Source organism: Microbacterium sp. zg-Y818, from assembly GCF_030246905.1.
Classification (GTDB): Bacteria; Actinomycetota; Actinomycetes; order Actinomycetales; family Microbacteriaceae; genus Microbacterium.
The window spans coordinates 2,952,266-3,008,247 of record NZ_CP126741.1 but is presented as its reverse complement, the minus strand read 5'-3'; the positions used below and the strand labels follow the sequence as shown (position 1 = coordinate 3,008,247).

At 69.7% G+C, this 55,982-nt stretch carries 56 protein-coding genes (2 of these 56 running past the window's edge); 22 read left to right on the top strand and 34 right to left on the bottom strand.

What is annotated here, in order from left to right; genetic code table 11:
* Positions 1-1,097 carry the 3' portion of an AMP-binding protein gene (locus tag QNO21_RS14215; RefSeq protein WP_257518486.1) on the top strand. The gene continues 541 nt to the left of window position 1, outside the view, so the window shows 1,097 of its 1,638 coding nt (coding positions 542-1,638); its start codon lies beyond the left edge, outside the window; the stop codon is at positions 1,095-1,097.
* Positions 1,094-1,876, top strand: coding sequence for an NAD(P)-dependent oxidoreductase (locus tag QNO21_RS14210; protein WP_257518484.1), 783 nt, complete (start codon positions 1,094-1,096; stop codon positions 1,874-1,876). The genes QNO21_RS14215 and QNO21_RS14210 overlap by 4 nt, the downstream gene beginning before the upstream one ends.
* 21 nt (positions 1,877-1,897) lie before the next feature.
* On the opposite strand, the gene QNO21_RS14205 is transcribed toward QNO21_RS14210, so the two are convergent.
* Positions 1,898-3,016 carry a 5-methyltetrahydropteroyltriglutamate--homocysteine S-methyltransferase gene (locus QNO21_RS14205; RefSeq protein WP_257513594.1) on the bottom strand — a complete coding sequence of 373 codons (1,119 nt, stop codon included), beginning with the start codon at positions 3,014-3,016 and terminating at the stop codon, positions 1,898-1,900.
* A gap of 198 nt (positions 3,017-3,214) precedes the next feature.
* Between QNO21_RS14205 and QNO21_RS14200 the strand changes: the two genes are divergently transcribed.
* Genes QNO21_RS14200 through QNO21_RS14180 form a run of 5 tightly spaced genes read left to right on the top strand, consistent with a single transcriptional unit; the run spans position 3,215 to position 7,903 of the window.
* Positions 3,215-3,994, top strand: a complete 780-nt coding sequence (locus QNO21_RS14200) for an ABC transporter ATP-binding protein (protein WP_257518482.1) — start codon at positions 3,215-3,217, stop codon at positions 3,992-3,994.
* On the top strand, positions 3,981-4,691 hold the full coding sequence (locus QNO21_RS14195) for an ABC transporter ATP-binding protein (protein ID WP_257513596.1): 711 nt from the start codon (positions 3,981-3,983) through the stop codon (positions 4,689-4,691). The genes QNO21_RS14200 and QNO21_RS14195 overlap by 14 nt, the downstream gene beginning before the upstream one ends.
* A 1-nt stretch (position 4,692) precedes the next feature.
* Complete coding sequence (locus tag QNO21_RS14190; RefSeq protein ID WP_257518479.1) at positions 4,693-5,574, top strand: branched-chain amino acid ABC transporter permease; 882 nt, start codon at positions 4,693-4,695, stop codon at positions 5,572-5,574.
* Complete coding sequence (locus QNO21_RS14185) at positions 5,574-6,644, top strand: branched-chain amino acid ABC transporter permease (protein ID WP_257518478.1); 1,071 nt, start codon at positions 5,574-5,576, stop codon at positions 6,642-6,644. The genes QNO21_RS14190 and QNO21_RS14185 overlap by 1 nt, the downstream gene beginning before the upstream one ends.
* A 2-nt stretch (positions 6,645-6,646) precedes the next feature.
* Complete coding sequence (locus QNO21_RS14180) at positions 6,647-7,903, top strand: ABC transporter substrate-binding protein (RefSeq protein ID WP_257518477.1); 1,257 nt, start codon at positions 6,647-6,649, stop codon at positions 7,901-7,903.
* A 61-nt stretch (positions 7,904-7,964) separates the two neighbouring features.
* On the opposite strand, the gene QNO21_RS14175 is transcribed toward QNO21_RS14180, so the two are convergent.
* The 16 genes from QNO21_RS14175 to QNO21_RS14100 all read right to left on the bottom strand — a co-directional run bounded on the left by QNO21_RS14175 (position 7,965) and on the right by QNO21_RS14100 (position 24,397).
* The gene (locus tag QNO21_RS14175; protein ID WP_257518476.1) at positions 7,965-8,624 is read right to left on the bottom strand and encodes a GntR family transcriptional regulator; all 660 of its coding nucleotides are present in this window, start codon (positions 8,622-8,624) and stop codon (positions 7,965-7,967) included.
* Positions 8,625-8,728: 104 nt separating this feature from the next.
* A complete protein-coding gene (locus QNO21_RS14170; RefSeq protein WP_257513601.1) occupies positions 8,729-9,322 on the bottom strand; it encodes a PadR family transcriptional regulator in 594 nt (197 codons plus the stop codon).
* A 107-nt stretch (positions 9,323-9,429) separates the two neighbouring features.
* Positions 9,430-10,833 carry a vanillate/3-O-methylgallate O-demethylase gene (ligM, locus tag QNO21_RS14165; RefSeq protein WP_257518475.1) on the bottom strand — a complete coding sequence of 468 codons (1,404 nt, stop codon included), beginning with the start codon at positions 10,831-10,833 and terminating at the stop codon, positions 9,430-9,432.
* A 50-nt stretch (positions 10,834-10,883) separates the two neighbouring features.
* Positions 10,884-11,759, bottom strand: a complete 876-nt coding sequence (gene purU, locus QNO21_RS14160) for a formyltetrahydrofolate deformylase (protein WP_257513604.1) — start codon at positions 11,757-11,759, stop codon at positions 10,884-10,886.
* A 12-nt stretch (positions 11,760-11,771) separates the two neighbouring features.
* Positions 11,772-12,578 (bottom strand): methylenetetrahydrofolate reductase, encoded by an 807-nt coding sequence (locus QNO21_RS14155; RefSeq protein WP_257518649.1) that lies wholly within the window; start codon positions 12,576-12,578, stop codon positions 11,772-11,774.
* 231 nt (positions 12,579-12,809) lie between these two features.
* Entirely contained in the window at positions 12,810-14,306 is a 1,497-nt protein-coding gene (locus tag QNO21_RS14150; RefSeq protein ID WP_257513605.1) for an aldehyde dehydrogenase family protein, read from the bottom strand.
* A 103-nt stretch (positions 14,307-14,409) separates the two neighbouring features.
* On the bottom strand, positions 14,410-15,633 hold the full coding sequence (locus QNO21_RS14145; RefSeq protein WP_257518474.1) for a multidrug effflux MFS transporter: 1,224 nt from the start codon (positions 15,631-15,633) through the stop codon (positions 14,410-14,412).
* Complete coding sequence (locus QNO21_RS14140; protein WP_257513607.1) at positions 15,630-16,493, bottom strand: ABC transporter ATP-binding protein; 864 nt, start codon at positions 16,491-16,493, stop codon at positions 15,630-15,632. Before QNO21_RS14140 ends, QNO21_RS14145 begins: the two co-directional genes overlap by 4 nt.
* Positions 16,483-17,259 carry an ABC transporter permease gene (locus QNO21_RS14135; protein WP_257518473.1) on the bottom strand — a complete coding sequence of 259 codons (777 nt, stop codon included), beginning with the start codon at positions 17,257-17,259 and terminating at the stop codon, positions 16,483-16,485. The genes QNO21_RS14140 and QNO21_RS14135 overlap by 11 nt, the downstream gene beginning before the upstream one ends.
* Positions 17,256-18,104 (bottom strand): ABC transporter permease, encoded by an 849-nt coding sequence (locus QNO21_RS14130; protein ID WP_257513609.1) that lies wholly within the window; start codon positions 18,102-18,104, stop codon positions 17,256-17,258. Before QNO21_RS14130 ends, QNO21_RS14135 begins: the two co-directional genes overlap by 4 nt.
* Before the next feature lie 22 nt (positions 18,105-18,126).
* Positions 18,127-19,662 carry an acyl-CoA synthetase gene (locus QNO21_RS14125; protein WP_257518472.1) on the bottom strand — a complete coding sequence of 512 codons (1,536 nt, stop codon included), beginning with the start codon at positions 19,660-19,662 and terminating at the stop codon, positions 18,127-18,129.
* Positions 19,663-19,733: 71 nt separating this feature from the next.
* Positions 19,734-20,735: an ABC transporter substrate-binding protein gene (locus QNO21_RS14120; protein WP_257513611.1), complete on the bottom strand. Its 1,002-nt coding sequence runs from the start codon at positions 20,733-20,735 to the stop codon at positions 19,734-19,736.
* Between the two features lie 135 nt (positions 20,736-20,870).
* Complete coding sequence (locus QNO21_RS14115; RefSeq protein WP_257518471.1) at positions 20,871-21,326, bottom strand: MaoC family dehydratase; 456 nt, start codon at positions 21,324-21,326, stop codon at positions 20,871-20,873.
* Between the two features lie 20 nt (positions 21,327-21,346).
* Positions 21,347-22,531 carry an acyl-CoA dehydrogenase family protein gene (locus QNO21_RS14110; protein ID WP_257518469.1) on the bottom strand — a complete coding sequence of 395 codons (1,185 nt, stop codon included), beginning with the start codon at positions 22,529-22,531 and terminating at the stop codon, positions 21,347-21,349.
* On the bottom strand, positions 22,528-23,421 hold the full coding sequence (locus QNO21_RS14105) for an amidohydrolase family protein (RefSeq protein WP_257518468.1): 894 nt from the start codon (positions 23,419-23,421) through the stop codon (positions 22,528-22,530). Before QNO21_RS14105 ends, QNO21_RS14110 begins: the two co-directional genes overlap by 4 nt.
* Before the next feature lie 43 nt (positions 23,422-23,464).
* Positions 23,465-24,397, bottom strand: a complete 933-nt coding sequence (locus QNO21_RS14100) for an SDR family oxidoreductase (RefSeq protein WP_257513615.1) — start codon at positions 24,395-24,397, stop codon at positions 23,465-23,467.
* A 92-nt stretch (positions 24,398-24,489) separates the two neighbouring features.
* Between QNO21_RS14100 and QNO21_RS14095 the strand changes: the two genes are divergently transcribed.
* Entirely contained in the window at positions 24,490-24,990 is a 501-nt protein-coding gene (locus QNO21_RS14095; RefSeq protein ID WP_257513616.1) for a MarR family winged helix-turn-helix transcriptional regulator, read from the top strand.
* A gap of 10 nt (positions 24,991-25,000) precedes the next feature.
* Here QNO21_RS14095 and QNO21_RS14090 read toward each other — a convergent pair whose 3' ends face one another.
* From QNO21_RS14090 to QNO21_RS14080, 3 genes are all read right to left on the bottom strand, one after another.
* Positions 25,001-26,227, bottom strand: coding sequence for an MFS transporter (locus QNO21_RS14090; RefSeq protein WP_257518467.1), 1,227 nt, complete (start codon positions 26,225-26,227; stop codon positions 25,001-25,003).
* A 48-nt stretch (positions 26,228-26,275) separates the two neighbouring features.
* Positions 26,276-27,460 (bottom strand): 4-hydroxybenzoate 3-monooxygenase, encoded by a 1,185-nt coding sequence (locus QNO21_RS14085; protein ID WP_257518466.1) that lies wholly within the window; start codon positions 27,458-27,460, stop codon positions 26,276-26,278.
* Between the two features lie 89 nt (positions 27,461-27,549).
* Entirely contained in the window at positions 27,550-28,302 is a 753-nt protein-coding gene (locus QNO21_RS14080) for an IclR family transcriptional regulator (RefSeq protein ID WP_257513619.1), read from the bottom strand.
* A gap of 117 nt (positions 28,303-28,419) precedes the next feature.
* On the opposite strand from QNO21_RS14080, the gene pcaH reads away from it, so the two are divergent.
* From pcaH to QNO21_RS14040, 8 genes are read left to right on the top strand one after another with little or no spacing between them, the layout of a single operon-like run.
* Entirely contained in the window at positions 28,420-29,235 is an 816-nt protein-coding gene (gene pcaH / locus QNO21_RS14075; RefSeq protein ID WP_257518465.1) for a protocatechuate 3,4-dioxygenase subunit beta, read from the top strand.
* Entirely contained in the window at positions 29,232-29,792 is a 561-nt protein-coding gene (gene pcaG, locus QNO21_RS14070; RefSeq protein WP_257518464.1) for a protocatechuate 3,4-dioxygenase subunit alpha, read from the top strand. The genes pcaH and pcaG overlap by 4 nt, the downstream gene beginning before the upstream one ends.
* On the top strand, positions 29,782-31,170 hold the full coding sequence (locus QNO21_RS14065; RefSeq protein ID WP_257518463.1) for a lyase family protein: 1,389 nt from the start codon (positions 29,782-29,784) through the stop codon (positions 31,168-31,170). The genes pcaG and QNO21_RS14065 overlap by 11 nt, the downstream gene beginning before the upstream one ends.
* Positions 31,167-31,949 carry an alpha/beta fold hydrolase gene (locus tag QNO21_RS14060; RefSeq protein ID WP_257518462.1) on the top strand — a complete coding sequence of 261 codons (783 nt, stop codon included), beginning with the start codon at positions 31,167-31,169 and terminating at the stop codon, positions 31,947-31,949. The genes QNO21_RS14065 and QNO21_RS14060 overlap by 4 nt, the downstream gene beginning before the upstream one ends.
* On the top strand, positions 31,946-32,383 hold the full coding sequence (gene pcaC / locus QNO21_RS14055; RefSeq protein WP_257518461.1) for a 4-carboxymuconolactone decarboxylase: 438 nt from the start codon (positions 31,946-31,948) through the stop codon (positions 32,381-32,383). The genes QNO21_RS14060 and pcaC overlap by 4 nt, the downstream gene beginning before the upstream one ends.
* Positions 32,380-33,129, top strand: coding sequence for a 3-oxoacid CoA-transferase subunit A (locus tag QNO21_RS14050; RefSeq protein ID WP_257518460.1), 750 nt, complete (start codon positions 32,380-32,382; stop codon positions 33,127-33,129). Before pcaC ends, QNO21_RS14050 begins: the two co-directional genes overlap by 4 nt.
* Complete coding sequence (locus QNO21_RS14045; RefSeq protein ID WP_257513626.1) at positions 33,126-33,782, top strand: 3-oxoacid CoA-transferase subunit B; 657 nt, start codon at positions 33,126-33,128, stop codon at positions 33,780-33,782. Before QNO21_RS14050 ends, QNO21_RS14045 begins: the two co-directional genes overlap by 4 nt.
* A complete protein-coding gene (locus QNO21_RS14040; RefSeq protein ID WP_257518459.1) occupies positions 33,779-34,948 on the top strand; it encodes a thiolase family protein in 1,170 nt (389 codons plus the stop codon). Before QNO21_RS14045 ends, QNO21_RS14040 begins: the two co-directional genes overlap by 4 nt.
* A gap of 9 nt (positions 34,949-34,957) precedes the next feature.
* Here QNO21_RS14040 and QNO21_RS14035 read toward each other — a convergent pair whose 3' ends face one another.
* Entirely contained in the window at positions 34,958-36,472 is a 1,515-nt protein-coding gene (locus QNO21_RS14035) for a peptide MFS transporter (RefSeq protein WP_257513628.1), read from the bottom strand.
* 16 nt (positions 36,473-36,488) lie between these two features.
* On the bottom strand, positions 36,489-37,883 hold the full coding sequence (locus QNO21_RS14030) for an MFS transporter (RefSeq protein ID WP_257517231.1): 1,395 nt from the start codon (positions 37,881-37,883) through the stop codon (positions 36,489-36,491).
* Positions 37,884-37,978: 95 nt separating this feature from the next.
* On the opposite strand from QNO21_RS14030, the gene QNO21_RS14025 reads away from it, so the two are divergent.
* The 5 genes from QNO21_RS14025 to QNO21_RS14005 all read left to right on the top strand — a co-directional run bounded on the left by QNO21_RS14025 (position 37,979) and on the right by QNO21_RS14005 (position 43,184).
* Entirely contained in the window at positions 37,979-38,698 is a 720-nt protein-coding gene (locus tag QNO21_RS14025; protein WP_257518458.1) for a GNAT family N-acetyltransferase, read from the top strand.
* Positions 38,699-38,763: 65 nt separating this feature from the next.
* Positions 38,764-39,897, top strand: a complete 1,134-nt coding sequence (menC, locus tag QNO21_RS14020; protein WP_257518457.1) for an o-succinylbenzoate synthase — start codon at positions 38,764-38,766, stop codon at positions 39,895-39,897.
* A 56-nt stretch (positions 39,898-39,953) separates the two neighbouring features.
* A complete protein-coding gene (locus tag QNO21_RS14015) occupies positions 39,954-41,300 on the top strand; it encodes an alpha-hydroxy-acid oxidizing protein (protein ID WP_257516709.1) in 1,347 nt (448 codons plus the stop codon).
* Between the two features lie 32 nt (positions 41,301-41,332).
* Positions 41,333-41,710: a DUF4870 domain-containing protein gene (locus tag QNO21_RS14010; RefSeq protein WP_257518648.1), complete on the top strand. Its 378-nt coding sequence runs from the start codon at positions 41,333-41,335 to the stop codon at positions 41,708-41,710.
* 85 nt (positions 41,711-41,795) lie between these two features.
* On the top strand, positions 41,796-43,184 hold the full coding sequence (locus tag QNO21_RS14005; protein WP_257518456.1) for a glycine--tRNA ligase: 1,389 nt from the start codon (positions 41,796-41,798) through the stop codon (positions 43,182-43,184).
* 162 nt (positions 43,185-43,346) lie between these two features.
* Here QNO21_RS14005 and QNO21_RS14000 read toward each other — a convergent pair whose 3' ends face one another.
* From QNO21_RS14000 to QNO21_RS13980, 5 genes are all read right to left on the bottom strand, one after another.
* Positions 43,347-44,144, bottom strand: a complete 798-nt coding sequence (locus QNO21_RS14000) for a hypothetical protein (protein ID WP_257518455.1) — start codon at positions 44,142-44,144, stop codon at positions 43,347-43,349.
* Positions 44,145-44,235: 91 nt separating this feature from the next.
* The gene (locus tag QNO21_RS13995) at positions 44,236-45,717 is read right to left on the bottom strand and encodes a flotillin family protein (protein WP_257518454.1); all 1,482 of its coding nucleotides are present in this window, start codon (positions 45,715-45,717) and stop codon (positions 44,236-44,238) included.
* Between the two features lie 36 nt (positions 45,718-45,753).
* Entirely contained in the window at positions 45,754-46,224 is a 471-nt protein-coding gene (locus tag QNO21_RS13990; protein WP_257515920.1) for an NfeD family protein, read from the bottom strand.
* A gap of 74 nt (positions 46,225-46,298) precedes the next feature.
* Complete coding sequence (locus QNO21_RS13985) at positions 46,299-46,883, bottom strand: HhH-GPD-type base excision DNA repair protein (RefSeq protein ID WP_257518453.1); 585 nt, start codon at positions 46,881-46,883, stop codon at positions 46,299-46,301.
* A gap of 244 nt (positions 46,884-47,127) precedes the next feature.
* Positions 47,128-48,426 (bottom strand): transposase, encoded by a 1,299-nt coding sequence (locus QNO21_RS13980; RefSeq protein WP_257518452.1) that lies wholly within the window; start codon positions 48,424-48,426, stop codon positions 47,128-47,130.
* Between the two features lie 603 nt (positions 48,427-49,029).
* Here QNO21_RS13980 and QNO21_RS13975 point away from each other — a divergent pair.
* On the top strand, positions 49,030-49,608 hold the full coding sequence (locus QNO21_RS13975) for a hypothetical protein (RefSeq protein WP_257518450.1): 579 nt from the start codon (positions 49,030-49,032) through the stop codon (positions 49,606-49,608).
* A 180-nt stretch (positions 49,609-49,788) separates the two neighbouring features.
* Here the strand turns inward: QNO21_RS13975 and QNO21_RS13970 are convergent, their stop codons facing one another.
* From QNO21_RS13970 to QNO21_RS13940, 7 genes are all read right to left on the bottom strand, one after another.
* A complete protein-coding gene (locus QNO21_RS13970; protein ID WP_257518449.1) occupies positions 49,789-50,760 on the bottom strand; it encodes a sugar kinase in 972 nt (323 codons plus the stop codon).
* The gene (locus QNO21_RS13965; RefSeq protein ID WP_257518448.1) at positions 50,757-51,368 is read right to left on the bottom strand and encodes a bifunctional 4-hydroxy-2-oxoglutarate aldolase/2-dehydro-3-deoxy-phosphogluconate aldolase; all 612 of its coding nucleotides are present in this window, start codon (positions 51,366-51,368) and stop codon (positions 50,757-50,759) included. The genes QNO21_RS13970 and QNO21_RS13965 overlap by 4 nt, the downstream gene beginning before the upstream one ends.
* 214 nt (positions 51,369-51,582) lie before the next feature.
* Positions 51,583-53,001, bottom strand: a complete 1,419-nt coding sequence (locus QNO21_RS13960; RefSeq protein WP_257518647.1) for a xylulokinase — start codon at positions 52,999-53,001, stop codon at positions 51,583-51,585.
* 23 nt (positions 53,002-53,024) lie between these two features.
* Positions 53,025-53,969 (bottom strand): sugar phosphate isomerase/epimerase family protein, encoded by a 945-nt coding sequence (locus tag QNO21_RS13955; RefSeq protein ID WP_257518447.1) that lies wholly within the window; start codon positions 53,967-53,969, stop codon positions 53,025-53,027.
* A 78-nt stretch (positions 53,970-54,047) separates the two neighbouring features.
* Positions 54,048-54,803: a sugar isomerase domain-containing protein gene (locus QNO21_RS13950; protein ID WP_257518446.1), complete on the bottom strand. Its 756-nt coding sequence runs from the start codon at positions 54,801-54,803 to the stop codon at positions 54,048-54,050.
* Positions 54,800-55,663 carry a carbohydrate ABC transporter permease gene (locus QNO21_RS13945; RefSeq protein ID WP_257518445.1) on the bottom strand — a complete coding sequence of 288 codons (864 nt, stop codon included), beginning with the start codon at positions 55,661-55,663 and terminating at the stop codon, positions 54,800-54,802. The genes QNO21_RS13950 and QNO21_RS13945 overlap by 4 nt, the downstream gene beginning before the upstream one ends.
* Positions 55,660-55,982: the end of a carbohydrate ABC transporter permease gene (locus QNO21_RS13940; protein ID WP_285178399.1), read on the bottom strand. It continues 490 nt past the right edge of the window; the window shows 323 of its 813 coding nt (coding positions 491-813); the start codon falls outside the window, past its right edge — the gene reads right to left on this strand; the stop codon is at positions 55,660-55,662. The genes QNO21_RS13945 and QNO21_RS13940 overlap by 4 nt, the downstream gene beginning before the upstream one ends.

Genomic DNA, 55,982 nt, shown 5'->3' with positions numbered 1-55,982 from the left:
ACATCTTCGCGGTGCAGAGCTACTCGATCTACACCACGGCAGGGCTGTCCATGCCGGAGGCGATGGCGGATGCCGTCGCGGTCGCAGTCGATGCGGCGCGGCCGCCTGTGGTCACTCTGCCGCTGTCGCCGTTCATGCACGGCACGGCCCTGTTCACCTCGATGAACACCCTCGCCCTGGGTGGCACGGTGCTCGTCACCTCATCGCCGCGATTCGATCCGGACGCGGCCGTGCGATTCGCCGTCGAGGCCGGTGCCACGCGCATCATCGTGGCAGGGGACTCCGTCGCGCTGCCGCTGGTCGAGGCGGTGGAGCGGGCAGGGCTGGACGTGTTCGGGTGCGTGCGGTCCATGATCAGCTCCGGCATGCGGTTCAGCCCGGAGGTCAAGCGCCGGTGGCACGCACGAGGCGCCATCACGATCACCGACCTGCTCGCCTCGACCGAGGGCGGCCCCTACGCCGTCAACGAGACGACATCCGCCGCGGACCTGCCGGGGGAGCTGCGCCTGCTGCCCGGCGCGGTCGTCCTCGACGACGAGCTGCGCGACGTGCAGCACATCCCGGGTGCGCGCGGCGTCCTCGCCTTTCGCGGCACCCTGCCCCGGGGGTACTTCGGCGATGAGACCAAGACGCGCGAGACGTTCCCCGTCATCGACGGCGTGCGCCACGTCATGCCGGGGGACTGGGCCGTGGCCCGTGGTGACGGCACCGTCGAACTGCTCGGGCGCGGCAGCGCCGTGGTCAACACCGGAGGGGAGAAGGTGTACCCCGCCGAAGTGGAGGACGCCCTCGTGGCCTACCCCGGCATCGTCGACGCGGTCGTGTTCGGCATGCCGGACGCGCGCTACGGCGAACTGGTGACGGCGGTGGTCGTCACCGAGACCGGTGCCGAGGTCGACGTCGAAGCCCTGCGGGCGCACGTGGACGCCCGGCTCGCCGGCTACAAGAGGCCTCGGCATCTGTTCGTCCGGGACTCCCTCGACCGCAGTCCGCACGGCAAGGTCGACCTTCCCCGGCTGCGGACGGATCTCGCGGTCCTGATCGGCGCCGCAGCCCCCACGACGACAGGCGCGGGAGTCTGGTGGCGGAGGGCATGATGCGGGTCGCTGTCATCGGCCTGGGTGAAGCAGGCAGCATTTACGCCAGCGACCTGCCGACGCGCGGGGCATCGGTCGTCGGTACCGACGTGCGCGGCTCGCTCTCCCCGGCGGGCGTGGACCGCGCCGTCGACGTCCCCCGCGCCGTCCGCGGGGCCGACCTGGTGCTGAGCCTGGTGGGCGCGATCTCTGCGGCATCCGTGTTGGCCGAAGCGCTGCCGGCGATGGATGCCTCGAGCGTCTACGCGGACATGAACACGAGCGGACCCGCCGACAAGCGACTGCTCGCGTCGGCAGCGGCCGAACGCGGCATCCCCTTCGTGGATGTGGCGATCCTGGCCCCGGTGCCGCGCGCGCGGATCGACACCCCGCTGCTGCTCAGCGGCCCCGGGATCGGCCGGCTGCGTCCGCTTCTCGCGCAACTGCACATCCCCGCTACCGAGGTCGGCCCCGAGCCGGGGGCTGCGGCACGGCTGAAGCTGCTGCGCAGTGTGTTCATGAAGGGCCTGGCCGCCGTCGTCGTGGAGAGCGTCACGGCCGCGGAGATCTTCGGCGCCCAGGACTGGCTGATGGATCAGATCGCGTCGGAGCTGGGTGCACCCGACCTGCAGCCCGTGCACCACCTGATCGACGGAACCCGCACGCACGCGGTGCGGCGGGAGGCCGAGATGGTGCAGGCGCGGGAGTTCCTCGACTCCCTGGACGCACCGCATCCGATGACCGACGCGACCATCGAGTGGCTGCGTGCGATCGCCGGACGGGGGGATGCCGCGGGCTGACCCCGGCCCCGTCGTCGCGGGTTACGCGTCGGGCCACACCTCCGCGGCCAGCGCGACGGTCTCTTCGATCTTCGCCCACTGCTCGGCCTCGGTCAGGACGTTGCCCTCCTCGGTCGAGGCGAAGCCGCACTGCGGGCTCAGCGCCAACTGCTCCAGCGGTGCGATCTTCGCGGCCTCGTCGATGCGGCGCTTCAGCTCGTCGGGGTCCTCGAGAGCGCCTGACTTGGTGGTGACCAGCCCGAGCTCGACGACCTTGTCACCCCGCGGCAGGAACCGCAGCGGCTCGAAGCCGCCGGCGCGCTCGCTGTCGTACTCGAGGAAGTACCCGTCGTAGGCGGTCTCGGCCAGCAGCTGCTCGGCGACCGGCTCGTACCCGCCCGAGGAGATCCACGTCGAGCGGAAATTGCCCCGGCACACGTGCGTGGTGACGACCATGTCCGCGGGCTTGTCGCGCAGGGACGCGTTGATCAGCGCCGCGTAGCGCTCGGCGAGATGATCGGTGCGGATGCCGCGCTCGGCTGCCTTGGCCATCTCGACCTCCGAACAGAGGTAGGCCCACGCGGTGTCGTCGAACTGCAGGTAACGGCAGCCGGCGTCGTAGAAGGCCTGCACGGCCCCGCGGTAGGTGGCGGCGAGGTCCTCGAAGATCTCGTCGTGTCCCGCATACGCCGACCCCTCGAGCGCATCGCGCTCCAGCCGGAAGTCGAGCACCGTCGGTGCCGGAATCGTGAACTTCGGCACCACGCCGGCGGCATCGGCGAGCGGCTTGAGCGCGAGGAAGTGCTCGATCATCGGATGAGCCGACGGGAAGGCGATCTCGCCGTCGATGCGCAGACCGAGCGGGCGGGTCTGGACACCCTGGAACTGGATGCCGTGGTCCAGCTCGACGACGTTCACTCCCTCCAGCATTCCGAAGAAGTCGAAGTGCCACCATGACCGGCGGAACTCTCCGTCGGTTGCCACCTTCAGTCCTGCGGCGGCCTCCCGAGCCACGAGGGCCGCGATCGCGTCGTCTTCAACCTCGCGCAGTCCGGCATCGTCGAGCTCCCCTGCGGCATGGCGCGCGCGGGCGTTCTTGATGGCTTCGGGACGCAGGAAGCTGCCGACGATGTCGGCGCGGAAAGGCGGGTTCACGGACATGCCGGTAACCCTAGTTCAGCCGTGCGGCTCATCCCGGCGGCGTGACGCGAGGTTACGGGTGCACCGTTCTTCGCCGCCGTGATTTGCAAAACTCGTTCCAAAATCGTTGACAATCCAATCGCGACTCCGTACCGTCCAGACAGCGGGGTGGATCCGGCCTCGCGTCGTGTGCGGTGTGGCAACGACGGGGAGGTGAGCATGGCGGCTCGGCTGGCTCTGCAGGAGGTCACCCTCCGGTTCGGCGGCATCACCGTGCTGCGTGACGTGGGATTCACGGTCGAGCCGGGGGAGATCTTCGGTCTCGTTGGACCCAACGGCGCGGGCAAGACGTCCCTGTTCAACTGCATCAGCGGGCACTACCGGCCCAGCTCCGGCTCGATCACGATCGACGGGGAGGAGATGCTGGGATCGACGCCGGCCGCTCTGGCGCAACGGGGGCTCGCCCGCACGTTCCAGCATCCGGCCCTGCAGCTGCACTCGAGCGTTCTGGAGAATGTGCTGCTGGGTGCCCACACCCGGCTGCCCGGCGGGCCGGTGAGCTGGTCCTTGCGGCTGCCGCGCACCGTGCGCTCCGAGCGCCGGCTTCGCGCCGAGGCGGTCGAACTGCTCGAGCGCCACGGCCTCGGCTGGGCGGCGCACCTGCCTGCCGACGAGCTCTCGCATGGACTGCACAAGGGCATCGAACTGTGCCGCGCGCTGCTGTCGCGGCCGAGCCTGCTGCTGCTGGACGAACCGGCCGCGGGCCTGCCGCACTCCGAGGTCGAACAGCTCATCCACTCCGTGCGTGCCATCCGCGACGACGACATCACCGTCGTGATCGTCGAGCACCACATGGGTCTCATCGCCGCATTGACCGACCGGGTGGTCGTGCTCGATCACGGGAGCAAGCTGATGGAGGGCACCGCCGCCCAGGCGCAGTCCGATCCGCGCGTCATCGAGGCGTACATCGGTAAGGAGGCCGTCGATGACGCTGCTTGAACTCGAGGACGTCACCGCGTTCTACGGACCCGTGCAGGTGCTCGACGGTGTGTCGCTGACGGTGCCCGAGGGCGGCGCTGTCGGCATCCTCGGTGCCAACGGCGCAGGCAAGACCACCACGTTGCGCGCCATCAGCGGGACGGTGCGCGCCGGTGGCGGCATCCGCTTCGACGGCAAGGACATCCGCGGCAGCCGGCCCGACCGCGTGGCTTCCCTCGGGATCGCCCACGTGCCCGAAGGGCGGGGGACCCTCGGCGGGCTCACGGTGCGGGAGAACCTTCGCGTGGGGGCGTACCGGCGCAAGGATCGCAAGGGCATCGCGGCGGACATCGAGTACTGCCTCGACCTGTTCCCGAACCTGCGTGAACGCATCCGCTCGCACGGCTCTGCGCTCTCCGGGGGCGAACAGCAGATGCTCGCCGTCGCGCGCGGCGTCATGGCCAAGCCCCGGCTCATGCTGCTCGACGAGGCGTCGCTCGGCCTCGCGCCGTCCACCGCCAAGAACGTCTACGACGCGATCGCGCGGCTGAGGCGCGAGTCGGGGATCGCGATGCTGGTGGTCGAGCAGAACGCCAATCTCGCCTTCCGGCTCGTCGACACCGCGACGGTGCTCGAGACCGGACACAACGCCCTCACGGGCACCTCGGCCGAGCTCAGGGGCATGGACGAGATCCGACGCGCGTACCTGGGGGGCTGAGATGGGCACCTTCATCCAGCTCGTGGTGGACGGTCTGTCGCTCGGCTCCGTCTACGCGGCCCTCGCCCTCGCCATCGTGCTGGTGAATCAGGCCACCGGGCTGATCAACTTCGCCCAGGGCGGCATGGCGGTCCTCTCCGCCTACATCGCCTGGTGGTTCGCGGGGCTCGGGGTGCCGCTGATCCTCGCGATCCTGCTCTCCGTCGTGGTTTCGTTCCTGATGGGCGCGGTCATCGAGCGGTACGTGATGCGCCGCTTCGAGCAAGGCGACCCCGACACGGCGGTGGTGGTCACGATCGGGCTGCTCACGCTGATCACCGGCGTCTGCGGCTGGCTGTGGACCTACAACAACCAGCAGTTCCCCTCGCTGTTTCCGCTTGACACCGTCTCGGTGTTCGGGGCGGCGGTGAGCGTGCGCTCCATCGGCACGACGGTGGTGATCATCGCGATCATGCTCCTGCTGCAGGGGCTGTTCCTCGGCACGAAGCTCGGGCTGGCGCTGCGTGCGGTCGCAGTGAACCCGCAGTCCGCCGCCTTCTCGGGGTTGCCCGTCGGCCGGCTGCTGATGGTCGGGTGGGGCCTGGCCGCGTGTCTGGGCGCGGTGGCGGGCGCCCTCATCGCGCCGCAGCTGACGCTGACCCCCGGAATGATGGACACGGCGCTGGTCTACGCCCTCGCCGCCGTCATCCTCGGCGGCATGTCCAGCCCCATCGGCGTGGTCCTGGCCGCCTGGATCATCGGCGTCCTCGAGAACCTCGCCGCCGTGTACGTGCCGTTCATCGGATACGACTTGAAGGTCGCTGTGCCGTTCGTGCTGATCTTCATCGTGCTGATCGTGAGACCCCAAGGTCTGTTCGGACGCAGATCGGTGGTGCGAGTCTGATGCCCGCCTCCTCCGCCTTCTTCTCCCGCCGGTGGGTTCGGCTGGTAATCGCGCTCGTGATCGTCGTCGCCGTGCTGCTGCTGCCGCTGGCTCTGCCGGAGTTCGCCAATCAGACGCTCGCCCGCATCGGCGTCTTCGCCGTCGCCGTGCTCGGACTCAATGTGGTGATGGGCTACACCGGACAGGTGTCGCTCGGGCAGATCTTCTTCGTCGGGCTCGGCGCGTACGTCACCGCCTACGGGGTGCGCAACGACGTGAACATCGTCCTCGTCCTGCTTGCCAGCGTGCTCATCCCGGGGATCGTGGGGCTGGTCATCGCGCTCGCGGCGGCACGACTGGGTGGCCTGGCGATCGCCATGGTCACGATCGCGCTGCCGATCGTGGGGGTGCCGCTGGCCAAACGGCTGTCGGAGTTCACCGGCGGATCGCAGGGCACCTCGGCCCGGTTCTCCGACGCCCCCGAGTGGACCGGTCTGTACGACGACCAGTGGCAGCTGTACATCGTGATCCTGATCGGCGGAATCGTGTTCCTGCTCACCCGCAACCTCGTGCGGGGAAAGTACGGCCGCGCCTTCGCCATCGTGAAAGAGAACGAGGCCGTCGCCTCGTCGATGGGCATCTCGCCCTACCGCTTCAAAGTGCTCGCCTTCACCATCGCCTCGCTCATCGGCGGCGTCAGCGGCTTTCTGTACATGGTGGTCGTGCAGTACACGTCGCCCGAGACCCTCAGCTTCGGGCACTCCATCCAGCTGCTGGCGGCGATGGTCATCGGCGGTGCCGGCAGCATCGTCGGCTCGCTCCTCGGCGGCGCCTACTACGTGCTGGCCCCGCAGCTGACGAACGCCGTCGACCCGAGCCTCACCGCCGTCCTGCAGGGCGCGCTGCTCCTGCTCGTGCTGTTCGTCCTCCCCGGCGGGCTGGCATCGCTTCCCGCCCGCCTGCAGCGCCTGCGCCGACGCGCCGCCGGCGGCCGCGAGCACCACCCCGGCGCACCACCCACTTCGAGCACGGACGTCCCGACGCCCGCCGCGACGAAGGGAACCCAAACAGAGAGGCACGATCAGTCATGAACATGAGCAAGAGACATCGGAGCATGCTGGGCATCGTCGCCCTCGGCTCTGCGCTCGCATTGACGCTCGCCGGCTGTGCACGCGGCGGTGAGGGGACGGGGGCGACCGACGACGCCGCACCGGCGAGCCCAGGCATCACGGACAGCTCGATCGCCCTCGGCATCACGACCCCGCTGAGCGGGCCGACGGCGGGGCCGGGCACCTGCACCGTGGCGGGCATCACCGCGTACTTCGGTGAGCGCAACGCCGAGGGCGGGATCGAGTTCGGCGACGGTGTGACCCGCACCGTCGACATCGAGGCCCTCGACGACGCGTACGATCCGCAGAAGGCAAAGGCCAACTACGACCAGCTCAAGGACAGCGTGTTCGCGATGACCTCGGGCCTGGGCACCCCGACCAACCGCGCCTACCTCGAGGCCGCGATCGCCGACGAGGTGCCGCAGGTGCTCGTCATGACGGGCGATCCGATCTTCAGCGACACCGGCGAGAGCCCGTCTCAGCTGGGCTTCGTGCCGATCTACCAGAACGAAGGGCTGGCGTTCGGCGAGCTGCTCGTGGCGTCCGGTGATGACCACAAGGTGGCGATCCTGTCCCAGAACGACGACTTCGGCGAGGGCTACGTCGAAGGCTTCAAGGAGGCCGTCGAGGGGGCCGACAACGTGGAGATCGTCGAGGAGCTCACCTACGAGGCGACCGACACGGCGGTGGACGGGCAGCTCACCGAGCTCGCGGCATCCGATGCCGACGTCTTCTTCAATGCGATGTCGATCACCCCGCTGGTGATCTCTTCGCTGCAGAAGGCGCAGCAGCTCGGCTGGACTCCCAGCTGGTTCCTGCCCTCCAACACCTCCAGCCCCGCGGCGATCCTGCAGCCCGGCGGCGCCGAGGCTTTCCCCGGTGTCTACTCGGTGTCCTTCGCCAAGGCCCCCGCGAGTCCCGCCTTCGCCGAGGACGAGGACGTGCAGACGTTCCTGGCCAGTCTCAAGGAGTACGCGGACTACCAGGACATGCCCGCCTTCCCGCACTGCATGTGGAGCTACATGGTCGGGGCGACCCTCGAGCAGGCGTTCATGGAGATGACCGAGCCGACGCGCGAGAGCTTCATGGAAGCGCTGCGGTCGATCACCGACTTCCAGGCGCCGCTCATGCTCGAGGGCACCGCGGTGGACACCACCACCGACGGCCAGCCGGCCGTGTCGAGCGTGGTCGTGCAGAAGTACAACGGCAAGGGATACGACACGGTCGAATCCTTCGGCTGACCCGCGCCCACGACGGCGGTCCGGCTCCACGTCGGACCGCCGTCGTGCGCGATGACCCGGGTCACACCAGCGTGCGGAGGAACTCCACGATGCCGGCGAGATGTTTGCGGGTCGCGGTCTCGGCGGCGTCGGGATCCCGGGCGATCACGGCGTCGATGATCGCGAGGTGCTCCGGGAGCGACTGGGCCGCCCGTCCGGGGTGGAACGCGAGGCGGAACTGATGCCGCGCCGACTGCGCCCGCAGGCGTTCAAGGAGCTGCACCGCGGTGGCGTGGCCGCTGAGCTCGCGCACCTGGCGGTCCATCTCCTGGTTCAGGCGGGAGTACCCCACCAGGTCGCCCGACGCGACCGCGCCCGTGATCGCGTCTCGAAGCTCACGCAGCCGCGCCGTGCCGGACTCGTCGATCCGCTCGGCCGCGCGGCGGGCGCACAGCGACTCCAGTCCTGCGCGCACCTCCACGATCTCCACGGCCTCTTCGACGCTGATCGCCCGCACCCGGGCGCCGCGGTTGGGCAGCCGCTCGACCAGGCCCTCGTTGGCGAGGGTGAGCAGCGCCGTGCGCACGGCAGCCCGAGTCGCCTGGAAACGTTCGCTCAGGTCCGCCTCGATCAGTCGCTGATGGGGCGCGAACTCGCCGTCGAGAATCGCCTCTCGGATCTGTGGGGCGAGATCAGGGCGAGCGAGGTCGACTTCAACGTGGGGCGTGGACGGGAACGTCATGGGGAATCGCCTCTCTGACTCCCGCGGAGCCTCGGGATCGTCGGCACCATTGTCGCCGATCTGCGCGCCAATCCGCTCCATCCGCACTGGTCGATCGTCGACCGTCAGCGTGCGGCCGGGACACCGAGCCGGTCGACGAGCGCGAGTCCCTTCTGCGCCCACTGGATCTCGCCGCGTGCGCGCTCGACCAGGCCTTCGTACGCGAATCGCTTGTAGGCGATCGTGCGCTCCCGGTCGGCCTCGGGCGTGACGGCGAGGCGGCGCTTCAGCATGGGGTTGTCGACGGCATCGATCCGACGGATCTCGCCCTCCCATTGCTCCCGCTCGCCCTCCCACTGCGCGATGTGCGCGCGCAGGAACGCGCGGGCCTGGTCGGGCGTGGCCGATTCCAGATAGGCGGCCCTCAGGTGGGCGGGGTCGCGGACCCGCTGATACTCCGGCGGCGAGGCGATCCAGTCCAGGAAGGCCTGGTCGCCGGCCGGCGTGACGTGGTACATCCGGCGGGTGCCGCGCTGGCCCCGGGCCTGCTCCTCGCCGCGGATGAGGCCTTCGGCCTCCATCTTGCGCAGCTCCGGATAGATCTGCGAGTCCGGCGCGTGCCAGACGTGCCCGACGGATACCGCGAACTGCTTCTGCAGGTCGTAGCCGGACTGCGGGCCCACTCGGACGAGTGCGAGCAGGGCGTAGCGCAGACTCATCGGATGTCCTCCTTCGGCGCCGGCGTGCGCATGCCGGCCGTCTGCCGAGATTACCGTCGGACGCCGCACCCGGCGGCACGAGGCGCTCAGGCCTCGTGCCGCGGGGCTCAGGACTGATAGCCGGTTCGCCAGCCCCCGTGGTAGGACTGCCGGACCACCGTCGAGTACGGCACCGGGCTGACCACGACCCGCACTTCTGTCTGCTCGTGGCGCTCAACGGATGCCTTGGAAGTTCCGCCGTCGGGCTCCCCCCAGACGACCTTCAGCTCGGTGCCCTCCGGCACGTTGGGGTCGACGACGCCCAGCGAGAGTCCGCGCCGTTCGTTGGCGCTGTAGCCGGTGAACATCGACAATCCCACCACGGCACCGTCGGCGTCGATGATCGAGTCGTAGTTGGCCGAGCCGTAGTTGGCCAGCGGCAGGTCGAAGAACTTGTAGTTGGGGCCATCCACGTTCAGCAGCGACCCCCACACCCGGGTGAGGTCCTCGGCGTTCCATGCCAGTGTGACCTTGCGGCGCTGGGTGTCCTTGTCGATCTTCTCGAGGGCATCGCGGCCGATGAAGTCGTGGTCGAACTTGACGAAGGAGCCGTAGCCGAGCTCCCACGGGGTCATGTAGTAGTCCTCGATGTCCTGCGAGACGAAGGACCCGGCCAGCGTGCCAGTCGCCTCATAGCTGTCGACGCCGAGCCACTCGCGGTAGGCGCGTTCGGGCTCTCCGGTGTAGATGGCCGGCAGCGGAGAGGGGATCCAGCCGGATTCCAGCGTGTTCGAGGGGTACGCGCGCGACCCCACCGGCACCAGGCCGAACTCCGCACCTGCTTCGACGATGGCGTCGCGGATCATGTCGTGGTCGGCGTAGGGGCCCCATACCTCCAGGCCGGGGGCGCCCGCCATGCCGTGGCGCAGCGTGCGGACGGACTTGCCCGCGATCTTCATCGTCGACATGTTGAAGAAGCCGAGCTTCTCCAGCTCGCCGCCGTTGAGCTTCTCGATCACGGCCCAGGCGTTGGGCCCCTGGATCTGGAAGCGGTAGTAGTCCCGGGTCACCGGGTGGCCATACGGGCGGGAGGGGGAGCGACGGTCGACCGTGATGTCGAGGTTGCGGTAGCCGCCGGTCTCGCCGTGGAACAGCAGCCAGTTCGAGGCCGGCGCGCGACCCACGTACACGTATTCGTCCTCGGCTTCGCGAAACAGGATGCCGTCGCCGACGACGTGTCCCGACGAGGTGGTGGGAACGTACTGCTTGGCCTTGTTCACCGCGAAGTTCGCCACCGAGTTGATCGCGGTGTCGCTGATCAGCGCGATGGCGTCCGAGCCCTTCAAGAACACGTTGTCCATGTGGTGCGACTGATCGAACAGCACGGCGGTCTGACGCCAGGCCTGCTGCTCCTTGATCCAGTTCTCGAAATCGGCGGGGACGACGGGGTAGATGTACGAACCGATCTGCGAGTTGCGCAGCATCTGCACCGGGTTGGTCCCGTCGATCAGCTCCTGCAGGTTCTTGGCCACGGATGAACTCCTCTGTTCTCTCGATGGACGCCCCGGTCGAGGCATCCGTGTCAGGCGAAGACGATGGTCTGGTTGCCGTGCCGGATGACGCGGTCCTCGGTGTGCCACTGCACGGCGCGCGACAGCACGGCGCGTTCGACGTACGCGCCCCGGGCCTGCAGATCGGTCGCACTCATGGCGTGCGTCACGCGGGCGACGTCCTGCTCGATGATGGGGCCCTCGTCGAGGTCTCGGGTCACGTAGTGGGAGGTCGCGCCGATGAGCTTGACGCCACGTTCCTTCGCCTTCTTGTACGGGCTGGCGCCGATGAAGGCGGGCAGGAACGAATGGTGGATGTTGATGATCGGCACGCCCACCTCCGTGAGGAACCGGTCGGAGAGGATCTGCATGTACCGCGCCAGAACGACGACGTCGACATTGCCCGCCAGGAGCTGGGCGATCTGCGCCTCGGCGGCGGATTTGTCCTCTCCGCTGGAGGGGACGTGGAAGAAGGGCACGCCGAAGGAGCGCACGGAGTCGGCGCTGGTGGTGTGGTTGGAGATGACCATCGGGATCGTGACGTTCAGCTCACCCCGGCGGTGGCGCCAGAGAAGCTCGAGCAGGCAGTGGTCGCTCATGGAGGCGAGGATCGCCATGCGCTTGGGCACCGACTGATCGGTGAGCTGCCAGGTCATGCCGTACGGGGTGAGAGTGGCATCCAAGTCGGCCCGGATCTGTGGCATCGCCCCTGCGAGGCCAGGGCGGTGGAACACCAGCCGCTGGAAGAAGGCGCCGCCCTCGGGGTTGTCGGAGTACTGATCCAGCGTGACGATGTTGCCGTTGTTGCGGGCGACCAGCGCGGTGGTCGCCGCGACCAGTCCGGGCTGGTCCGGGCCGTGCGTGATGAGGCACGCGTGATCACGCAGCGATGCCGGGTGCAGGGACATGACCGCGTCCCGTCAGGATCGATCGTCGAGGTAGTCCTGCACCCACTGCGCGGTGGCCTGCAGGCCGCCGAACGTGTAGAAGTGCAGCTTGACCGTTCCCGCGGCGGGGTCGCGCGCGATCAGGTCGGCGAGGTTCGTGACGAACCGGTCGGGCCCGGCGGTGCCCATGAGGTTGGTCAGCGAGAACCCGTACTTCTTCACGATCATCGCGTTCGCCCCCACGCCGAACCGACGGGCGAATCCGATCAGCCGCTTGATGCCGGCCGGGCCCGGGGTGCCGATGCGCAGCTCGGCGTTGATGCCGCGCTCGCGCACGCGGTGCACCCAGTCGGCCACCGCGTCGCTGTCGAAGGCGAACTGGGTGAGGATGACCGCACCCAGCCCCTGCTCCCGAAGTGCCGCCGATTTGTCCTCGAGGTGGCGCCAGAGCACCTCCTCGGGGATGTCCGGGTGGCCTTCGGGGTAGCCGGCGATCGAGACCTCGGTGACGCCGTAGCGCTGGAGGATGCCGGAGCGGATCACGGAGAGCGAGTCGGCATAGGGGCCCTCGGGTTCGGCAGGGTCGCCGCCGACGACGAAGACGTGCTCGGCGGCGCCGACGTCCTGCAAGCGTTGGAGGAACTCCTCGAGCTGGGCCTCGGACGCCAGCCGCCGGGCGGAGATGTGGGGCACGGGCACGAAGCCCCGCTCTCTCACGGCCTGTGCGGCGGCGACCCGCATCTCCAGATCCTCGTTGCCGAGGAAGGTGACATTGATCTTGGTGCCGGCGGGAATCGTGTGACGGGCTTCTTCGAGGGCGGGGATGTCTTTGCCGGTCATCTCCACCGAGAAGCCGTCGAGCAGACGCAGGGCTGCGGAGTGATCCGCCGCAGGGGAAGTCTGGGCCACTGATCGAGGTCCTTTCCGCTCTCAGGGGGAGGGGCGACGTTGCGCCTCCGAGAGCAGAGTACCTATGGCGATAGGTAATGACAAGAGGTATGTCTGCGGGAGTGGACGCATGAAGGCGGGGCCCGGTCGTCATGACCGGGCCCCGCCTTCATGCGCGTCGGCTCAGTGAGCCATCGCCGCCAGGGCCTGCGGATCGATCGTGGCGATCGAGCGGGTGTCCTGGAAGGCGCGGACGCCGTCGATCCCCTGCTCCCGGCCCATTCCCGACTGCTTCATGCCGCCGAAGGGCGCGCGCAGGTCGAGGCGCGTGGCGCCGTGGTCGTTGACCCAGACGTAGCCGCACTGCAGTGCGCTGCCCACGCGGTGGGCGGCCTCGGGGCTCGCGGTCCAGACCGACCCGCCCAAGCCCGCCCAGGTGTCGTTCGCCAGGCGCACGGCTTCGTCCTCGGTGTCGAACGGAATGAGCGGGATTACGGGGCCGAACTGCTCCTGGGTGACCACGCGCAGGTGCAGCGGCGGGTCGACGACCAGCGCGGGGCGCAGGAAGTTGCCGCCCGCCAGGTCTCCGCCGGGGAGGTCGCCGAACTCGCGCACGTCGGCGCCGGCATCCTTCGCCTCGGCGATGATCTCCTCGACGAACGCCTTCTGGGCCGGCTGGTGCAGCGGACCCATCGTGGTGCCGGCGTCGAGGCCATGGCCGAGCACGACCTTCTCGAGCCGGGCGGTGAGGCCGGCGACGACCTCGTCCAGCCGCGAGCGGTGCACGTACACCCGCTTGGCGTTCATGCAGATCTGCCCCGTCGTGTCGTACACGGCGGCGAAGAGCCGATCGAGGTGCACGTCGTCGATGACGGCGTCCTCCAGGAAGATGGCGGCGTCGTTGCCGCCGAGTTCGAGCATGACGCGGGTGAGGGTCTTCGACGCCATCTCCATCACGCGCTTTCCGCCCGCCACCGAGCCGGTGAAGGAGACTTTGGCCACATCGGTGTTCTGGATGAGGCCGGCGGCGTTGTCATTGTCGCCCGTCACGACGTTGAGCACGCCGGCGGGCAGCTTCTCGGCGAGTCGCTGGGTCACCCGCGTCGTCGCGAGCGGGGCCGAGGGCGGCGGCTTCACGATCACGGTGTTGCCGGCCAGCAGTGCGTGCGGCAAGGAGGCGCCGAGGATCGCGATGGGCCAGTTGAAGGGCACGATCACCGTGACGACGCCGAGAGACTGGTACGACACCTCGGTGGACACCGGGATGGCCCCGGGGATGACCGGCAGGGTCCTCGGCGTCTCGACCTCATCGGCGAGCATGAGGGCGAGGTTCCAGCGCAGCTCGAACACGAGGGCGTCGACCCACGCCTCGAAGCGCACCTTGCCGTTCTCCTGGGACAGGATGGCGGCGTCCTCGTCACGCTCGTCCGCGATGCCGACGATTGCTTCGGCCATGATGCGCGCGCGCTCCTTGGCGCCCAGCGCGTCCCAGGCGGGATGTGCGGTCTTGGCGGCCGCGACGGCATCTGCGACGTCGGCGGCCGAGGCGGACGCGGCCTCTCCCACGACGACGCCGGGCTTTGCCGGGTCGACGATCGTCAGGGTCTCGTCGGTGAAGCGCTCCCGACCCCCGATGTACAGGCCTGTTCGCGCTCCGGTCGTGATGGCATCTGCGGTCATGTCGACATTCACCTCTCTGTGTCGGCGCACGGTAGCGCCCCTGCCGATCGATCAGGTCGATTCTGCTGCCCCAGGCCGCGTCGATCAACGGCATGCGGCGAGCTCACGCGAGGTCGCGGCGCTCCAGGATACGACCGACCGAGGCTGCGCCCATCGCCAGCAGCGTGAGAACCGTCATCGAGAGAAATGCCGGCACGGCGGTGTCGGTGCCTGCGAGCCCGCCGAGGGGCGAGGCGAGCGCGCCGAAGGCGAACTGGCTGAACCCGATCAGCGCCGAGCCGGTGCCCGCCGTGCGCGCTGCGCGCCCGACAGCGATGGCGGAGGCGGCGGACATGACGGTGCCGCATCCGGCCGCGAAGACGCCCATGAGCGGCAGGTACGCGGCGAGGGTGAGGGTTCCCGAGATCGCCAGCACCCCGGATGCGCCCGCCGCGCCCACCTGCATCAGCTGGCCGATCAGCAGGGTGCGGCCGGTGCCGACGCGCGGGGCGACCCGGCCGCTGAGCCACGCGCCCGACATGATGCACAGCCCGGTGAACGAGAAGGTCAGCGAGTAGCCGAGCGGGGTCGCGCCGAAGATGTCCTGAACGATGAACGACGACGAGCTGATGTACACGATGAGGGTGCCGTACCCCAGCCCGAACGCGATCGCGAAGCCGACGAACGCGCCGTCGTGCAGCAGCCGCCCGACGTTGCCGCCGATCGCCGCGAGGGTGAACGGATGCCGCCGCGGTGCGGGCAGGCTCTCGGGGATGACGAGGGACGCCACGAGCAGCATTGCGGTGGCCAGCACCGCGACGCCCACGAGCGCGGCGCGCCAGCCCCCGGTCTGGGCGAGCCAGCCGCCGAGCGGGGCGGCGATCGCCGGTCCCAGCGCGATCATGGCCCACAGCAGACTGAATGCGCGCACCGCTCGCTGCCGGTCGGCCAGGTCCGACACGATCGCCCGACCCAGCACCGCCCCCGCCGATCCCGCGAATCCCTGCACGGCTCGCACGGTGATGAGCGCTCCGAGCGTGGGGGCGGCTGCGGCGAGGTACGCGCAGACGGTGAACACCGCGAGTGCGGCGAGGAGGGTGCGCCGCCGCCCGAGGGCATCCGAGAACGCCCCGATCACCAGCTGTCCCGCGGCCGAGCCGACGAGGAACGCCGTCATCGTCAGCTGAACGGCGGATGCCTCGACGTCGAACGCCGCCGCGATCTGCGGGAACGCCGGCAGGTACACGTCCGTCGAGAGCGACCCCGCCATCGAGACGAAGCCCAGCGCGAGCATGAGGCCGGGGTCGATGCGCCCCGCGGTGCGCTGCACGGGGCGCGGAGGGCTCATGCGCGGGTCGCGATGTCGGGACGGAACCCCTTCTTGGCCAGCTGGATCTGCTCGTACACGTGGTGGCGCAGCTCGGTGAAGCGTGGCATCGATCGTGTCTCGAGCTGGTCGCGCACTTCTGGCAGGTCGACGATGAGGTCCTCCTGCACGATGGTCGGAGAGCTGGAGAGCATGATGACCCGCTCACCGAGGTACACCGACTCGTCGATGTCGTGCGTGACGAAGAGCACCGACAGCCCGAGGGTCTTGCGCACGCCCCGCACGAGGTCCTCCAGGTCTGCTCGGGTCTGCGCGTCGACGGCGGCGAACGGCTCGTCCATGAGCAGCACTTCGGGCTGGTAGGCGATGGCGCGGGCGATGGCCACCCGCTGCTGCATGCCGCCGGAGAGCTGCCACGGATACGACCGCGGGACGTGGTCCAGCCCAACATTCGCCAGTGCCTCGTCGACGAGTGCCCGGCGCTGCTCCTTGCCCATGCCGGCGTTCTTCAGCGGCAGTTCGACGTTCTCGGCCACGCGCAGCCAGGGGAAGAGGGAGCGCCCGTACTCCTGGAAGACGACGGCCATCTTCTTCGGCGGGGCGGTGACCTTCTTGCCGTCGAGCAGCACCTCGCCCGACGTCGGGGCGAGCAGTCCGGCGATGCACTTGAGCAGCGTCGTCTTTCCCGAGCCCGACGGGCCCACGAGGCACGTCAGCTCGTTCTTGCCGAGGTCGAAGGTGAGATCGCGGACGGCCTCGATGTCGCCGCCGTCGGTGGTGTACACCTTCTTCAGGTTGCGCACCGACAGCAGGGTGTCCGCCGCGGGCAGGGTGCGGCCGTACGAGACGGTGTTCAGTGGGGCGGCGGGATCAGCCAGCATTCTCGATGTCCTTCAGTCCGTAGTACCAGCGGAGGATGCGGCGTTCCACGAAGCGGAAGATCACCGCGACGAGGAAGCCCAGGATTCCCAGCAGCAGGATGCCCGACCACATCTCGGGGATCGCGAACGTGCGCTGGAAGCGGATGATGGCAGCTCCCAGACCGCCGGTGGGCGCGAACATCTCCGAGATCACCATGAGGATGAGTCCGATCGGCAGACTCTGGCGCACTCCGGCGAGGATCTGCGGCGCCGCCGAGGGGAGCACCTGGTAGCGCACCCGGTTGAACCCCGAGATGCCGTAGGAACGGCTGGTGTCGTTCTGCACGGGGTCGGCGGCGCGCACACCCTCCACCGTGTTCAGCAGCACCGGCCAGACCGCGCCGATCGCGATCACGACGATCTTCATGGCATCGTTCGGGCCGATGATCAGCAGCAGCGGCGGCACCAGCACGGGTGCGGGCAGCGCGCGGAAGAACTCGAACAGGGGTTCGGTCAGCGCCCGCAGGGTGCGGTTCAAGCCGATGACGATGCCCAGCAGCATGCCCGCGACGATGGCGACGGCCACCCCGGCGGCGAAACGGCCGACGCTCGGCACCACGTCGGCCCAGAAGCGCGGGCCGAACCACAGTGTGAAGAACTCGCCGATCAGCTCGGCCGGCTCGGGGACGAAGAAACTCGGCGAGACGATGGTGCTGATCCACCAGACGGTGACGAGGATCGCGGGCAGCCCCAGGGTGAAGGCGACCCCGACGAGGACCTTTCTCATGCCGGCACCTCGCCTCGTACCGACGTGTGCCACGACAGCAGCCGGCGCTCGAGCGCTCGGGCCCCCAGATTGATCAGCACACCCAGCAGCCCGGTCGCGATCATCAGCGCGTACATCGTGTTGTAGTTGCCGGCGTTCTGGGCGAAGGCGATCTCGTTGCCCAGGCCGGGCGTGCCGATGACGAGCTGCGCCGTGACCGCCAGGATGAGCGCGATCGCCGATGCCAGGCGCACTCCCGTCATGAGGTACGGGAGGGTCGTGGGGAACACGATCCCGGTGACCAGCTGCCAGCGTGAGAACCCATAGCTGCGACCCGTGCTCATGGCCACCTGATCGACGTCGGCGACGCCGTAGAGCACCTGGATGAAGATCTGCCAGAACGCCGCGTAGACCACGAGCAGCAGCGTCGCCTCGAAGCGGATGCCGAACAGCAGCACGGCAAGGGGGATGAGGGCCACCGAGGGGATCGGGCGCAGGAACTCCACCGTCGAGTTCGTCGCACGGCGCAGGAACGGCGACAACCCGATCACGACGCCCAGCACGCTCGCAAGCACCAGGGCGATGAGCAAGCCCACCCCCCACGCCAGCAGCGTGTCGCCGACGGCGACCCAGAAATCGGGGAAGGTGGCGACCTGGAACAGATGCGGGATCACCACAGTCGGAGGCGGGAGATACCTCGCGTCGACGAGTCCCGTGCGCGAGGCGAGCTCCCAGATCGCCAAGAAGAGCACGATGCCGGCGATGCCGAGCAGCGCCTTGCGAGGGGAGAACCGGCGTCGGGCGCGCGCTTTCGCGATCGCGACGGTGCGGGTCACCGTCGCTTCGTCGGGTGCTGCGATGCTCATCGTCGATCTCCTCGTGGCCGGTTCAGTTGAGCGGGGTGCCGGAGCCGTAGCGGGCGCGCAGGTCGGCCTTGCGCACCTTTCCGCTCGCGGTGCGCGGCAGTTCGTCGGTGAAGACCACGTGCTGGGGGATCTTGTACTTGGCCAGTCGGCCGTTCAGGTGCTGCGCGATGGCGTCTGCGGGCAGGTGCGCGCCGCCCTTCAGGCTCACCACGGCCAGCGGCACCTCCCCCCATCTCTCATCGGCGACCCCGATGAGCGCGACGGACGAGATCTCGGGGATCTCCATGATGATGCTCTCCACCTCTGCGGAGTAGATGTTCTCCCCACCCGAGATGATCATGTCCTTGAGCCGGTCCGAGATCCGCAGATAGCCCTCGTCGTCCATGGTGCCGAGGTCGCCGGAGCGGAACCAGCCGCCGACGAAGGCGGCCGCGGTGGCCTCGGGGCGGCGCCAGTATTCGGTGATGACGTTCGGGCCGCTCACCCAGATCTCACCCACCGCGCCGACGGGGGCATCCGCGCCGTGCTCGTCGACGATCTTCACGTCGGTGAAGAAGTGGCGGATGCCGGCGGAGCCCATCTTCGCCTTCGACATCCGCGGCGGCATCGCCGTCGCACCAGGGGAGGTCTCGGTCATGCCGTAACCGCAGGAGAACGATAGGCCGCGCTGTTCGTACGCCTCGAGCATCCGCTCGGGCATGGTGGAGCCGCCACAGGTCAGGTGCTGCAGGCTGCTGATGTCGGTCGTGTCCCAGTCGGGGTGCTCCTGGAGCATCTGGAAGGTCGTGGGAACGCCCGCCAGCATCGTCACCCGCTCGGCTGCCACCGTCTTCAAGACGTGAGCCGGGTCGAATTTCTCGTGCAGGATCACCCGGCCGCCCTGCAGCAGCACGGGAAGCGCCCCCATGCTGAGGGAGGCGACGTGGAACAGCGGCGAGATCAGCAGCACGCGCTCGGCGGCGTGGACGCCGTAGTCGACGATCGCGTTGAAGCAGTTCCACGTGAGGTTGCCGTGGGTGAGCACGGCGCCCTTCGGGTGCCCGGTGGTGCCGGAGGTGTAGAGGATGAGGGCCGGGTCGTCGAGGGTGACGGGCACATCGAGCTCGACGTCCGCACCCGAGGTGAGGACCTCGTCGTACGACTCGACGGCGGGATAGGAGTCGCCGGCGACGATGATGCGCCGGGTGACACCGGTGGACCAGGCGCCGGCGCGGGCGAGGTCGCGCAGGTCGGCGTGAAGGATCAGGGTGGTCGCGCCGGAGTCCTCGAGCGCGAACTCGATCTCCGGCGCGGCGAGACGGGAGTTGAGCGGCACGAAGATCGCGCCGAGCGTGGCGGTGGCGAACAGCGATTCCAGGAAGGACGGGTGGTTGTTGCCGAGGTAGGCGACGCGGTCCCCGGCCGATACGCCTCGGTCGGCGAGGGCCACGGCCAGGCGCCGGATGCGTTGGGCGAGAGAACGGTAGCCGAGCGACTCGTCGCGGAACGAGATCGCGACGTCGTCCATCGAACGCATGCTGCGGCGGGTGATCCACGTTCCGATGCCTTGATTGTGCACGACGGCCTCTTTCGAACGGCGGGTTCGGTGCCGTGCCGGCCCGCCGCCGGGAGGGCGGCGGGCCGACGCGGTCAGTTCAGCAGCAGGACCTGCTCGAGGTCCGGCTCCTGCTCGAGGAACTGGTACTTCAGGGCGAGCGCGCTGAGGTCCTCGATGATGCTCTCGTCGAGGTCGGCGGAGAGGTGCTCGAGGTTGATCTTCTCGACCACTGCGGGATCCATGCCGGTGAAGGTGGCGATCACGTCGCGGTAGGCGTCGGTGTCGGCCATCGCCGCGTCGAGCGATGCCGCGATGCCGGCACGGAACTTCTCGACGACGTCGGGGTTCTCCTCTGCGAATTTCGCAGAGGTGAACGTCACCATCGACGCCAATCCGGGGATGGCGTTGCCCATGGGCTCACCGAGCAGCATGAGGCCGTCGGTGGCGAGCGCGGCACCCACGAACGGCTCCGGCACCCACGAGGCGTCGATGTTGCCCTGTTCGAGCTGAGGCTGCTGGTCGGGGAAGGCGATCTCGGTGAACTCCACCGCGGTCGGGTCTCCGCCGTCCATGGCGACCGACTCCATGATGGCCAGGTCGCCCTGCGTGTTGAAGGCGTTGACGGCGACCTTCTTGCCCTCGAGGTCCTTCCAGGTCGTGATGCCGGAGTCCTCCTTCACGATCACGCCGGTGGGCAGCATGTCCGGCGGAACGTCGACGCTGGAGTACCCGGCGATGATGTTCATGTCCAGACCCTGGCTGGCGGCGACCAGCACGGACAGCGGGTTGCCCACGGCGAACTCGATGTCGCCGCTGGAGACGGCGGGCAGCAGTGCCGCGCCTCCCTGGCCGATCTGCACGGTGACGTCCAGGCCCTGCTCCTCGAACAGGCCGTCGTCGATGCCCATCTGCACGGCGGCGGCAGCCGCGATGGGGATGAGGCCGACGGTCACGGGGATGAGTTCGGCCGTGCCCTCGCTGTCGGCGCCGGGATCGGCGGCCTCGCCGTCGAGCGACCCGCCCCCGGAACAGGCGGTCAGCAGCAGGCCGGCGGTCGCCAGTACGGCGACGGCTGTGATTCGTAGATTGCGCATCTGGAGAAACTCCCTTGTGACTGACGGATGGTGCGGAACCGCCGCGGGCGGCGGGTACAGCGACACTGCTCGGTCATGCGGTGTTCGGTTGTGCGGTGTGCGGTGTTCTGTCCTGCGGTGTTCGGGGGTGCCTGTTCAGGCGGCGTACAGGCGCTGCAGGCTGCGGGCCACGACGGCGGGCTTGGCGCCGCCCTCGGTCTCGATCGTGATGTCGACGACCAGCTGGTAGCCGCCGCCGACTTCGGTGATGTCGGCGATCGTGCCCGTCAAGCGGATGCGGGAGCCGACCGGGACGGGGGAGACGAAGCGCACCTTGTCGAGGCCGTAATTGACCTTCGTGCCCGCCCCCTCGACCTCGAGCAGCTCGCTCCAGAGCGGAATAAGCAGCGACAGCGTGAGGAACCCGTGGGCGATCGGGGCGCCGAACGGGCCGTCCTTCGCGCGCTCGGGGTCGGTGTGGATCCACTGGTGGTCGCCGGTCGCGTCGGCGAACGTGTCGACGCGCTCCTGCGTGATGTCGAGCCAATCGGAGTATCCGAGGTCGGTGCCCACGAGCGAGGGCAGATCGGCGTAGGCGACGGTGGTGGTCATAGGGCGCTCCTGGGGTCGGTTCAGACGAATGCGGACAGGCCGGTGAGGCCACGGCCGACGATGAGGGAATTGATCTCGTGCGTGCCCTCGTACGAGTACACGGCTTCGGCATCGGCGAAGAATCTCGCGACGTCGTGCTCGAGGAGGATGCCGTTGCCCCCGAGCACCTCGCGGCCGAGGGCGACCGTCTCACGCGCCAGGCGTGCGGTCTGAAGCTTCGCCAGCGCCGAGTTCACGTCGTCGTACGCCCCGGCGTCCTGGCGGGCCGACAGCTGTACGGCCATGCCCAGGGAGGCGACCGTGTTGCCGAGCATGCGGGCGAGCTTCTCCTGCACCAGCTGGAACCCGCCGATGGGTCGGCCGAACTGCTCGCGCTCGGTGACGTAGCGCACGGCCGCCTCCAGCGAACCGGACTGCAGCCCTGCGGCGATCCACGCGACGTCCGAGCGCATCGTGCGCAGGATCGCGGTGACGTCACGCCACGAATCGATCCCCTGCAGCCGGTCCTCCTCGCTCACGCGCACGCCGTCGAGGTCGATGACGCCGTTCTGCATCGGGCGGAGCGAGACCTTGCCGTCGATGTTGCGGATGCTCACCCCCGCGGCGGTGCGGGGCACGAGGAAGGCCTTCACGTCGTCGTCGGCCACGTCGCGGGCGAACACCGCCAGCACGTCCGCGGATGCCGCGCCGCCGATCCACCGCTTCGCGCCGTCGATGATCCAGGTGTCGCCGTCTCGGCGGGCGGTGGTGGCCAGCCCCCCGGCGATGTCGGATCCGTGGTCGGGTTCGGTCAGCGCGAAGACGCCTTTCAGGCCGAACGAGCGGATGGCGCCGTCCAGGCGCGCCGACTGTTCGCGCGATCCGCCGAGGGCGACGGTGGCGCGGAAGAGGCCGGACTGGGCGTTGTAGAGCGTGGCGACGGAGACGTCCGCACGGGCGAGCACCAGGGTGCGGAACCCGGAGAACATCGACGATGTCGCCTCCCGCTCGTCCACCCCGGCGGGGTTCATGAGATCCAGCGGAATGAGCACGCCCAGCACGCCCTCGGGCATGGTCGCGGTCTCCCACGCGTCGCGCATGAGCGGCGTGACGTCACGGTCGAGCGCGGCCGCAAGCGTGGTCAGCACCGCACGGGCGGCAGAACTCAGGTGGGTCTCTGCGAACCCGTAGGGGTCGTAGCCGAGCGCGGTCGGGGCGATGGTCACGAGTCACCCCCGAGGCCCAGCAGCCGGACGGCGTTGTCCTTCATGATCGCGGGCAGCGCCTCTGGCTTGAACGCGGCGTGCGCGAGGTCGCGGATCCACCGGTCGGGGGTGATCATCGGAAAGTCCGATCCGAACAGCACGCGGTGCTTGAGCACCGAGTTCGCGTAGCGGACGAGCTCGGCGGGAAAGTACTTGGGGCTCCAGCCCGACAGGTCGATCCAGGTGTTGTGCTTGTGGGTCGCCACCGACAGTGCTTCGTCCTGCCACGGCACGGAGGGGTGGGCCATGATGATCTGCAGATCGGGGTGCTCGGCGGCCACGACGTCGAGGAGCATCGGGTTCGACAGCCCCAGCCGGAACCCCCGCCCGCCCGGCATCCCCGCGCCGATCCCGGTCTGCCCGGTGTGGAACAGCGCCACGACGCCGGCATCCTGCAGCACCTCGTAGAGCGGGAAGTGCACGGGATCCGACGGGTCGAACCCTTGCACGGTGGGGTGGAACTTGAACCCGCGCACGCCGCTGTCCTCGATGAGGCGGCGCGCCTGCGTGATCGCCGCGTCGCCCTTGCGCGGGTCAACGGAGCCGAAGGGGATGAGCACGTCGTTGTTGCGGGACGCGCCCTCGGCGATCTCGGCACTGGAGATCGCGGGGTGGCCGAGGTTGGTCTCGGAATCCACGGTGAACACCACCGCGGCCATCCGGCGTTCGCGGTAGTAGGCCGCGATCGCGTCGAGGTCGGGGCTCGGTCCGTCGGTGGCGAAGTACTTCGCCGCAGCCTCGGTGAGGTCCTCCGGCAGCGACGAGTGTCCGTGCGCGTCGATCTCGACGTGCACGTGGACATCGATCGCAGTGATCGCATCGATGTCGATCGCGGGACTGTACCGGGTCATCATCGCTCCGTTGCGAGGGTGTGCCGGCCCCGAAGGGACGGGGTCAGGCGGTGGGTGCGGGCTGCTGGAGCTCTTCCGGCAGGGGTGGGAACTGTTCGCCCACGCCCTGCAGATTGCCGGCGAGCAGCACCTCGCCCGATTCGACGAGCGCATCGAACGTCCAGCCGCCCTCCCGGTACGCCGTCACGACGGGCTCGGGGTGCGACCACACCTGCAGGCGATCGCCGCCGACGCCGATGGCCTGGCCGGTGATGCCCGCTGCGGCATCCGATGCCAGATAGGCGATGAGTCCGGCGACGTCGTCTGCTGTGCCGAAGCCGAGGTCGTGGCGGAAGAACGGCGGCATCTGCTCGCCGGCGGCGTCGGCGGATACTGCGGCGGCGAAGTACGGCACCGTGGCGGTCATCGCGGTGGCGGCGACCGGGATGACGGTGTTCGCGGTGATCCCGGCCTTCTTCAACTCGAGCGCCCAGGTGCGCACCATGCCGGCGATCCCCGCCTTGGCGGCGGCGTAGTTGGTCTGCCCGAAGTTGCCTCGCTGGCCGGTGGGGGAGCCGATGCAGATGACGCGCCCCGGGACGGAGTTGGCGCGCATGTAGGTCACCGCTTCGCGCACGCAGGTGAAGGTGCCGCGCAGATGCACGTCGATCACGACGTCGAAGTCGTCATCGCTCATCTTCCACAGCACGGTGTCTCGCAGCACCCCGGCATTCGTCACGACGATGTCCAGCCCCCCGTACGTGTCGACGGCCGCCTTCACGAGCTGCTGCGCCGTCTGGGTGGGGCCGACCGCGGCCACCACGGCGGTCGCCCGGCCCCCGGCGTCGACGATGGATGCCACGGCCCGGGCCGCGACGTCCTCCGCCACGTCGTTCACCACGACCGCGGCGCCCTGGCGGGCCAGCTCCTGTGCGTAAGCCAGGCCCAGCCCGCGGCCCGATCCGGTGACGATGGCGACTTTGCCTTCGAGTGACATTGAAGCTCCTTCGGTTGCGTCACATGAAACTCCACATCATTGAAAGTGTCAATGATTTGAGAGGTCCAGCATCGGCCGGATAGGATTCAGGCATGGCCTCCCCCTCTCCGTCGCCCGAGCACGGGCGGCCGCCGACCGGTATCGAGCGCCTCTGGGGAACCTCCGTCGGTGGGGATATGGCGTTTCTGCTCGCGCGCGCCAACGCCCGCTCGGTGGCTGGAGCCAACCGTGCGCTGGCCGGATACGAGCTGAAGGTGCGGTCCTATTCGGTGCTCTCGCTCGTCGCCGACGGGGCGCGGCCGACCCAGCGGGAGCTGTCGGAGTTCCTGCGGCTGGACCCCAGCCAGATCGTCGCCCTCGTGGACGACCTCGAATCGCGTGCGCTCGCCCGCCGGGAGTCCGACCCCAACGATCGCCGGGCCAACGTCGTGGTGGCGACGGCCGCGGGTCGTGAGACGCACCGCCTTGCCCGCGCCGCCGTGCAGGCCGCCGAGGCCGAGAGCTTCGGTGCTCTCGACCCTGACGAGCGCGAACAGCTCACCGCGCTGCTGCGCGGCATCGCCGAGGACCCCGTCGCGGTCGACGCGGGCTGAGGTCGCCGCCTCAGCGATCGAGCACGAAGCGCTCTCGCCCGGCGAAGACGCCGATGATGCACTGGCCGGCGAGCACCGCCAGCAGCAGCGCGAGGGAGGCGAACCAGGCACCCGTGAGGTCGTGGAGCCAGCCGAACACGACGGGTCCGGTCGCGGCGATCAGGTAGCCCACCGACTGCGCCATGCCCGACAGCGCCGCCGCAGTGTGGTGGTCGCGGGCGCGCTGGGCCATCAGCGTCATGGTCATGCCCAGCGAGGCCCCCGACGACAGACCGAGACACGGCGCCCACAGTGCCACGAGGCCCGGCGCGACAATGAGCCCGAGGATGCCGGCGATCGCGAGGGTCGGGATCAGCGCCGGGACGCGTGCGCGGAAGCCGCTGCGGCGCAGCAGCAGCGGGAGGATGAGCGACCCGGCGATCGAGAACAGCTGGTAGAGCATCACATCGAACCCGGCGACGATCGGTGAGCGCCCGGTCGACACCGACAGCGGGGCGAGCCACGTGACCAGCATGTAGAACACCGACGCCTGCGTCCCCATGTACCCGGCGACGAGCCACGCTGTGCGGTCGGTCCAGATGCCCGTCGGCGGCCGCCTGCCGCCGTTGCCCCGGGTGTGCGCGGGGGCGGTGACGCCCGCCGGGCCGCGCGCCGCCCATGCCCACGCGGCGATCGCGAAGGGGAGCAGGGCGCCGCCGGTGACCAGCAGCGAGAACCGCCATCCGGCGGGGTCCTGCGGCCACGGCCACTGCGAGATCGGCACGGCGGCTCCCGACGCGACCGCGCCGAACCCCCCGAGCAGAGCCGAGTACACCGCCGTCATCGCCGCGATGCGCTGCGGGAACTCCCGCTTGACGATGGCGGGCATGAGCACGTTCACGATCGCCAGGGCGATGCCGATGAGGGCGGCGCCGATCCACAGGCTCGCCGTCGGTCCCGGGAGGGAGCGGACGATCGTGCCCACGGCCAGCAGCACGAGCGAGACGAGCATGACGCGGGACATTCCGAACCGGTGCGACAGGTCGTGCGCGAGCGGGGAGAACAGCGCCCAGGTGACCAGCGGCACCGAGGCGAGGAGCCCCAGCGTGCCGGGTGCGAGGCCCGTGCCGTCGCCGATCTGCGCGAGCAGGGGACCGACGGCGGTGATCGTCGGGCGCATGTTCGCCGCGATCAGGAAGAACGCCGTGATCAGGCCGATCGACGCGTCGCGTCGTGTCGGCGAGCGATCGGGTCCCATGGACACGGGACTATACCGGGGCGACGGCGGAGGGCCGGATTCCCGGGGTCAGCGGTCCAACGGCCAGCCGGTGTAAGCCTCGGCGAGGTAGGCGCGCCCGCCGTCGGACTCGACCACGCTGCGCAGCTCGCCGATCTGGCGCCGTCGGTCGAAGTCGGCGGCATCGGGGGCCACGTGCAGCATGTTCGTCATCCACCACGAGAAGTGCTGCGCCTTCCAGATGCGCCGCAGCGCCCGCTCGGCGTACGTGTCGATCAGTCCCGCGTCCGCTTCGACCAGCAGGGCGCGGAGCGCCTCGGCGAGCAGCACGACGTCGGCCACGGCGAGGTTCATCCCCTTGGCCCCGGTCGGCGGCACGGTGTGCGCCGCGTCGCCGACGAGCGCCGCCCGGCCGCGCAGCAGTTCACGCGCGACGAAGCTGCGGAACCGCAGCACGTCACGCTGGAAGATCGGACCCTGTTCGAGCATCGTTCCGGGCACGCGTTCCTGCAGCATCCCCCAGATCTGGTCCTGCGACGGCGCGTCGGGGTCGGCGTCGGGGTCGCACTGGAAGTACATGCGCTGCACCGTGGGGCTGCGCTGGCTGATGAGGGCGAAGCCGTGGTCGGAGTTCGAGTAGATCAGCTCCGCGGAGCTCGGCGGCGCTTCGCACAGGATGCCGAACCAGGCGAAGGGGTATTCGCGGAAGTACCCGCTCGCTGCAGCACCCGTGACCGCCGTGCGCACGACGCTGCGGGAGCCGTCGGCGCCGACCACGAAGTCCGCGTCGATCTCGGTCACGCCGCCTGCGGCATCCGTCGCCACCACTCGCGGCCGATCGGTGTCGATGCCCGCGACGTGCGAGGCGGTCACCCCGAACCGCAGATCCTGCCCCGCCGCCAATCGCAGCGCGAGCAGATCCTTCAGCGCCTCGTGCTGCGGGTACAGCCACACCCCCCGCCCCACGAGCGCCGCGAAATCGATGCGATGTCCCTCGCCCTCGAACCACAGCTCGATGCCGTCGTGGCGTCGCCCGACGGTGTCAACGCGTGTGCCGGGATCGATGCGGCGCAGCAGCTCCACCGTGCCCTGCTCCAGGATGCCGGCACGCACCGTGGTCTCGATGTCTTCGCGGGAGCGCTGGTCGATGACGACGGAATCGATGCCCGCCTCGGCGAGCAGGTGCGAAAGCACGAGCCCGGCGGGACCTGCCCCGACGATGGCGACGCGGGTACGCGTGACGGTGGTGGTCATGACGGCTCCTTCGGCGGATGACAGAGCCCATCGTGGGCCCGGGCGCGGATCCGCACCGGCACAGTCCCGTTCAACGGGAGACGGTCGCGCTACCGCCGGTACCCGAGGGAGCGCTCGATGTCGCGTGCCGCGCGCTGCAGCTCGACGACGGCGAACTCCGACTCCGCCCCGCGCGGCACGACCACCGACAGTGCCGCGACGACGTGGCCGGTCTCGTCCAGGAGCGGCACGGCGATGCCGGTGGAGACGTCCTCGATGTACCCCGGGGCGATCGCGTGGCCGAGCGTGCGCACCTCGGCGAGCTTGCGGCGCACGGCTGCCGGGTCCACCAGCGTCTCGCGGGTCAGCGCGAGCAGGGGGCCGGCGAGCACCCGCTCCTGCAACGCCGCGCCGCCGAACGCCAGCAGCACGAGCCCCGAGCTGGATGCGTGAAGGGGAAGCCGCCCCGCCACCCGCGTGATGTTCGCCCCGGACTCGGCGCCGCTGAGGCGCTCCAGAAACAGCGCCTCGTCCTGCTCGAGGATGGCCAGCTGGGTGTGCTCTCGCACACGCGACTGCACGCGTTCCATGAAGGGCAGCGCCGCTTGGCGCAGCCGCAGCGCCGATGAGGACCGCGTGGCCAGCTCCCACAGGCGCATCCCGACGCGCACGCGGCGGTTCTCGTCACGCTCGAGCAGTCCGGCTGCGGCCAGCTCTCCCACCACGCGGTGCGCCGTCGAGCTCGGCAGTCCCGCGCGGCGACCGATCTCCGCCGTCGTCTGCACGGTGCGGGTGGGGGTGAACGTCTCGAGGATGCGCACGAGCCGATCGATGCTCGATTCACCGGACGGGGAGTTCGCCATGGCCCGAGTGTGGCACATGCGCAGAGAGGGGTTCTCGTTCAATGGGAGATGAATTCCGGTGTCGGCCGACGCGCGCGACGATGGGACGAGCTGACTTCACGGCGTCGAAGGAGACCCATGACCGAGACCACAGCCGCCGCGCCCGAGACGCTGCTCGCCTCGCCCGACCAGGTGACGCAGGACGAGATCACCCGTGAGATCCGCGATCGGCACGGCGAATACGCGGCGCGTGAGGCGGCGGGCGAGGCCCTGCCGGCCACGATGCGCGACTTCCCGCCGTACCGTTCCACCATCCTGCGCCACCCGACGAAGAACCCGAAGCTCGTCGATCCCGAGACGATCGAGCTGGTCTCACCCGCGTTCGGGCAACGTGATGTCGCGGCGATCGAGTCCGACCTCACGCTGCAGCACACCGGTGAGCCGCTCGGCGAGCGGATGACGGTGCGAGGCACCCTGCGCGACTCCTGGGGCCGCCCGCTGCGCAACCAGCTCATCGAGATCTGGCAGGCCAATTCCGCCGGCCGCTACATCCACCAGCGCGACCAGCACCCGGCGCCGCTGGACCCGAACTTCACCGGTGCGGGCCGTGCGATCACGAACGACGCCGGCGAGTACCTGTTCACCACGATCAAGCCTGGTCCGTACCCGTGGAAGAACCACGTCAACGCGTGGCGTCCGGCCCACATCCATTTCTCGGTCTTCGGATCCTCGTTCACGCACCGCCTCGTGACGCAGATGTACTTCCCCGGAGACCCGCTGTTCGCCCTGGACCCGATCTACAACACGATCTGGCGTCAGAGCGACCGCGATCGCCTGGTCGGCGTCTACGACCACGACCTGACATCACCCGAGTGGTCAACCGGCTACCGCTTCGACATCGTCGTCGACGGTCCGGATGCCACGTGGTTCGAGCCGGAGGAGCACGACGCATGACCGTCCCCGAGCGCACCCACGTCCCCAGCCCCGGCCAGACCGTTGGTCCCTTCTTCGCCTACGGCGTCGAGTACGCCAAGATGCACGAGGTCGCCTTCCCGCACTCGCCGGGGGCGATCCTGCTCGCCGGCACGGTGTTCGACGGGGACGGCAACCCGATCCCCGACTCGTTCGTCGAGATCTGGGGCGCCGACCAGGACGGCACCATCCCGACCGCACGCGGCGCGTTTCGCCGCGACGACCACACGTTCACCGGTTTCGGGCGCACCTTCACCGACGACGAGGGCCACTACGAGTTCTGGACGCGCAACCCGGGCGCCGCAGCGGGCAAGGCGCCCTTCATCGCCGCGATCGTCTACGCCCGGGGCCTGCCCGACAAGCTGCACACGCGCATCTACCTGCCGGACGACCAGGCGGCGCTGGATGCCGACCCGCTGCTGCGCTCGCTCGCACCCGACGAGCGCGCTACGCTCATCGCGTCGCGCACCCCCGACGGCAACCTCCACCACGACATCCGGCTGCAGGGGGAGAAGGAGACCGTCTTCCTTGTCTTCTGACGCACCCGTCCCGTTCGATGTCGGGCTGCTCTCGCCCGTGACGGCCGGGTACGACCAGGACACCTCGGATGCCGCGGTGCTCGCGGCGCTGGTGGCGGCCGAGGTCGCACTCGCGCGCGCCTGGGCGCGGGTCGGCGCCGCGCCCAGCGTGCTGGCAGACGCCATCGCCGACGCGCTCGGGGCGCAGCCGTCCCCTGACGAGCCCGGCCTGCCAGAGACCTCGTGGCTCTCCGCCGCCGACCTCGCCGTCGCTGCCCGCGCCGGCGGCAATCCCGTGATCCCGCTCGTCGGGGCGCTGAAGCAGCGCGTCCCCGCCGAGGCCGCCGAGTGGGTGCACCGCGGCGCGACGAGCCAGGACATCGTCGATTCCGCGCTCATGTTCACCGCCCGGCGTGCCGGCGGTCAGATCGTGGCCGACCTCGAGGCCATCGAGTCGCAGCTCGCGGCGCGCGCCGCCGCGCACCGCGGCGACGTGGCCGTCGCGCGCACCCTCGGGCAGCACGCCGTGCCGACGACGATCGGGTTGCGCCTTGCGACATGGCTGGGTGGCATCACCCGCGCCCGGTCACGGCTCGCCGGCGTGCTCGGTGAGCTCCCCGCACAGCTGGGGGGCGCCGGCGGCACGCTCGCCTCGTTCGTCGAGGTCGGCGGTGTCGCCGCGGCGAGCGGGCTCCCCGGCGCGTTCGCGGCGGAACTCGGCCTCGCCGCGCCCGACGCCCCCTGGCACACCACCCGGTGGCCGGTCACCGAACTCGGCGATGCGCTCACGCAGGCCACCGATGCGCTGGGCGTGATCGCGGGCGACGTCGTCACCCTCAGCCGAACGGAGATCGGCGAACTCGCCGAAGGGTCGGGCGGCGGATCCAGCGCCATGCCGCACAAGCGCAACCCGGCCGCCGCCGTGCTGGTGCGCTCGGCGGCGCTGCGGGCACCGCACCTGTCCGCCACGCTCCACACCGCCGCCGCGCTCGCGGTCGATGAGCGCCCCGACGGCGCGTGGCATGCCGAGTGGCCGGCGCTGCGCGAGCTGCTGCGGCTCGGTCGCGGTGCGGCCGCGACCACGGCCGGCCTCGTCGCGGGTCTGCGAATCGCCCCGTCGGCCGCCGCGCGCAACCTCGCGATGACCGAGGGGCTCATCCTCGCTGAGCGGGTGGCCCTGGTGCTGACGCCGCTGCTCGGGACCGATGCCACGGCCGATCTCCTCGCCCGTGCCGGCGCCGGCGAGCCGCTCGCCGACCTCGTGACGGCCGCCGCCGGTGCCGCGGGGGCCGACCTCGACGTCGCCCAGCTGCTCGACCCGGCAGGCTACCTGGGCCTCGCCGATTCGCTCGTCGACGCCGCCGTTTCCCGTGCCGCGTCCCCCGAGGAGCCGTCGTGACCCGCCCTGTCGTCGCCCTGTCCACCCCCGTCGGGCCCGAAGCTGCGCCGCTGCTGGTGCTGGGGCCGTCGCTGGGGACCACCGGCATCCTCTGGGAGAAGGCCATCCCGGCCCTCGCGGAGGGGCATCGGGTGCTCACGTGGGATCTGCCGGGGCACGGCCGGTCGGCACCGGCATCCGCCGCGTTCACCGTCGCCGACCTCGCCGACGCGGTCGTCGCGGCCGTGCGCGAGGTCTCCACCGCCCCGTTCTTCTACGCCGGAGTCTCGCTGGGCGGTGCGACCGGGCTGGAGCTGCTGCTTCGGCATGCGGATGCCGTGCGCGCGGCGGCCATCATCGCCTCGGGTGCTCAGCTCGGTGATGCGGACGGGTGGCACGCCCGCGCCGCCAAGGTGCGCACCGAGAGCACGTCGAGCATCATCATCGCGTCGGCGCAGCGCTGGTTCGCCCCCGACTCGGTCGCGCGGGAGCCCGAGCTGTCTGGCCGACTGCTGCACGCCCTGCAGGACACCGACGACGAGTCGTACGCCCGCTGTTGCGAAGCGCTGGCCGCATACGACGTGCGCGCCGAGCTCGGCCGGATCGAGACGCCGGTGCTGGCGGTGTGGGGCGAATTCGACGCCGTCGCACCCGAGGCCAAGGCCCGCGAGATCGCCGACGGGGTGCCGCAGGGCCGCATCGCGCGCATCGCGGATGCCGCGCATCTGCCGCCCGCCGAGCAGCCGGAAGACATGGCCCGGGTGCTCGTGGAGTTCTTCGACAGCAAGGGGACGCGATGACCAGACCGCGGGGTGAGGGACTGAGCGACCAGGAGCGCTACGACAACGGCATGACGGTGCGCCGCGCCGTGCTGTCGGATGAGCACGTCGACCGGGCGACCGCCGCGACGACGGAGCTGACCGCCGACTGGCAGGATTTCATCACCCGCGTCGCCTGGGGGGACGTCTGGTCGCGGCCGGGCCTCGACCGCCGCTCCCGCTCGATCGCCGTGCTGTCCTCGCTCATCGCGCACGGCCATCAGGAGGAACTCGCGATGCACCTGCGCGCCGCGGTGCGCAACGGGCTCACCGTCGACGAGATCCGAGAGGTGATCCTGCAGTCGGCGGTCTACTCCGGGGTCCCCGCCGCCAACACCGCATTCCGCATCGCGTCGGAGGTGTTCGGCGAAGAGGTCGCGGACGGGCGCGCCACGGGCGACGAGGGGCAGCAGTGATCGACAAGACCGTGCCCGACGTCGTCGCCGCCGTCGCCGGCATCCCGGACGGCGCGACGGTCATGATCGGCGGCTTCGGTCGGGCCGGTCAGCCGGTGGAGCTCATCGACGCGCTCATCGCGCAGGGCGCCACAGACCTCACGATCGTCAACAACAACGCCGGCAACGGTGACACCGGCCTCGCGGCGCTGCTGGCGGCGGGGCGGGTGCGCCGCATCGTGTGCTCGTTCCCGCGGCAGCACGACTCCTGGGTCTTCGACGAGCTGCACCGCGCCGGCCGGATCGAACTCGAACTCGTGCCCCAGGGCAATCTCGCCGAGCGCATCCGGGCCGCGGGCGCCGGCGTCGGCGCGTTCTTCACCCCGACAGGCGTGGGCACGCAACTCGCCGAGGGCAAGGAGCAGCGCGAGATCGACGGGCGGCAGTACGTGCTGGAGTATCCGATCCGCGCGGACTTCGCGCTCATCTCCGCGCTGCAGGGCGACCGCTGGGGGAACCTCGTGTACCGCGAGACGGCACGCAACTTCGGCCCCATCATGGCCACAGCTGCGACGACCACGATCGCGCAGGTGGATGAGGTGGTGCCGCTGGGCGACATCGATCCGGAGCGGGTCGTCACCCCCGGCATCTTCGTCGACCGCGTCGTCGCGGTCGGCTGGCGGCCCTGGCTGCGCGGGGGTGCGTTCGTGGGCGGCGTCGACGTCGAGGGCCGTCCGCGGGCCGACGAGGCGGAGGGTCGGCGATGACCGGTCTCACGAGGGACGCCCTTGCGGCACGGATCGCCGCCGACATCCCCGAGGGGGCGTACGTCAACCTCGGGATCGGCGCCCCGACGCTCGTGGCGAACTACCTGTCGCCCGACCAGGAGATCATCCTGCACACCGAGAACGGGCTGCTGGGCATGGGCGGGGCGCCCGAGTCCGACCTCATCGACCCCGACCTGATCAACGCGGGCAAGCAGCCGGTGACCGCGCTTGCCGGTGCCGCCTACTTCCACCACGCGGACTCGTTCGCGATGATGCGCGGGGGTCACCTCGACGTCTGTGTGCTGGGGGCGTTCCAGGTGTCGCAGTCGGGGGACCTCGCCAACTGGTCCACCGGCGCACCGGGCGCGATCCCCGCCGTCGGCGGAGCCATGGACCTCGCGATCGGGGCGAAGAGCGTCTACGTCATGACCGATCTGCTTACCAAGCAGGGCGAGCCCAAGCTCGTGTCGTCCTGCACGTACCCGCTCACCGGGGTCGCATGCGTCACGCGGGTGTACACCGATCACGCCGTCTTCGACGTCACCGACGCAGGCTTCGCCGTGCGGGAGCTGTTCGGCGACACCACTGTGGCCTGGCTCGCTGCGGTCACCGGGCTGGCGATGGCCGATGGCCGGGGGGAAGGACGCTCATGAGCGCTGCATTCATCTACGACGCCGTGCGCACGCCCTTCGGCCGCGCCGGGGGCGCGCTGGCCGGGGTACGGCCCGACGACCTGGCCGCGGTCGTCATGCGAGCGACCGTGCAGCGCACCGGGCTGGACCCCGCCCGCATCGCGGACGTCATCTTCGGCGACGCGAACCAGGCGGGCGAGGACAACCGCAACGTCGCGCGGTTCGCGGCGCTGCTGGCGGGCTTTCCCACGTCTGTCACCGGGGTGACCGTCAACCGGCTGTGCGCGTCGTCGGTCGAAGCGGTCATCCAGGGCGCGCGGGCGATCGAGACGGGAGACGCCGACGTCGTGCTCGCCGGCGGCGTCGAGTCGATGAGCCGCGCCCCGTTCGTCGTGGAGAAATCCCCCAAGCCGTGGCCGGCGGTGGGCAACCAGACGATGTGGAACACCTCGATCGGGTGGCGCATGGTCAACCGGGCGCTGCCGACGCCGTGGACGATCAGCAACGGCGAATCGGCGGAGAAGATCGCCCGCGAATGGGGGATCTCCCGCGACGCGCAGGATGCCTTCGCCGCGCGGTCGCATCATCTGGCCGCCCAGGCCTGGGAGGCGGGTGTCTACGATCCGGAGATCGTGCAGGTGGCCGGAGCAGAACTCGCGCGCGATGAGGGGATCCGCTCGGACACCTCCGTGGACAAGCTCGCGGGGCTCACCCCCCTGTTCGCCGCCGATGGCACCGTGACGGCGGGCAACTCGTCGTCGATCAACGACGGCGCCTCAGCGGTGCTGCTCGCCGCCGAGGGTGCGGTGCAGGGCGAGCCGCTCGCGCGCATCGCCGCGCGGGCCGCGCACGGCGTCGATCCCGATGACTTCCCCATCGCCCCCATCGAGGCGGCGAACAAGGCGCTCGCGAAGGCCGGCAAGACCTGGGCGGACGTCGATGTCGTCGAGCTCAACGAGGCCTTCGCGTCGCAGTCGCTCGCGTGCCTGGCCGGCTGGCCCGACCTCGACCCCGCAAAGCTCAACATCCACGGCGGGGCCCTCGCGATCGGTCATCCGCTCGGCGCCTCGGGCGGTCGCATCATCGGTCACGCCGCGCACGAGCTGAAGCGGCGCGGCGGGGGCGTGGCGGTCGCCGCGATCTGCATCGGCGTCGGCCAGGGGCTCGCCGTGGTGCTCGAACGCTGACGCCTGCGCTCAGCGCACGCCCTTCATGAGCGCCAGCACCGGCTTCACGAAGATCAGCAGCAGCACGCCGACACCGATCGCGATGAACCCGAGGACCGAGAAATACGGCACCTCGTTGTCGGGATCGTAGTACTCCGCCAGCAGCCCCGAGATGGCCGTGCCCAGCGCCACCGACAGGAAGAACAGGGCGACCATCTGGGTGTGGAAGCGCGCCGGGGCGAGCTTGGTCGTCACCGACAGACCCACCGGCGACAGCAGCAGCTCGGCGACGGTGAACACCAGCAGGATGCCGATCATCGCCAACAGCGGTGTGGAGCCGGCGCCGCCCCCGGCGAACGGGAGGAACAGCAGGAACGCCGCGCCCATGATGATGACGCCCAGACCGAACTTCACCGGGGTCGAGGGCTGCCGCGTGCCGAGCTTCGTCCACAGCCACGCGAAGACACCCGAGAGCACGATGATGAAGATCGGGTTGATCGACTGCACCCACGGCACCGGCATCTCCCAGCCGAAGAGGTCGCGGTTGAGCTTCACGTCGGCGTAGATCGTCACGACGGTGAACTGCTGCTGGTACAGCGACCAGAACGCCACCGACGTGATGAACAGCGGCACGAACGCGAACACCCGGCTGCGCTCGACGGCGTCGATGCTGCGGCTCGAGAGGATCACGACGAAGTAGGCGATCGTGGCGCCGACCGTGGTGATGATGACGATGAGAGACAGGTTCTCGGGGCGGATCACCCCGACGAGCACCAGCACGACGATGAGCACCACCGCCGCCGCGGCGATGCCGCCGACCAGCGCGTAGCGGTTGCGGGGGAGCGGGTTGGCGACGTGGCGTGCCGCCTCGGGGAGCGACCGGCGCCCGAAAGAGTACTGCAGCAGCCCCAGCGCCATTCCGACGGCAGCCAGCCCGAAGCCCCAATGGAACCCCAGCGAGGCCTGCAGCAGACCCGTCAGCAGCGGGCCGGCCAGCGCGCCGAGGTTGATGCCGAGGTAGAACAGCGAGAACCCGGCATCCCGTCGGGGGTCGTCCCGCCGGTACAGCGTTCCCACCACGCTCGTGGCGTTGGCCTTGAGGCCGCCCGATCCCAGCGCGATGAGGATGAGTCCGACGCCGACCCCGAGGAATCCGGGGATGAGGGCGAGGGCGACGTGACCGGCGACGATGACGATCGCACTGTAGAAGAGCACCCGCTCGGAGCCGAGGATGCGGTCGGCGATCCACGCCCCGAGGATGGTCGAGAGGTAGACCGAGCCGCCGTATGCGCCCACGATGCCGGCAGCCACGGCGCGGTCGAGCCCCAGCCCGCCGTCGGTGGCGGAGTAGTACAGGTAGATGAGCAGGATGCCCTGCATGCCGTAGAAGCTGAACCGCTCCCACATCTCCACGCCGAAGATGTGCGCCAGCGCCCGGGGCTGCCCGAAAAAGCGGGTGTCGCGGTCGCCGGCGTCTTCCGCGGCGGTCTCGATGGGGCCCGTGGGAGGCCCGACGGGGACCTGGGCCGGCTCGTTCGCGCTCATTGGCCCAGGGTAGACCTCACTGCGGCAGAGAGGGATGGGGTTCGCGTGCAGGGCGCTGCGGGATGAACAGAGCGAGCACCAGGGCCACCACCGCGGCGGCGCCGCCCAGCAAGAACGCCACGTCGAACGCCGCCGCCGTCGGCACCTGCACGCCGCCCTGCGTGACCGACAGGCTCGCCAGCACCGCGGCGATCACGGCAGCAGCCGTGCTGGTGCCGAGCGAGCGGAACAGTGCGTTCAGGCCGTTGGAGGCGCCCGTCTCGCTCTGCGGCACGCTGCGCATGATGAGCATCGGCATGCTGGCGTAGCCGAAGCCGATCCCGACGCCCACCAGCAGATTGGCCACCAGGATGTGCCACACCTCGGAGGAGAACAGCAGCGTGAACCCGTACGCGACGATGAGGGCGATCGCCCCGAGGATCAGCAGCAGCCGAGGGCCGACGGTGCGCGCCACCCGCCCCGAGTAGGGCGACAGCACCATCATCACCAGGCCCGCCGGCGCGATGACGAGGCTGGCGGCGAGCAGCGACAGTCCGAAACCCGCAGGGGCCGGCAGCTCCAGCAGCTGCGGGTAGGCCACGTTCGAGGCGAAGAGCGAGAACCCCATCGCGAGAGAGGCGATGTTGGTGAGCAGCACCGGACGGCGGGCAGCCACCCGCAGGTCCAGCAGCGGCTCGGCGATGCGCAGTTCGTACCAGCCCCAGACCAGCAGCACCGCGAGCCCGCCCAGCCCGCACGCGAGGACGGCCGGCGACGTCCAGCCCCACTCGTTGCCGCGCGAGACCGCCAGCAGCACGCCGGTGAGGCCGACCGCGAGTCCCGCGGCGCCGACGTAGTCGAAACGGCCCGCCGTGCGCAGCACGCTCACCGGCACGATCCACACCACCAGCACGAAGACCACGACCCCCATGCCGGCGGCCAGCCAGAACAGGGCGTGCCAGTCGCTGTACTGCGTCACCAGAGCGCTCAGCGGCATGCCGAGAGCACCGCCCACGCCCATCGTCGCGCTGATGAGGGCGATCGCGGCATCCACCCGGTCTTCGTGCAGCACGTCACGCAGGATCGAGATCGCCAGCGGCACGACGCCGGTGACAGCGCCCTGCAGGGCCCTGCCGATGATCACCCCGATGATCTCGCCCGACAGCGCGGCGACGACCGAGCCGAGCACCAGCACGCCCAGCAGCACCAGCACGATGCGGCGCTTCCCGTACATGTCGCCCAGGCGCCCCGCGATCGGCGTGACCACCGCTGCCGCCAGCAGCGTCGCGGTCACCACCCACGCGGTGTCCTCGCGGCTGGCGTTGAGCAGCTCCGGCAGCTTCGCCTGGATCGGCACCACGAGGGTGAACATGAACGACGATGCCAGGCCGGCCAGGGCCAGCACGGCAACGATGGCGCCCTGGCGGGGCATGCGGGTGAGGCGTCTGCGTACGTCCTCGTCCCGGCCCATCGGTCCAGGGTATCGCCGGTTCCGGACGTACCGGCGTGGAGTCGTAGGGTGTGGGCATGGCCGACCTCGATCAGCTCACCGTGCCCGCCGGCATCGAGATCCGCGCGCTCGAGACCGTGGCCCAGGTGTTCGATGCCGCCCGCGTGCTCTCGGACGTCTGGGGCGGCGATGACGACGCCATGCCGCCGAATCTGCTGCGCGCCCTCGCGCACTCGGGCAACTACGCCGTGGGCCTCTATGACGGCGATCGCATCATCGGCGCGTCGGTGGCGTTCTTCGCCGCCCCCGCCGAGCGCTCGATGCACTCGCACGTCACCGGGGTGCTCCCCGAGTACCAGGGCCGGGGGTTCGGGCGGCTGCTCAAGGCGCACCAGCGCACGTGGGCCTTCGCGCACGACGTCGGCCACATCACCTGGACCTTCGACCCGCTGGTGGCCCGCAACGCCTACTTCAACCTCGTCGTGCTCGGCGCGCGGGTCACGGAGTACCTCATCGACCAGTACGGCCCCATGGACGACGGCCTGAACCGGGGCGACGAGACCGACCGGCTGATGGCGTCGTGGGCGCTCGCCGCTCCCGCCGCCGCACCCGACCCGGGCGACGTGGTGGCGACCGTCGCGGTGCCCCGCGACATCGAGGGCCTGCGCCGGGAAGCCCCCGCGGAGGCGGCGGTCTGGCGGCGCCGCGTGCGCGAGCAGTTCGCCGAGCAGGCGGCATCCGGGCTCGTCGTCGGCGGGTTCGACCCCGACCGCGGGTACCTGTTCGTGCGGGCCTGACGACGCGGCTCGGCCGGACGGGTGCGCGGCTTCACCGGCTGAGCCGACGCGGCTAGCCTGTGCGCATGCCCATCGCCACGCCCGCGGCATCCGTCGCCCTCGAAGGCATCGAGCTGCGCGTGCTGCGGATGCCGCTCGTCTCGCCGTTCACCACCTCGTTCGGCACCGAGTCCGAGCGGGAGGTGATCGTCGTGCGGGCGCTGACGGCCGACGGCGACGGCTGGGGCGAGATCGTCACGCAGGCGGCTCCGCTGTACTCGAGCGAGTACACGCAGGGGGCGTGGGACGTGACGCTGCGGTGGCTCGCGCCGGCGCTGCTGGACAGCCACGTCATCGCGCCGGAGCAGATCGCCGGCATCCTCGAGCCCTTCAGGGGGCACCGCATGGCGAAGGCAGGGCTGGAGCTGGCGGTGCTCGACGCGAGTCTGCGCGCACAGGGCCGGGCGCTGGCCGAGTACCTCGGCGCGGTGCGCGACCGGGTGCCCAGCGGGGTGTCGGTGGGGATCCAGCACGACCCAGCTGCCCTCGTCGACGCCGTCGCGGAGTACCTCGACGCCGGCTACCTGCGCATCAAGATCAAGATCAAGCCCGGTCGCGACATCGCCGACACCGCGGCGGTGCGTGACGCTTTCGGCACGATCCCGCTGCAGGTCGACGCCAACTCGGCGTACACGCTGGCCGACGTCGACACGCTCGTCGAGCTCGACCGCTTCGACCTGCTGCTGATCGAGCAGCCCCTGCAGGAAGACGACCTCGTCGACCACGCCGTGCTCGCCGAGCGACTGCGCACGCCCCTGTGTCTGGACGAATCGATCGTCTCGCTCAAGGCCGCGCAGGACGCGCGGGGGCTGGGCGCGGCCTCCGTCATCAACATCAAGGCCGGCAGGGTCGGCGGTTACCTCGAGGCCGTCGCCATCCACGACCTCTGCCGGGGCGCCGACATCCCGGTGTGGTGCGGCGGCATGCTCGAAACCGGCATCGGCCGGGCCGCGAACGCGGCGCTCGCCGCCCTGCCGGGCTTCACGCTGCCCGGCGATGTCTCGGCGTCGGACCGGTTCTACCCGCGCGACATCGTGACCGACCCCATCGTGCTCGAGGACGGCCACGTGCGGGTGCCGACGGGCCCGGGCATCGGGATCGAGATCGATCCGGTGGCGCTGGCGGACTTCACCGTCGCCCGGGAGACCCTGCGGCGGTAGGCGGCGCGGGCGCGGGCGCCGCCGGGCGAGCGGCGACCGCCCCATAGGGTGTGGGGATGAGCACCGTCGCTCCCGAAGACCCCGCCGCGGCCGCCCGCGGCATCTCCCGCCGCACCCAGTCGCACATCTACCGTGCCGGCATCAGCGGCCAGACGCCGCGCGTGCCGGTGGACCCGCTGCAGCTCGAGGCCGCCGCACGTCGTGCCTTGAGCGCCGAGGCCTTCGCCTACCTCGCCGGCGGTGCGGGCGCCGAGCGGACTGTGGCCGCCAACCGTGCCGCCTTCGACGCGTGGGAGGTGTGGCCGCGGCCGCTGCGTGACGTGTCGAGCCGCGATCTGTCGATCGACTTCCTCGGACGTCGCCGCGAGACGCCGCTGCTGCTGGCGCCGCTCGGGGTGATGGAGCTCGCCCACCCCGACGCCGACCTCGCCGTCGCGCGCGCCGCGGCATCCGCAGGTGTCCCCTACACGCTGAGCAATCAGGCCTCGTATGCGATGGAGCGGGTGTGGGATGCCGCGCCCAACGGCGACCGGCTGTTCCAGCTGTACTGGTCGGCCTCGGAGGAGCTCAACCGGTCGCTGATCGGCCGGGCCGAGGCCTCGGGGTGCGAGGCGATCGTGATCACCCTCGACACGCACCTGCTGGGCTGGCGCACCCGCGACCTCGACCTCGCGTACCTGCCGTTCACGCGCGGCCTCGGCATCGCGCAGTACACGGCCGATCCCGTCTTCCGCGGGCTCGTGCGGGATCGGGTGCGCAGCGCCGCCATGGCGGGCGCCGATGCCGCCGAGCCCGGTGACAAGCTGCGGATGACGCCGCGCACGGTCGCCGCCGGGGTCGGCATCGCGCGGCGGGGAGCCGCGCTCACCGGGTCCACGCGCCTGCGTGAGAATCTGCGCTCGCCGCTGCCACGTGCGGCCATCGAGACGTTCCTCGACGTGTTCTCGACCCCGGCGCTCACGTGGGACGCGCTCGATCGCGCGAGGGAGTGGACGTCGCTGCCCATCGTCCTCAAGGGCATCGTGCACCCCGACGACGCCGCCCGTGCGGTGGACGCGGGGATGGACGGAGTCTGGATCTCCAACCACGGCGGCCGGCAGATCGACCGGTCGGTGCCGACGCTCGCGGTGCTGCCGGCGATCGCAGAGCGCGTGGCCGGACGGGTCCCGGTCGTCTTCGACTCCGGAGTCCGCAGCGGCGCCGACGTGTTCATCGCCCTCGCCCTCGGGGCCACCGCGGTCGGTCTCGGCCGCCCGTATGCGTACGGACTCGGCGTCGCCGGCGAGGCCGGGGTCGGCGAGGTGGTGCGCAACGTGCTCGCCGAGCTCGACATCACCCTCGGGCTCTCCGGGCACACCTCCGTCGGCGAGCTCACTCCGGCCGCCCTCCGCCGCGCGGACTGACCCGGCCGCCCCCATAGGCTGAGACCGTGACCATGCCGCCTCCGCCCCCGCATCCGCCGTATGGCGCTCCGTACGGGCCCGCTCCGCTCAGCCCTGCCGACGAGAAGATGTGGGCGACCCTCATCCACGTCGGCGGCATCTTCTTCGGTTTCGTCCCCGCGCTGGTCGGATACCTGGCGCTGCGCGACCGCGGCCCGTTCGTGCGCGCCCATGCCGCGACGGCTCTGAACTTCCAGCTGACGGTGATGATCGCCGCCTTCGCGGGAATGGTGCTGCTGTTCCTGCTGGTCGGCGCCTTCGTCCTGATCGCCGTGGTCATCGTCGACCTGATCTTCTCGATCATCGCCGCCGTCAAGGCCAGCCAAGGGCAGTGGTACCGCTACCCGCTGACGATCACGTTCGTGCGCTGAGGCCCGGCGGCTAGAATCGACGGATGCCGCGGCCTCGCGGCATCCGCGATTTTCGCGCCCGCACCACGACCATTTGGAGCCACCTGTGGCCGAGCAGTCCCGCCTCGACAAAGTCATCGCCCTCGCCCGTCACCGCGGGTTCGTGTTCCAGGCCGGTGAGATCTACGGCGGATCCCGCTCGGCATGGGATTACGGCCCCCTCGGCACGGAGCTGAAGGAGAACATCCGTCGCCAGTGGTGGCAGACGTTCGTCCGCGGCCGTGGCGACATGGTGGGTCTGGACTCCTCGATCATCCTCCCCAAGCGGGTCTGGGAGGCGTCGGGCCACGTCGCGACGTTCACCGACCCCCTCGTGGAATGCCTGCAGTGCCACAAGCGCTTCCGCGCCGACAACCTCATCGAGGACTTCGAGGCGCGCAAGGGCCGCCCCGCCGCCAACGGTCTGGCCGACATCCCGTGCCCGAACTGCGGCACGAAGGGCAAGTACACCGAGCCCAAGGCGTTCTCCGGCCTGGTGAAGACCTACCTCGGCGTCGTCGACGACGAGTCGGGTCTGCATTTCCTGCGCCCCGAGACCGCGCAGGGCATCTTCGTCAACTTCACCAACGTGCTCACGGCATCGCGCAAGAAGCCGCCGTTCGGCATCGGCCAGGTGGGCAAGGCCTTCCGCAACGAGATCACCCCCGGCAACTTCATCTTCCGCACCCGCGAGTTCGAGCAGATGGAGATCGAGTTCTTCACCCCGCCCGCAGAGGCGCCCGAGTGGTTCGACCACTGGGTCGAGGCGTGCTGGAACTGGTTCATCGACCTGGGCATCAACGCCGACAACATGCGCCGCTTCGACGTTCCCGAGGAGGACCGCGCGCACTACTCCGCCGGCACCATCGACGTCGAGTACCGCTTCGGATTCACCGGCAAGGAGTGGGGCGAGCTGATGGGCGTCGCCAACCGCACCGACTACGACCTGGGCAGCCACTCCGAGGCATCCGGCCAGTCGCTGACCTACTTCGACCAGGCCACCGGTGAGAAGTACACCCCGTACGTCATCGAGCCGTCGTTCGGTCTCACCCGCGCCATGATGGCCTTCCTCGTCGACGCGTACGACGAGGAAGAGGTGCCCAACGCCAAGGGCGGAGTCGACACCCGCACCGTGCTGCACCTGGACCCGCGTCTGGCGCCCGTGAAGGTCGCCGTGCTGCCGCTGTCGCGCAACGAGCGGCTGTCGCCGTTGGCGCGCGAGGTGGCCGACACCCTGCGCGGCCGCGGCTGGAACATCGACTTCGACGACGCCGGCGCCATCGGACGCCGCTACCGCCGTCAGGACGAGATCGGCACGCCGCTGTGCGTGACGGTCGACTTCGACTCGCTCGATGACCGCGCCGTCACGGTGCGCGACCGCGACACGATGGCGCAGGAGCGCATCGGTCTCGACGCGCTGGAGGGCTACCTGGCCGAGCGCCTGCGGGGCGCCTGACCCGCGCGGCGGCCGGTTCGGCCGGCCCCGCCGACGCCGCCGCCCTCGCCCCGGCCCTCGCCCTCGCCCCCCGCCGGGTGAGAAACCCACGATCCGGCTGAGACACCACGATCCGGCTGAGACACCACGCGACGCGCGATGTCTCAGCCGGATGCTGGTGTCTCAGCGTCGGCGGCGGGCCCGGGTCCCCCTGCGCGCGGCGTGGCTCGGCAGGATGCCCTCGGGTGGCCCGTAGCCGAAGCGCGCGGCCACCGCGGCGCGCGGGTCCGAGTAGGCGAACGCCGCTCGGCGGATGCCGGTGGCCATGCCGACCGCGGTCGGCAGGAGCCCGACCGCCATCGCCGAGCCGAAGACGGCAGCCGCGGCGGTCGCCCCGGCGTCGGCGGTCGCCTCCGCGCGCAGCGCGCTCCAGACGGCCAGGGCGCCACCGAGCGCTCCCAACACCGCGATGATCCCCATCGCGGTCATCCGCAGGTTGAAGGCCGGCTGGGTGTAGGTCTGCGCCGTGCCGACGAACATCGGATCGATCGTGCGACGCTCCCCGCGCCGCCAGGGGAGGCGCACCCAGAAGGCGAGGGCACGTGTCAGTGCCCGTCCCGCTCGGCGCAGGTGCAGCAGGATCCACAGCGAGAGGGCTGCCGGGACGGCGGTGAGAACCGCTCCGGCGGCTGTGACAGCCCATGCCGTGCTCTGCTCCCGCTCGAGGGTCTCGGTGAAGCCCGCCGGGATGAGCGCCGCCATGACGGAGGCGCAGAACCACAGGGCTACCCCGAGAGCCCCCCACCCCAAGCGGGAGTACCTGCGCCAGTCCCGGTAGAGCACATCCTCGGCGCGGCGCGCGTCGGCCGAGGAGGCGACCTCCTGAGGCGCGATGCCGCCGCGCTCGCGCTCTACCGCGAGGGCGCGCTCGGCGATCTCGATCCACTGCCCCGATTCAGGTGTGATCCACCGGATCGCCATGTCGCCCTCTCGTTGACGCGGCCGTCTGCGACGATGCGGTCCGCACCGTCATCCGGTGTGGACCGCATCGTCGGCATCCTGCGCTGTCGGCTCAGCCGTGCGCGGTCGTTCCCGTGCCGGCCGGCGCCGAGCCGTTGCCCGAGGCGCCGGTGCGGGCGCCGGCGAAGCCGGCCAGAAGGGTTCCGAGGTCGAGCCCGGTCAGCGACTTGACGACCTCGGTGCCTTCGCCGAGCACCGTGCCGACGGTCTTCGTGACCGCCGACGCGCCGTCGGTGGAGATGACGGTGAGCTGGTCGATGTTGCTGATCGGCTCGGCGGCGGCACGGACGATCTCGGGTAGGCGCGAGATGATCTCCTGCGCGAGGGCGGCCTCGCCGTACTTCTTCAGCGCCTCGGCCTTGGCGTCGGTCGCCGTCGCCTCCGCGACACCCTCTGCCTGGATGGCGGCGGCGCGCGCCTCACCCTCGGCGCGGATACCGGCGGCCAGAGCCACCTGCTTGTCGCGCTCGGCCTCACCGGCGAAGCGCACCGACGTCGCGGACGCCTCGGCATCCTGCACCGCGGCGACCTTGTTCGCCTCGGCGATCTTGGTGCGCTTGTAGGCGTCGGCTTCGGTGGCGGCGTTGGCGGCGTCGCGCTGGGCGGTGGCGCGCTGCACCTCGGCGTACGCCTCGGCTTCGGCGGGCTTGCGGATCTCGATGTCGAGGCGCTCCTGCGTCACGAGGGCCTGCTCGATGAGCGCCTCGCGCTCCTGCTGTGCGACGAGACGGTCCTGCTCGGCCTTGGTGAACGTGCCGGCAGCCTCGGCCTCGGCGTTCGCGCGGTCGGTCTCGGCCTTGATGGATGCCTGGCGAAGGCTCAGCGCCTTCTGACGCTCGGCGATCTGCTCGGCGGCCTCGATGCGGGCGAATTCGCTGGCGCGCGAGGCTTCGGCTTCGCTGACCTCCGCCACCTGGCGGGCGCGGGCCGCCTCGGCGCGACCCAGGTTGGCGAGGTAGTCGCTGCCGGGGGTGGAGATGTCGCTGATGTTGAGCAGATCCACCTGCAGGCCCTGCTCGACGAGGTCGGCCTTGGTCTCGGCGACGACCCGGTCAGACAATCCCTTGCGGTCGGAGATGATCTGCTCGATGGTCATGTCGCCGATGATCGAGCGCAGCGAGCCTTCGAGCGACTCGCGGATGATGTCGGTGAGGGTCTCCTGCTGCGAGAGGAAGCGCTGGCCGGCGCGGCGCACGCCCTCTTCGGTGCCGGAGACCTTGAAGTTGATCGACGCCTTGATGGCGATCTTGATGCGGTTCTTGTCGACGCCCTCGACGGTGATGCCGATCTGGCGCTGCTCGAGCGAGATCGGGAAGCCCTGCTGAAGGATCGGCCACACGAACGTGCGCCCACCGATGACGACGCGCTGACCGGTGGCCTCGCCCGGCACGGGCTTGCCGGCGCCGCGTCCGACGATGATGAGCGCCTCGTTCGGGGGCACGCGGCGGATGCGACGCGCGATGAAGGTCAGAAGTCCGAGGACTGCGACGATGAGGGCGAGGACGGCGGCGATCTGGACGATGTCGACCGGCATGGGATTCCTTCCGTGGATCGCGGCGACCGCCGCGGGTTATTCGGCGACGACTTTGACGCGCGTGCCGCTGTGCTCGACGACGCGGATGCGCACGCCTTCGGGAATGGGGGTGTCCGAGTACGCCAGGCGCCGCTCGATCTCGTGCGGGCCGTCGAGGGAGACCTCGCCGCCGGCCGGGGTGATCGGGGAGCGACATACTCCGGTGAGGCCGACGGCGTTGGCGGGAGCGCCGTCGGAGCTCGCCGCGAGCTTGCGGATGAACAGCACCGCGACGACGTACGCCACGAGCGCGAGCGCTCCCGCGACGACGTAGACCCACACGTCGTCGAGATTCGATGAGGTGGTGAACACGCCGCTGGCGCCGAAGACCACGGCGGCGATGCCCAGCGCCGTGCCCGACAGGGCACCCTCGCCGATCTCGAAGTGGTCGAAGATGTCGCCGACCACGAGCGAGATCACGAGCACCAGAAGACCGATGCTGCCGATGATGATGAACGGCGTGAGCATGCAGGCCTCCCCAGGGCGTCGGCGGTCGCTTCGCCTCTACCCTATGAGAAACCTGAGAGCTTGCGCTGCTTTTCTTATGCCGACGTGCCTGCGGACTCGCGCGCGGCGGCCTTAGCGGCCTTCTTGAACGCGCGCACCTTCTGCAGCGAATCGGGCGACACGATGTCGGCGACGCTGCGGTGCGACCCCTCCTCGCCGTAGGGGGCGGATGCCTCACGCCACCCGTCGCCGGTGTAGCCGTACTGCTTTCCGAGGAGCGCCAGGAAGATCTTCGCCTTCTGGTCCCCGAACCCCGGGAGGGCCTTCAGGCGCTTCAGCACCGTGCGCCCATCCGGGTCGTCGCGGGTCCAGATGGCTGCGGCATCCCCGCCCCATTCGTTCACGACGGCACCGCACAGCGCCTGCACCCGCGCCGCCATGGAACCCGGAAAGCGGTGCACTGCCGGGCTCTGTGCGAACAGCGCGGCGAACTGTTCGGGGTCGGTGCCGGCGATGGCCTCGGCATCCAGCGTCCCCAGGCGCTCGCTGATCTTCAGCGGCCCGGCGAACGCGGTCTCCATCGGCACCTGCTGGTCGAGCAGCATGCCGATGAGCAGGGCCAGCGGGTCGCGGGTGAGCAGCTCATCCGCTGCGGGGTCGTCGGTGATGTGCAGGCTCATCCCTCCATCGTCTCACCGGGGTGTTTCGCACTTTGCGGAGAAAACCTTCACGAAATGGTTGCGAAGTGGGCGTGCGGCGGGAATTGGGGCCGTCATGGGGCTGACTGCCGGGCATTAGCCGTCGCGCGGCCGCTCGTTTCGGCGGCCGGCGGGCCTTTGGCTCCGGGATCACCGAAGGGATGCCACGACGAATAGCCCCTAGCGGGGCTGGTTGGTTTGTTTTCGGTTCGGGGCGCCGCGGCGGCTACGCGGCTTCGCTTGGTATGCCGGGTGGGTCGCCGGTGTCGAGGTCTGCTCCGCCAAGGGTCCAGGTGGGCGGCTCGTTGGGCGAGAGGGCCGCGGCAGGCTTGAGCGGCTTGCTCCTGGGCGCGTGTTCGCCGACGAGGGTGCGAACCAGAACGCGGATGTTGTGTGCGATGGCCATCAGCGCGCTGGCGAGGCCGTGGAATGCGACGCCGCGACCGGTGCGCTTCTGCGGGTTTTCGATATCGGTGAAGCGGCTTCGCTTGATGTCGGCGTTGACGGATTCGACTTGGTTTCGCTGAGCGTACGCGGCCGCCCATTCAGCGGTACCCCAGGGGTGCCGCTGGAGATGCTTCACGAACGAGGCTTCGGGGCGAATCAGCACGCTCCCGCGGAGCTTGTTCCGTCCTGGTGGGAGCGGCTTGTTGGTGGCGGGGTCGAAGGCGCGGTACGAGTGCGCATCGGGGTAGGTGAAGCGCTGTGCGCCGTTCTTCTTCTCGCTCTGAAGCGAACCGTGTCGTTTGAGCTGGTACGCCCGGCGTTCCTTAATGATGCGCTGGATGTCGGCCCATGAGTAGAGCTCTCCCGTGTCGGGGTGCGGGGTGCCGTTCTTGTACCAGTGGGTTGCCCAGATGAGTTCTTGCGGCATGAAGGCGACGTAGAAGGCCCCGTCGACGACGATGATGTCTTTGCCGGGTACGGAGCCCTGGTGGCCGAAGTCGGTCTTCTTGTAGTCGAAGGCGAACTCCCAGTTGTCCGTCCGAAGCGGCAACTGAAAGTTCTCGGGGGCGGACCCGTTGAAAGCGCGGTCGGTGGCGGCGATGCCCCGCTGCTCGAACGTGCGGGAGTGCGCCTGCATGGCGTGCCGGGGGCCGTCAGTGATGTTGCCGGGGCCGTGGATGGACATCGCAGTGATGAGTCGTGGGAACGCCGGGTACTCGGCGTACCCGTTCGTGTCCATCATGGTGACGAAGTCGAGCTCGTGCGCCGGCTCGTTGCCCTTATCGCGCCGGGTGTAGGTGCCGGCGGTGAAGTCGGCGTTGGTGAGGACGCCGCCTGGCAGCAGGGTGCGGCTTGCGGCGATGACGTCGGGGTGGTCTAGTGGTGTGCCGTTCCGGGCTAGTGTGAACGCCCGGCTGTGTACACGGCCCTGCACCTTGATGCGGGTGGAGTCGAGAGCGACGTCGCCGGTGAGGAGTGGACCGCGGATCGGCGACTGCTCGCCTTCCGAGCATCGGATGGAGTCACCCTCTACCCGCAGAGCCAGATCCGCGCCGGCCGAATTGCGCCCGGTCTCCACGGTGTGCTCTTCACGCTTTCGATGGGCACCGACAGCCCCTTGATGTGGATCCAGTGGCTACACGCGCGCCGCACCAACGGCCACCGCGGACCGTACCGTCACATCGACCGGCTACACGACGGAGAGTTCGAGCCGACGCTGCGGGCCGCGTTGCACACCGCATGGGCGTGGCAGGCGTAACGCGTGCGCCGAGACGACCCTGAGGCCAAACGGACCACCACGTCGTTACGCAGAAAACCGTCTATGCATTGAGGCGCAGGGGCGGCGATCCGTGGGAACCGGCCTGTCGCCGTTCCGGTGTTACCGACGCGGCGCGCGCAGTGTTCGCCGACAGCTCCGGTGCGCTAGGACGTCTCGCGGTGACGGGCTCGATCAGGCGCAGGCACGGCACACACCGGTCGCACCGCCCGCATTGCGTCCGTGCGGACGACGCAAATCACAGACTGACTGCGCCACATTCCGGGCAGGACCATGCCATCAGGCGCGGGCGCGGGTGCGGCTGCAGACTGCCGAGACCGCACTGCGGGCAGCCAAGGTAGGACGTGGCGATCTTCGAGGTGGTGCGCATAGAGGGACTGTCCGAAACCCACAGAAGGAAACCTCATGCTGAACATCGCTACCGGAACGCCCTCGACGTCTGACGTCGATCTGGACGACTTCCCAAGGCCCGCCATCGACGAGTACGGCCGATTCCTCCACCGCGGGAAAGAGCTTTACGCTCACCTCGCGTGCACGCTACGTAAGCTCGGGACGTGGGACGATTTCGGTGTCCGCGTGCTCCCCAACGAGGAGGAGGGTTACGCCAGCATCCACTTTCGCATCCCCGCAGCGTTGCCGGCCGCTTCTCAATCCCAGCTCGCGGAGTTCGCAGCCCAGAGAATCCCCTACACGGAGCGCGACCGCGACTGGGACGCCCGGCTAGGAGGACCCACCAGCGACAGGCGATTCCAGAGCGCATTCGTGGACTCTGTCATCGCGGCGGTCGACTTCGCGTCCGCGGCTCTGGAGTCCGCCGTCTGGGCGCACGCCCGCGGCCGGGAGTGGACCTGGCCCCACTCGGCACCTGGTCGGGACGAATCGAAGTACGACGATTGGGGCACCGACCACCCCAGCCACTGCTTCGGAGGTGACGTGCCCACCGCGATTCCCGCGAAGACGGAATCCCTGCCAGGGATCTGCTGAGCAGTGACCTCGACGCGGCCCACCCCGGCCATATCTGGCTGATGGGTTTCACCTGATGCCGGACGTGGACGGCGATGCGGTGTGTCCCGCTAATGGTCGACGTTTGGTCACAACGCATCGCTGTGCGGCAGTCGCCCTGTCCGGCCGCCAGATGGCCAGATCTATCGGCTGAGTCGTCTCCTAGCGCGCGACGCCGTCGGAATCGAGGTCGGCTAGTTCCGCTCGGCGTGGCAGACCCTCCCAGTCGCCCTCGCTCAGGCACGCGTAGGCGCCAGCTCTGATGGCGGTGTCCAGTCGCTGTTCGGCCGGGGCGCCGCTCACGAGCTCCGCGAGGTAGCCGGCGACGAACGCATCCCCAGCGCCGACGGTGTCGACGGGCGTGATCGGAATTGCGCGCCGCTCAAACCGCGCACCGTCGATGATGGCGGTCGCGCCGCGCTCCCCGAGCTTGATCACCGACTGCGCCGGGCCGAACTCGGCGAGGCGGGCCGCGAGCTCGAGCGGCTGCAGGTCGTCGCTCGCCATAGCACCGAGGGCGATGCGGGCCTCGTCGTCGCCCGCGAAGACGACATCGCACGACGGCAGGATGCTCCGGTACGAAGCGGCGGCGGTCTCTGGCGACCACAGTTTGCGGCGGAAGTTGAGGTCGAAGGACACGACCACCCCCTCGGCGCGTGCCACCGCGACGGCCCGTGCAACCGCGTCCGCGAGGGTTTCGGACACCGCAAGCGAGATGCCGGTTACGTGCAGGAGAGCAGCCGATCGCACGGCCTCGAGGTCGACCTCGTCCGCTCGCAGGCGAGACCCAGCGTTTCCCGTGCGGTAGTACCAAACCGAAGTGCGGGATGACGTGCGCCGCTCCTTGACCATGAGCGCCGTGGGAGCGTCGTCATCCCGGACGGCGCGCACCCGCACCCCTTCTGCGGAAATCTCCCGCAAGACCAGGTCGCCGAGCGGGTCACGCCCGACCTTGCCCACCCACGTCGCCGGAATGCCGAGGCGCTGGACACCGATCGCGACGTTACTCTCGGCTCCACCGATCCCCAGGTCGAGACCGGCGCTGTGGGGTAGCGGTCCATAGCCCCGAGACGACATGAGCGCCATCGTCTCGCCGATGGTGACGACACCGGCCGCGGCGTCGGCTGCGCTCATCGGGTGCTCGCGAAGTCGCGGACGAGGTCGCTAAACCGCTTGGCACGGTCGGCCAGCGCGGCCAGCGAACCACCTTGCAGTGCATCACCGATCAAGGGGCCGCCCACGCTGACCGCGGCGGCGCCCGCAAGTAGCCAGGGCGCTACGTCATGTTGAGCGATGCCGCCGGATGGGATGAACTGCAGGTCGGGCAGGGGGCCGCGCAGATGCGACCCGTATCCGACGCCCACGGTCTGCGCGGGGAAGATCTTGACCGCGGTGGCCCCTGCTTCCCACACCGTGAACACCTCGGTGGGTGTCAAAGCGCCGGCAAGGATCGGTGTCCCGGCCGCGACGGCGACGGCGACGACCTCGGGTCGTGCGGTGGGTGTCACAAGGTAGTGCGCGCCGCGATCTATCGCAGCCTTGGCCTCCTCGACCTTTGTGACTGTGCCTACACCCACGTCCACGGATGCGCCGACGCGATCGACGATGCTCGTCACGCGGTCGAGCGTGCCCGGGGTGGTGAGGGTCAGTTCGATCGACCGGATGTCGTGGTCGACGAGCACGTCGATGACCGCATCGTACCGGGACGCGGCGTCAGCCCGGAGTACAGCGACCAGCGGCATGCCCTCGAGTCGAGTGGATAAGGCGAGACGAGCGGGTGGGGCCGTGCGGGCAGCTGCGTCCGTCATCTTTGGCTCCTTGAAATCTGCATTCCCGGTCGGGTTGTAGTCCTTGCGCTGCCACCGACGTCGTCGGCGTCTTTCGCGATGATGGCTTGCATGGGTGCTCTCTCGAACGGCTGACGGGCGCCGGTGGATGTCTCGGTCGGGGGTGTCCTCAGAGCAGGCGTTCGCACCAGGCGCGATAGCGGTCCCGCGCCTGCCGGTACGCGAGCACTTGCTCGGGTTCGGGGCGACCGACGGACACGGTCGAGATGGCATCGGCAGCATCGGCGGCTGAGCCGTAGGCGCCCGTCCCGATTCCGGCGAGGACCGCGGCGCCGAGCGCGGAACCGCCGTCCGGCACGAGTTCGAACCGAGCGTCGATCACGCTCGCCAGGGCGTGCCGCCAGCGCTCCGAGCGGGTCACCCCGCCCACGAGATGCACGACATCGGGGGATCCAGTCGCGGCGGCAACTGCGTCGATCGCGTCGGCGCATGCGAATGCGATGCCCTCAAGTACAGATGCAGCCAACTCGGCCCGCCCGTGACGCTCGGTTTGCCCGAGGAACGCGGCCCGGGCCATGTCTTTTTTTCGCGGGACGGTTGACCCGAACATGAACGGCAGATAAGTGAGCCCGTCGGACCCAGCGTTTGCGGCCGAGGCAGCCTCGTTGATGTCGGTGCCACCGAGCACGGAGCGCTCGGCCCAACGGACGCTCGCGCCCGCGGCATAGAGCGAGGTCATCGCGACGAACCCCTCGCCGGTTGCTGAGCCGAACAGGAATCCCGATCCGGGATCCGGCGTGGTGCTGACGCCCATCACCTGTGCGGCGGTCCCGGCATTGAGCACCATGCGGCTGCGGTCTGCGACGCCGGCGCCGACGACAGACGCGGCTACGTCACCCGCCCCGGCGACAACCGGGGTGCCCTCTGGCAGGCCGGTCGCGGCCGCCGCGCCCGCGTGAACCACGCCCCGTAGGGACGTCGACGATAGGACGGGCAGGCCCAGCAAGGGGCTCGCGCCCACTGCCGCGAACAGGTCGGCGCTCCAGGCTCCCTCCGAGAGGTCGTAGAGCAGGGTGCCGAGGGCATCCGTCTCGTCTGTGGCCCAGGTGCCGGTGAGCCGGTGACCGATCACATCCTTCGTGAGCACGAGGCGGGTGGCGCGCGCGAGCACCTCCGGTCGGGTGCGCGCCACCCAAGCAAGCTTCGGCGCCGTGAACGCGTTCACGACCTGGTTCCCGCCTACCTTCCGGAACCGCGCATCCTGCGCGAGTCGAGCGGTGTCGTCCGACGCCCTGCGGTCGGCCCAGGTCAGTGCCGGCAGTACCGGCTGGTCGTGCTCATCAAGGAGGAGCAGGGAGTGCATGTGACCGGACAGCCCAACCCCAGCGACCGGTCGGTCGGCCACCGACTCCATCACACGGCGAGTGCACCCGCACACGGCCTCCCACCACGCGGCGGGGTTTTGCTCGTGCGCGCCGTCAGCGTCGGTGCTGCTCGGGTACTCTCGCGCTGACGCAGCGACCACGGCACCGGAACGGGGGTCGAGGCCGATGACCTTGACCCCCGTCGTGCCTACGTCGATGCCCATGAGCACCGCATCGGGAACGTCGGTCACCCACGTTCCTTCGCGGTCGTGAATCCGTATTCTCGGAGGAACTCAAGCGACTCCTCAGCGACGCGGTCGAAGTTCGCGAGGCCGATGCCCGCGGGCTCGCCGACGCCGATGTTCCCACCGACCTGCCAGCCCTCCCATTCGACGCTGACATAACCGTTGAAGTCGATCTCGGTCAGGGCGTCGAACGTCTCCCGGAAGTCGACGAGGCCGCCGCCGAACCAGATGTGGTTGGTGTTCACGATGGTGGGAAGGCCCACCTCGTCCTTGATCTGCACGATGTCGATGTGCTGGGCGAGGCGCTTGATACCCTCCGTCACGCTCATGAACGGTTTGACGGCGATGTAGAACGCGCCGGTGTCCATAGTCATTCGGAGGTTCGAAGCGCCGATCTCGTCGAACATGCGCTCGACGGACTCGACCTTGTTCAGGATGGTGCCTTGCAGCAACTCGATGCTCACGTTCAGGTCGAGCTTCGCGGCGTAGTCGCAAACCTCAGTGATGGCCTCACGAGCCTGACGCCAGGCCTCCTTCCGCGACATGAGCACGTTCAGAGGCGGATCGTAGAAGCCGTCGCCGAGGAGCGTGCACGCGGACTTCGCGCCGAGCGCCTTCGCCGCGTCGAGTGCCTTCTTGAAGCTCTCGATGCCGCGCTCCCGGTCGTACTCGCGCGGGCTCACGAAGGTGGTGTGATTCGCGACGTAACCAATCTCGATGCCGCTGGCCTCCGCCGCGGCCTTGGTCGCGGCAAGGTTCGCCTCGTACTCGCTCGCCGGACCGTTCATGAGATGGCCGAGGAGGAAATCGACGGCGTCGTAGCCGTACTCCGCCACCTTCGTGGCCGTCTCGGCGGAGGGCAGGTCGCCCCACGAGTTCCACGCGGGGCCGGCGGCCTCGAGGCGCCCCCACGGCATGTTTGGCCAGACTTCGAAGCTGAGTTTCATGTGGGTTCGTTCCTTACTTGTTTCTTGCGGTGCGAGTGCCGACCGACGGTCGGCGATCGAAGGGCGGGCGCCGAGCGATCAGATATGTGGGTTCCTTCGGCTGAACAGCTGGGAGGTGCGCGCGTTGTGCTCGCGGGCGCCAGGCATTCCCGCGCTCAGATAGATGTCGGGTCGGTGCCCCTGCGCGGTCTGCCGGGCGAGTGCCTCCACGATGACCGCATTCAGAAGCGCGAGCCCCACCACAGTCGACGCGGGGCCGACGCGCGGCAGGTCGTCGCCGAGTGTGACGAGCGCATCCCCAGGCGGGCACTGATTGTCGAGCACGACGTCGGCGATCTCGTGCAGCCGCCCGCCCGGGCTCGGTGAGGCTTTCGCGTATGCCACCGACGTGATCGCGATCACGGGGATACCGCGCTCGCACGCAGTTTCGGCGACCTCGACGGGTAGGGCGTTCGCGCCGGAGTTCGATACGACGAGCAGCACGTCCGTGGCCGGGTTGATCGCGTACGGCTCGAGCAGCGCGACCGCAAGGCCCGGTTGCCGTTCGAGCTCGGTGCTTCGCCGGGCCCCTGCGTGCAGCATGTGCTCGGGCTTGAGGATCGGGCAAACCCGGGCTGCCCCGCCTGCCCGGTAGAAGGCCTCCTCGGCGAATACGTGCGAGTGGCCGCTACCGAACACGTAGAGCATGCCCCCGCGGTCGAAGCATTCGGCCACCATGCGGCCGGCGAGTTCGACGGACGTCGCCCCCGCTTCGGTCGCGGCGCGTAGCAGCTCCTCCGTGGTGTCGAGGTACGTGCGCGTTGGGCGCAACAGCCCCGTGGCATGATCGGTCATTTAGTGGCTCCCGTGATCAGACCGCCGACAAAGTAGCGCCCAACGAAGAGGAAGAGCACGACGGTCGGCAGCAGGGTGAACAGGGTTCCGGCCATCACGAGACCCCAGTTGACGGTGTACTGGCCGATGATGGCGCTGAGGCCGATCGGCAGCGTCTGCAAGGCATCGCTCACGATGAACTGCGAAGCGAAAACGAACTCCGTCCAGGAAAATACGAACGAGTAGACCGCGACGGTTGCGATGCCGGGTAGAAGCAGCGGCAGCACGATCTGCAACATGGTACGGGTCGGGCCAGCGCCGTCGATGGCCGCGGCCTCATCGATCTCGCGAGGCACGGCGAAGATGAATCCTCGCAGCAGCCACGTGCAGAACGGCGCCGTGAAGGCAACGTTCACGAGAACGATGCCAGCGTGGGTGTCGATGAGCTCGAGACCTGCGAGCGTGCGGTACAGCGGCACGATGAGCAAGGTTCCGGGGATCATGTACGACAGCAGAACGATTCCGGCGATCTTGCCGCTGCCGGGCACCTTCAGCCGATAGAGGCCGTACGCGGCGGCGAGCGATACGAACACGGTCACGACCGTCGTCGTGACCGCCACGATGATGCTGTTCGTGAGGAACACCGGGTACTCGGTCGACATGAACAGCTGCTCAAAGTTCGAGAGCGTGAACGTCTCTGGCCAGAACGTGGGCGTCGATCGGATGATCTCCTCGCGACCCTTGAATGCCGAGATGGTGATCCAGTAGAGGGGGCCGAGCACGATGACCGAGAGGACGATCCACGCCACGACCCGGGGGACGGCCCCTAGTCGGTGACGCAGGGTGCGCCCCGATCGACGGGACGCGGTGAGACTGGTCACGAGTCCTCCTTGGGACGGGCGAAGCGCACGAAGAGCAGCGCCGCAATGCCGAGCACGATCACGGTGAGCACGCTTGCTGCGGCCGCCTGGCTGGAGCGGAAGGCGCTGAAGGCGGTGTCGTAGACGTACACGGGCATGGTCGTCGTGGAACCGACGGGTCCGCCGCCGGTGATCAGATAGATGGTGTCGAGTACGTTGAACGACCACAGCGAGCCCACGAGCGCGAGAGCGAACAGCACCGGCTGGAGCAGCGGGAAAGTCACGGCCCAGAACGTTCGCCAGGCGCCCGCCCCGTCCATCTTCGCGGCCTCGAGCACCT

Excerpts from the sequence above, each read along its gene's own strand:
- QNO21_RS14130 (WP_257513609.1), bottom strand. The coding sequence starts at position 18,104 with ATGAGCATCGCAGCACCCGACGAAGCGACGGTGACCCGCACCGTCGCG.
- pcaG (WP_257518464.1), top strand. The coding sequence starts at position 29,232 with ATGACCGTCCCCGAGCGCACCCACGTCCCCAGCCCCGGCCAGACCGTT.
- QNO21_RS14145 (WP_257518474.1), bottom strand. The coding sequence starts at position 15,633 with ATGAGCCCTCCGCGCCCCGTGCAGCGCACCGCGGGGCGCATCGACCCC.
- QNO21_RS14210 (WP_257518484.1), top strand. The coding sequence starts at position 1,094 with ATGATGCGGGTCGCTGTCATCGGCCTGGGTGAAGCAGGCAGCATTTAC.
- QNO21_RS14205 (WP_257513594.1), bottom strand. The coding sequence starts at position 3,016 with ATGTCCGTGAACCCGCCTTTCCGCGCCGACATCGTCGGCAGCTTCCTG.
- QNO21_RS14105 (WP_257518468.1), bottom strand. The coding sequence starts at position 23,421 with ATGACCCGGTACAGTCCCGCGATCGACATCGATGCGATCACTGCGATC.
- QNO21_RS14085 (WP_257518466.1), bottom strand. The coding sequence starts at position 27,460 with ATGACCACCACCGTCACGCGTACCCGCGTCGCCATCGTCGGGGCAGGT.
- QNO21_RS13985 (WP_257518453.1), bottom strand. The coding sequence starts at position 46,883 with ATGAGCCTGCACATCACCGACGACCCCGCAGCGGATGAGCTGCTCACC.
- QNO21_RS14045 (WP_257513626.1), top strand. The coding sequence starts at position 33,126 with ATGACCGGTCTCACGAGGGACGCCCTTGCGGCACGGATCGCCGCCGAC.
- QNO21_RS13955 (WP_257518447.1), bottom strand. The coding sequence starts at position 53,969 with ATGAAACTCAGCTTCGAAGTCTGGCCAAACATGCCGTGGGGGCGCCTC.
- QNO21_RS14040 (WP_257518459.1), top strand. The coding sequence starts at position 33,779 with ATGAGCGCTGCATTCATCTACGACGCCGTGCGCACGCCCTTCGGCCGC.
- QNO21_RS14025 (WP_257518458.1), top strand. The coding sequence starts at position 37,979 with ATGGCCGACCTCGATCAGCTCACCGTGCCCGCCGGCATCGAGATCCGC.
- pcaC (WP_257518461.1), top strand. The coding sequence starts at position 31,946 with ATGACCAGACCGCGGGGTGAGGGACTGAGCGACCAGGAGCGCTACGAC.
- QNO21_RS14115 (WP_257518471.1), bottom strand. The coding sequence starts at position 21,326 with ATGACCACCACCGTCGCCTACGCCGATCTGCCCTCGCTCGTGGGCACC.
- QNO21_RS14185 (WP_257518478.1), top strand. The coding sequence starts at position 5,574 with ATGCCCGCCTCCTCCGCCTTCTTCTCCCGCCGGTGGGTTCGGCTGGTA.
- QNO21_RS14030 (WP_257517231.1), bottom strand. The coding sequence starts at position 37,883 with ATGCCCCGCCAGGGCGCCATCGTTGCCGTGCTGGCCCTGGCCGGCCTG.
- QNO21_RS13970 (WP_257518449.1), bottom strand. The coding sequence starts at position 50,760 with ATGAGCGCAGCCGACGCCGCGGCCGGTGTCGTCACCATCGGCGAGACG.
- QNO21_RS14000 (WP_257518455.1), bottom strand. The coding sequence starts at position 44,144 with ATGGCGATCCGGTGGATCACACCTGAATCGGGGCAGTGGATCGAGATC.
- QNO21_RS13950 (WP_257518446.1), bottom strand. The coding sequence starts at position 54,803 with ATGACCGATCATGCCACGGGGCTGTTGCGCCCAACGCGCACGTACCTC.
- QNO21_RS14190 (WP_257518479.1), top strand. The coding sequence starts at position 4,693 with ATGGGCACCTTCATCCAGCTCGTGGTGGACGGTCTGTCGCTCGGCTCC.
- QNO21_RS13995 (WP_257518454.1), bottom strand. The coding sequence starts at position 45,717 with ATGCCGGTCGACATCGTCCAGATCGCCGCCGTCCTCGCCCTCATCGTC.
- purU (WP_257513604.1), bottom strand. The coding sequence starts at position 11,759 with ATGTCCCTGCACCCGGCATCGCTGCGTGATCACGCGTGCCTCATCACG.
- QNO21_RS14120 (WP_257513611.1), bottom strand. The coding sequence starts at position 20,735 with ATGCGCAATCTACGAATCACAGCCGTCGCCGTACTGGCGACCGCCGGC.
- QNO21_RS14155 (WP_257518649.1), bottom strand. The coding sequence starts at position 12,578 with ATGACCGGCAAAGACATCCCCGCCCTCGAAGAAGCCCGTCACACGATT.
- menC (WP_257518457.1), top strand. The coding sequence starts at position 38,764 with ATGCCCATCGCCACGCCCGCGGCATCCGTCGCCCTCGAAGGCATCGAG.
- QNO21_RS14100 (WP_257513615.1), bottom strand. The coding sequence starts at position 24,397 with ATGTCACTCGAAGGCAAAGTCGCCATCGTCACCGGATCGGGCCGCGGG.
- QNO21_RS13975 (WP_257518450.1), top strand. The coding sequence starts at position 49,030 with ATGCTGAACATCGCTACCGGAACGCCCTCGACGTCTGACGTCGATCTG.
- QNO21_RS14150 (WP_257513605.1), bottom strand. The coding sequence starts at position 14,306 with ATGACCGCAGATGCCATCACGACCGGAGCGCGAACAGGCCTGTACATC.
- QNO21_RS14200 (WP_257518482.1), top strand. The coding sequence starts at position 3,215 with ATGGCGGCTCGGCTGGCTCTGCAGGAGGTCACCCTCCGGTTCGGCGGC.
- QNO21_RS13960 (WP_257518647.1), bottom strand. The coding sequence starts at position 53,001 with ATGGGCATCGACGTAGGCACGACGGGGGTCAAGGTCATCGGCCTCGAC.
- QNO21_RS14195 (WP_257513596.1), top strand. The coding sequence starts at position 3,981 with ATGACGCTGCTTGAACTCGAGGACGTCACCGCGTTCTACGGACCCGTG.
- pcaH (WP_257518465.1), top strand. The coding sequence starts at position 28,420 with ATGACCGAGACCACAGCCGCCGCGCCCGAGACGCTGCTCGCCTCGCCC.
- QNO21_RS14175 (WP_257518476.1), bottom strand. The coding sequence starts at position 8,624 with ATGACGTTCCCGTCCACGCCCCACGTTGAAGTCGACCTCGCTCGCCCT.
- QNO21_RS14015 (WP_257516709.1), top strand. The coding sequence starts at position 39,954 with ATGAGCACCGTCGCTCCCGAAGACCCCGCCGCGGCCGCCCGCGGCATC.
- QNO21_RS14135 (WP_257518473.1), bottom strand. The coding sequence starts at position 17,259 with ATGAGAAAGGTCCTCGTCGGGGTCGCCTTCACCCTGGGGCTGCCCGCG.
- QNO21_RS14140 (WP_257513607.1), bottom strand. The coding sequence starts at position 16,493 with ATGCTGGCTGATCCCGCCGCCCCACTGAACACCGTCTCGTACGGCCGC.
- QNO21_RS13965 (WP_257518448.1), bottom strand. The coding sequence starts at position 51,368 with ATGCCGCTGGTCGCTGTACTCCGGGCTGACGCCGCGTCCCGGTACGAT.
- QNO21_RS14095 (WP_257513616.1), top strand. The coding sequence starts at position 24,490 with ATGGCCTCCCCCTCTCCGTCGCCCGAGCACGGGCGGCCGCCGACCGGT.
- QNO21_RS14090 (WP_257518467.1), bottom strand. The coding sequence starts at position 26,227 with ATGGGACCCGATCGCTCGCCGACACGACGCGACGCGTCGATCGGCCTG.
- QNO21_RS13990 (WP_257515920.1), bottom strand. The coding sequence starts at position 46,224 with ATGCTCACGCCGTTCATCATCATCGGCAGCATCGGTCTTCTGGTGCTC.
- QNO21_RS14180 (WP_257518477.1), top strand. The coding sequence starts at position 6,647 with ATGAGCAAGAGACATCGGAGCATGCTGGGCATCGTCGCCCTCGGCTCT.
- QNO21_RS14010 (WP_257518648.1), top strand. The coding sequence starts at position 41,333 with ATGCCGCCTCCGCCCCCGCATCCGCCGTATGGCGCTCCGTACGGGCCC.
- QNO21_RS14035 (WP_257513628.1), bottom strand. The coding sequence starts at position 36,472 with ATGAGCGCGAACGAGCCGGCCCAGGTCCCCGTCGGGCCTCCCACGGGC.
- QNO21_RS14170 (WP_257513601.1), bottom strand. The coding sequence starts at position 9,322 with ATGAGTCTGCGCTACGCCCTGCTCGCACTCGTCCGAGTGGGCCCGCAG.
- QNO21_RS14080 (WP_257513619.1), bottom strand. The coding sequence starts at position 28,302 with ATGGCGAACTCCCCGTCCGGTGAATCGAGCATCGATCGGCTCGTGCGC.